At 59.5% G+C, this 57,671-nt stretch carries 48 protein-coding genes and 6 pseudogenes (1 of these 54 running past the window's edge); 25 read left to right on the top strand and 29 right to left on the bottom strand.

Annotation, left to right across the window (positions count from 1 at the left end; all coding sequences use genetic code 11):
* Positions 1 to 237: 237 nt before the first annotated feature.
* The 6 genes from AC0L2V_RS13220 to AC0L2V_RS13245 form a co-directional block, all read right to left on the bottom strand.
* Complete coding sequence (locus AC0L2V_RS13220; RefSeq protein ID WP_473520265.1) at positions 238 to 1,338, bottom strand: hypothetical protein; 1,101 nt, start codon at positions 1,336 to 1,338, stop codon at positions 238 to 240.
* A gap of 13 nt (positions 1,339 to 1,351) precedes the next feature.
* Entirely contained in the window at positions 1,352 to 1,939 is a 588-nt protein-coding gene (locus AC0L2V_RS13225; RefSeq protein WP_473520266.1) for a hypothetical protein, read from the bottom strand.
* A 414-nt stretch (positions 1,940 to 2,353) separates the two neighbouring features.
* A complete protein-coding gene (locus tag AC0L2V_RS13230; RefSeq protein ID WP_473520267.1) occupies positions 2,354 to 3,532 on the bottom strand; it encodes a cupredoxin domain-containing protein in 1,179 nt (392 codons plus the stop codon).
* Entirely contained in the window at positions 3,483 to 4,544 is a 1,062-nt protein-coding gene (locus tag AC0L2V_RS13235; RefSeq protein WP_473520268.1) for an NAD(P)/FAD-dependent oxidoreductase, read from the bottom strand. The genes AC0L2V_RS13230 and AC0L2V_RS13235 overlap by 50 nt, the downstream gene beginning before the upstream one ends.
* Entirely contained in the window at positions 4,528 to 6,912 is a 2,385-nt protein-coding gene (locus AC0L2V_RS13240; RefSeq protein ID WP_473520269.1) for a hypothetical protein, read from the bottom strand. The genes AC0L2V_RS13235 and AC0L2V_RS13240 overlap by 17 nt, the downstream gene beginning before the upstream one ends.
* Before the next feature lie 405 nt (positions 6,913 to 7,317).
* Complete coding sequence (locus tag AC0L2V_RS13245; RefSeq protein ID WP_473520270.1) at positions 7,318 to 7,665, bottom strand: hypothetical protein; 348 nt, start codon at positions 7,663 to 7,665, stop codon at positions 7,318 to 7,320.
* A 148-nt stretch (positions 7,666 to 7,813) separates the two neighbouring features.
* Between AC0L2V_RS13245 and AC0L2V_RS13250 the strand changes: the two genes are divergently transcribed.
* Complete coding sequence (locus AC0L2V_RS13250; protein ID WP_473520271.1) at positions 7,814 to 8,779, top strand: trypsin-like serine peptidase; 966 nt, start codon at positions 7,814 to 7,816, stop codon at positions 8,777 to 8,779.
* A 108-nt stretch (positions 8,780 to 8,887) separates the two neighbouring features.
* Here the strand turns inward: AC0L2V_RS13250 and AC0L2V_RS13255 are convergent, their stop codons facing one another.
* Positions 8,888 to 10,660, bottom strand: coding sequence for a CHAT domain-containing protein (locus tag AC0L2V_RS13255; protein WP_473520272.1), 1,773 nt, complete (start codon positions 10,658 to 10,660; stop codon positions 8,888 to 8,890).
* A 2-nt stretch (positions 10,661 to 10,662) separates the two neighbouring features.
* The gene (locus AC0L2V_RS13260; protein ID WP_473520273.1) at positions 10,663 to 12,027 is read right to left on the bottom strand and encodes a hypothetical protein; all 1,365 of its coding nucleotides are present in this window, start codon (positions 12,025 to 12,027) and stop codon (positions 10,663 to 10,665) included.
* A 260-nt stretch (positions 12,028 to 12,287) separates the two neighbouring features.
* Here AC0L2V_RS13260 and AC0L2V_RS13265 point away from each other — a divergent pair, with 260 nt between their 5' ends.
* The 6 genes and pseudogenes from AC0L2V_RS13265 to AC0L2V_RS13290 all read left to right on the top strand — a co-directional run bounded on the left by AC0L2V_RS13265 (position 12,288) and on the right by AC0L2V_RS13290 (position 17,444).
* A complete protein-coding gene (locus AC0L2V_RS13265; protein WP_473520274.1) occupies positions 12,288 to 13,670 on the top strand; it encodes a hypothetical protein in 1,383 nt (460 codons plus the stop codon).
* Positions 13,671 to 13,739: 69 nt separating this feature from the next.
* A complete protein-coding gene (locus AC0L2V_RS13270) occupies positions 13,740 to 14,600 on the top strand; it encodes a S1 family peptidase (RefSeq protein ID WP_473520275.1) in 861 nt (286 codons plus the stop codon).
* A 34-nt stretch (positions 14,601 to 14,634) separates the two neighbouring features.
* Positions 14,635 to 15,768: a serpin family protein gene (locus AC0L2V_RS13275; protein WP_473520276.1), complete on the top strand. Its 1,134-nt coding sequence runs from the start codon at positions 14,635 to 14,637 to the stop codon at positions 15,766 to 15,768.
* Positions 15,769 to 16,067: 299 nt separating this feature from the next.
* Positions 16,068 to 16,569: pseudogene (locus AC0L2V_RS13280) on the top strand (Tn3 family transposase); the annotation flags it as partial.
* 330 nt (positions 16,570 to 16,899) lie between these two features.
* Positions 16,900 to 17,136 carry a hypothetical protein gene (locus tag AC0L2V_RS13285; protein WP_473520277.1) on the top strand — a complete coding sequence of 79 codons (237 nt, stop codon included), beginning with the start codon at positions 16,900 to 16,902 and terminating at the stop codon, positions 17,134 to 17,136.
* A 110-nt stretch (positions 17,137 to 17,246) separates the two neighbouring features.
* On the top strand, positions 17,247 to 17,444 hold the full coding sequence (locus AC0L2V_RS13290) for a transposase (RefSeq protein ID WP_473520278.1): 198 nt from the start codon (positions 17,247 to 17,249) through the stop codon (positions 17,442 to 17,444).
* Positions 17,445 to 17,488: 44 nt separating this feature from the next.
* On the opposite strand, the pseudogene AC0L2V_RS13295 reads toward AC0L2V_RS13290, so the two are convergent.
* A pseudogene (locus tag AC0L2V_RS13295) lies at positions 17,489 to 17,629 on the bottom strand (transposase); the annotation flags it as partial.
* A gap of 512 nt (positions 17,630 to 18,141) precedes the next feature.
* Positions 18,142 to 18,309: a hypothetical protein gene (locus tag AC0L2V_RS13300; RefSeq protein WP_473520279.1), complete on the bottom strand. Its 168-nt coding sequence runs from the start codon at positions 18,307 to 18,309 to the stop codon at positions 18,142 to 18,144.
* A gap of 211 nt (positions 18,310 to 18,520) precedes the next feature.
* On the opposite strand from AC0L2V_RS13300, the gene AC0L2V_RS13305 reads away from it, so the two are divergent.
* Complete coding sequence (locus AC0L2V_RS13305; protein ID WP_473520280.1) at positions 18,521 to 22,291, top strand: hypothetical protein; 3,771 nt, start codon at positions 18,521 to 18,523, stop codon at positions 22,289 to 22,291.
* A 90-nt stretch (positions 22,292 to 22,381) separates the two neighbouring features.
* Here AC0L2V_RS13305 and AC0L2V_RS13310 read toward each other — a convergent pair.
* The 5 genes and pseudogenes from AC0L2V_RS13310 to AC0L2V_RS13330 form a co-directional block, all read right to left on the bottom strand.
* Positions 22,382 to 23,207: pseudogene (locus AC0L2V_RS13310) on the bottom strand (type IV secretory system conjugative DNA transfer family protein); the annotation flags it as partial.
* A gap of 124 nt (positions 23,208 to 23,331) precedes the next feature.
* Positions 23,332 to 23,559: a hypothetical protein gene (locus tag AC0L2V_RS13315; protein WP_473520281.1), complete on the bottom strand. Its 228-nt coding sequence runs from the start codon at positions 23,557 to 23,559 to the stop codon at positions 23,332 to 23,334.
* Positions 23,560 to 23,629: 70 nt separating this feature from the next.
* Positions 23,630 to 23,812 (bottom strand): hypothetical protein, encoded by a 183-nt coding sequence (locus AC0L2V_RS13320; protein WP_473520282.1) that lies wholly within the window; start codon positions 23,810 to 23,812, stop codon positions 23,630 to 23,632.
* Positions 23,809 to 24,585 carry a hypothetical protein gene (locus AC0L2V_RS13325; RefSeq protein ID WP_473520283.1) on the bottom strand — a complete coding sequence of 259 codons (777 nt, stop codon included), beginning with the start codon at positions 24,583 to 24,585 and terminating at the stop codon, positions 23,809 to 23,811. The genes AC0L2V_RS13320 and AC0L2V_RS13325 overlap by 4 nt, the downstream gene beginning before the upstream one ends.
* A gap of 66 nt (positions 24,586 to 24,651) precedes the next feature.
* A complete protein-coding gene (locus AC0L2V_RS13330) occupies positions 24,652 to 25,098 on the bottom strand; it encodes a hypothetical protein (protein ID WP_473520284.1) in 447 nt (148 codons plus the stop codon).
* A 1,073-nt stretch (positions 25,099 to 26,171) separates the two neighbouring features.
* Between AC0L2V_RS13330 and AC0L2V_RS13335 the strand changes: the two genes are divergently transcribed.
* The gene (locus AC0L2V_RS13335) at positions 26,172 to 27,311 is read left to right on the top strand and encodes an NUDIX domain-containing protein (protein ID WP_473520285.1); all 1,140 of its coding nucleotides are present in this window, start codon (positions 26,172 to 26,174) and stop codon (positions 27,309 to 27,311) included.
* Between the two features lie 322 nt (positions 27,312 to 27,633).
* Here AC0L2V_RS13335 and AC0L2V_RS13340 read toward each other — a convergent pair whose 3' ends face one another.
* The 3 genes and pseudogenes from AC0L2V_RS13340 to AC0L2V_RS13350 form a co-directional block, all read right to left on the bottom strand.
* Complete coding sequence (locus tag AC0L2V_RS13340) at positions 27,634 to 28,971, bottom strand: ISNCY family transposase (RefSeq protein ID WP_473520286.1); 1,338 nt, start codon at positions 28,969 to 28,971, stop codon at positions 27,634 to 27,636.
* 490 nt (positions 28,972 to 29,461) lie between these two features.
* Positions 29,462 to 30,487: pseudogene (locus AC0L2V_RS13345) on the bottom strand (nucleotidyl transferase AbiEii/AbiGii toxin family protein).
* Complete coding sequence (locus AC0L2V_RS13350; protein WP_473520287.1) at positions 30,484 to 31,149, bottom strand: DUF6088 family protein; 666 nt, start codon at positions 31,147 to 31,149, stop codon at positions 30,484 to 30,486. The pseudogene AC0L2V_RS13345 and the gene AC0L2V_RS13350 overlap by 4 nt, the downstream one beginning before the upstream one ends.
* Before the next feature lie 142 nt (positions 31,150 to 31,291).
* On the opposite strand from AC0L2V_RS13350, the gene AC0L2V_RS13355 reads away from it, so the two are divergent.
* The 6 genes and pseudogenes from AC0L2V_RS13355 to AC0L2V_RS13380 all read left to right on the top strand — a co-directional run.
* The gene (locus AC0L2V_RS13355) at positions 31,292 to 31,726 is read left to right on the top strand and encodes a hypothetical protein (RefSeq protein WP_473520288.1); all 435 of its coding nucleotides are present in this window, start codon (positions 31,292 to 31,294) and stop codon (positions 31,724 to 31,726) included.
* Positions 31,615 to 32,298, top strand: a complete 684-nt coding sequence (locus AC0L2V_RS13360) for a UvrD-helicase domain-containing protein (protein ID WP_473520436.1) — start codon at positions 31,615 to 31,617, stop codon at positions 32,296 to 32,298. Before AC0L2V_RS13355 ends, AC0L2V_RS13360 begins: the two co-directional genes overlap by 112 nt.
* Before the next feature lie 104 nt (positions 32,299 to 32,402).
* Entirely contained in the window at positions 32,403 to 32,798 is a 396-nt protein-coding gene (locus AC0L2V_RS13365) for a topoisomerase DNA-binding C4 zinc finger domain-containing protein (protein WP_473520437.1), read from the top strand.
* A gap of 259 nt (positions 32,799 to 33,057) precedes the next feature.
* On the top strand, positions 33,058 to 34,050 hold the full coding sequence (ligD, locus tag AC0L2V_RS13370) for a non-homologous end-joining DNA ligase (protein ID WP_473520289.1): 993 nt from the start codon (positions 33,058 to 33,060) through the stop codon (positions 34,048 to 34,050).
* A gap of 201 nt (positions 34,051 to 34,251) precedes the next feature.
* Positions 34,252 to 34,971: a hypothetical protein gene (locus tag AC0L2V_RS13375; protein WP_473520290.1), complete on the top strand. Its 720-nt coding sequence runs from the start codon at positions 34,252 to 34,254 to the stop codon at positions 34,969 to 34,971.
* A 66-nt stretch (positions 34,972 to 35,037) separates the two neighbouring features.
* Positions 35,038 to 35,850: pseudogene (locus AC0L2V_RS13380) on the top strand (amidohydrolase family protein); the annotation flags it as partial.
* Between the two features lie 753 nt (positions 35,851 to 36,603).
* On the opposite strand, the pseudogene AC0L2V_RS13385 reads toward AC0L2V_RS13380, so the two are convergent.
* Positions 36,604 to 37,135 (bottom strand): annotated as a pseudogene (locus tag AC0L2V_RS13385) (Ros/MucR family transcriptional regulator).
* Positions 37,136 to 37,405: 270 nt separating this feature from the next.
* On the opposite strand from AC0L2V_RS13385, the gene AC0L2V_RS13390 reads away from it, so the two are divergent.
* Positions 37,406 to 37,948, top strand: coding sequence for a hypothetical protein (locus AC0L2V_RS13390; RefSeq protein WP_473520291.1), 543 nt, complete (start codon positions 37,406 to 37,408; stop codon positions 37,946 to 37,948).
* A 779-nt stretch (positions 37,949 to 38,727) separates the two neighbouring features.
* Here AC0L2V_RS13390 and AC0L2V_RS13395 read toward each other — a convergent pair.
* The 8 genes from AC0L2V_RS13395 to AC0L2V_RS13430 form a co-directional block, all read right to left on the bottom strand.
* The gene (locus tag AC0L2V_RS13395; protein WP_473520292.1) at positions 38,728 to 38,883 is read right to left on the bottom strand and encodes a DUF2958 domain-containing protein; all 156 of its coding nucleotides are present in this window, start codon (positions 38,881 to 38,883) and stop codon (positions 38,728 to 38,730) included.
* 144 nt (positions 38,884 to 39,027) lie between these two features.
* Positions 39,028 to 41,655, bottom strand: coding sequence for a caspase family protein (locus AC0L2V_RS13400; protein WP_473520293.1), 2,628 nt, complete (start codon positions 41,653 to 41,655; stop codon positions 39,028 to 39,030).
* Positions 41,656 to 41,664: 9 nt separating this feature from the next.
* The gene (locus AC0L2V_RS13405) at positions 41,665 to 42,057 is read right to left on the bottom strand and encodes a hypothetical protein (RefSeq protein WP_473520294.1); all 393 of its coding nucleotides are present in this window, start codon (positions 42,055 to 42,057) and stop codon (positions 41,665 to 41,667) included.
* Positions 42,058 to 42,096: 39 nt separating this feature from the next.
* Positions 42,097 to 43,440 carry a hypothetical protein gene (locus AC0L2V_RS13410; protein ID WP_473520295.1) on the bottom strand — a complete coding sequence of 448 codons (1,344 nt, stop codon included), beginning with the start codon at positions 43,438 to 43,440 and terminating at the stop codon, positions 42,097 to 42,099.
* A 108-nt stretch (positions 43,441 to 43,548) separates the two neighbouring features.
* The gene (locus tag AC0L2V_RS13415; protein ID WP_473520296.1) at positions 43,549 to 45,078 is read right to left on the bottom strand and encodes an SAVED domain-containing protein; all 1,530 of its coding nucleotides are present in this window, start codon (positions 45,076 to 45,078) and stop codon (positions 43,549 to 43,551) included.
* A gap of 9 nt (positions 45,079 to 45,087) precedes the next feature.
* Positions 45,088 to 46,035: an AAA family ATPase gene (locus tag AC0L2V_RS13420; protein WP_473520297.1), complete on the bottom strand. Its 948-nt coding sequence runs from the start codon at positions 46,033 to 46,035 to the stop codon at positions 45,088 to 45,090.
* Positions 46,035 to 46,550: an HORMA-1 domain-containing protein gene (locus AC0L2V_RS13425; protein WP_473520298.1), complete on the bottom strand. Its 516-nt coding sequence runs from the start codon at positions 46,548 to 46,550 to the stop codon at positions 46,035 to 46,037. Before AC0L2V_RS13425 ends, AC0L2V_RS13420 begins: the two co-directional genes overlap by 1 nt.
* 9 nt (positions 46,551 to 46,559) lie before the next feature.
* Positions 46,560 to 47,525 (bottom strand): CBASS oligonucleotide cyclase, encoded by a 966-nt coding sequence (locus tag AC0L2V_RS13430; protein ID WP_473520299.1) that lies wholly within the window; start codon positions 47,523 to 47,525, stop codon positions 46,560 to 46,562.
* A 154-nt stretch (positions 47,526 to 47,679) separates the two neighbouring features.
* Between AC0L2V_RS13430 and AC0L2V_RS13435 the strand changes: the two genes are divergently transcribed.
* The 7 genes from AC0L2V_RS13435 (at position 47,680) to AC0L2V_RS13465 (ending at position 53,484) form a co-directional block, all read left to right on the top strand.
* On the top strand, positions 47,680 to 47,892 hold the full coding sequence (locus AC0L2V_RS13435; protein ID WP_473520300.1) for a transcriptional regulator: 213 nt from the start codon (positions 47,680 to 47,682) through the stop codon (positions 47,890 to 47,892).
* Positions 47,889 to 48,503: a GNAT family N-acetyltransferase gene (locus AC0L2V_RS13440; protein ID WP_473520301.1), complete on the top strand. Its 615-nt coding sequence runs from the start codon at positions 47,889 to 47,891 to the stop codon at positions 48,501 to 48,503. Before AC0L2V_RS13435 ends, AC0L2V_RS13440 begins: the two co-directional genes overlap by 4 nt.
* A gap of 11 nt (positions 48,504 to 48,514) precedes the next feature.
* Positions 48,515 to 49,015 (top strand): helix-turn-helix domain-containing protein, encoded by a 501-nt coding sequence (locus tag AC0L2V_RS13445; protein ID WP_473520302.1) that lies wholly within the window; start codon positions 48,515 to 48,517, stop codon positions 49,013 to 49,015.
* Positions 49,012 to 49,950 carry an ImmA/IrrE family metallo-endopeptidase gene (locus tag AC0L2V_RS13450; protein WP_473520303.1) on the top strand — a complete coding sequence of 313 codons (939 nt, stop codon included), beginning with the start codon at positions 49,012 to 49,014 and terminating at the stop codon, positions 49,948 to 49,950. Before AC0L2V_RS13445 ends, AC0L2V_RS13450 begins: the two co-directional genes overlap by 4 nt.
* A 50-nt stretch (positions 49,951 to 50,000) precedes the next feature.
* The gene (locus AC0L2V_RS13455) at positions 50,001 to 51,161 is read left to right on the top strand and encodes a DUF2235 domain-containing protein (RefSeq protein ID WP_473520304.1); all 1,161 of its coding nucleotides are present in this window, start codon (positions 50,001 to 50,003) and stop codon (positions 51,159 to 51,161) included.
* 89 nt (positions 51,162 to 51,250) lie between these two features.
* Positions 51,251 to 52,642 carry an AAA family ATPase gene (locus AC0L2V_RS13460; RefSeq protein WP_473520305.1) on the top strand — a complete coding sequence of 464 codons (1,392 nt, stop codon included), beginning with the start codon at positions 51,251 to 51,253 and terminating at the stop codon, positions 52,640 to 52,642.
* Positions 52,639 to 53,484, top strand: coding sequence for a hypothetical protein (locus AC0L2V_RS13465; RefSeq protein WP_473520306.1), 846 nt, complete (start codon positions 52,639 to 52,641; stop codon positions 53,482 to 53,484). The genes AC0L2V_RS13460 and AC0L2V_RS13465 overlap by 4 nt, the downstream gene beginning before the upstream one ends.
* Before the next feature lie 777 nt (positions 53,485 to 54,261).
* Here AC0L2V_RS13465 and AC0L2V_RS13470 read toward each other — a convergent pair.
* Both AC0L2V_RS13470 and AC0L2V_RS13475 read right to left on the bottom strand, forming a co-directional pair.
* A complete protein-coding gene (locus AC0L2V_RS13470) occupies positions 54,262 to 54,519 on the bottom strand; it encodes a hypothetical protein (RefSeq protein WP_473520307.1) in 258 nt (85 codons plus the stop codon).
* Positions 54,520 to 55,133: 614 nt separating this feature from the next.
* Positions 55,134 to 55,301, bottom strand: a complete 168-nt coding sequence (locus AC0L2V_RS13475) for a hypothetical protein (protein ID WP_473520308.1) — start codon at positions 55,299 to 55,301, stop codon at positions 55,134 to 55,136.
* A 524-nt stretch (positions 55,302 to 55,825) separates the two neighbouring features.
* Between AC0L2V_RS13475 and AC0L2V_RS13480 the strand changes: the two genes are divergently transcribed.
* Entirely contained in the window at positions 55,826 to 56,383 is a 558-nt protein-coding gene (locus AC0L2V_RS13480) for a hypothetical protein (protein ID WP_473520448.1), read from the top strand.
* Between the two features lie 765 nt (positions 56,384 to 57,148).
* On the top strand, positions 57,149 to 57,671 hold the 5' portion of the coding sequence (locus AC0L2V_RS13485) for an MBL fold metallo-hydrolase (protein ID WP_473520309.1). Its footprint extends 437 nt past the window's final position; 523 of the gene's 960 nt are visible here — the first part of the coding sequence; the start codon lies at positions 57,149 to 57,151; the stop codon falls past the right edge of the window.

Consider the following 57,671-nt stretch of genomic DNA (forward strand, 5'->3'; position numbering starts at 1 on the left):
CTCAACCCGCGCCCTACGGCGTAACAGAAACAGCTGAGGCTCTAATCGCCGCCGGATGACAGTTCAGTGGCAGGTCAGGGCCTTTTTAGCGAAAAGCCGCATCGACTTCTGGGCGGGCACGCTCGTAATTGCGATCCTATTTCTGACGCTGCAACTCTGCAACTGGCGGGCGTATTGTGATCTGGTTTGTGTCTACTGGGTCATGCGTCGGCCTGTCAGACGACGCATGTCCAACCACTACTGGGTATCCGACGAAGGCTTCGCCTCTACCAAATCCCCGATCAAAGCCGTCAGCCCAAAGAATATCTCATTCTTCTCAGTGAGGGTTCGAGGCGTGTTACCATAAGTGTAGCGCAACTGCAGAAATGATGATTTGCTATCATTCAGCGCATATTTGACGGCAACCTGCCCGAAATGAATGGAGTCGCGACCCGAGTCGAGGAAGTCGTACATATAGATGTATTTTGAGTTCACGCTGAAGCGTTCAAGTGGAGTGTCCTTGCTGAAAAATAAAGACAAGTCAGCTTTTACTCCTCCCCAGAGATAGTCGGCTCCCGGCTGCAGATTGGTGAACTCCCCATTGTCCTCGACATGCGCATAGTCAAGGTTGAGTGTGGGTCGGAAATACAGCCATGTGCTCCGACCGCTGTCGAGAGAAACAGTCTTGCCTATCGGTAAGGCCGTTGAGAGGGGCATCCACTTCGCTTCAAGGCCGAACACGCTGGCTGCTCCGTCGTAGTCCGTAATGTAGACCCCATCCAATTTCCAATACTGGTAATCCAACGGGCCGCCTTGCTGCGTCTCCAACTCCGATCCGAAACGCGCAGCTAGCGAGCCTGACTTTTCGCCATTGACCCAGGTGGTGTCGAACTCAACGCCGCCCAAAAAACCAAGTCTGGTTGGGCGCAAGACGTCCGAAGGACCGTCATAGTTCCGATTAAGTTCACCGACGGCTCCAAACATAAGAACCCCCGCGGCTGAGAACGTATCCGTGTCTGCCCTGAAATTGTTCGTATATGAAAAGGCAGCCCCAGCGTCGGAGATCTCCTCGTTGCTATCTAGAAAAACTCCAGTGGCATATGCGTCCCGCAACAAGACGCCTGAGCGCCATTGATTGTTCTTGTCTGGAAGATCTTGTTTCTCGAATTGAACCGTTTCGACAGAACGATCTTGAATGGCGTGGATCTGTTGCATCATCTCCTGCCGCTCTTTGGCGTCGAGGCCGTTCTTGTCGAGATCATAATAGGGCTCGAGAGCTTCCTCGAGACGCTTGTCCGCGAGAGCTGGGGACGACGTTGTCACCAACAAAACGACCACTATAGTGATTGTCCGTGTCATGACTACACCACATTTACAGGTGATTGAACGTGATCTGACCAAGATCACGCACGGTGACAGCTGCTTCTGTTTCCGATGGGTGTATCTGGGGAGATAAACGATTATTGAGCTGATATTCGAAGTACAAATTGATCGAATTGCTGATTGCTCGCTTTTCGAACGTATCAAAGAACCATTTGCCTTTTAGGTCATCGATCGGCTTTATCAAGGAGGGGTCTATATTCTTAAATTTGCCGATGACGATACAAACGTGCGTCATGACGGCTGATGAGCTAAAGCGAGCGGCAGTCCTTTTATGCCGCTGCCGTGGCGGCGTTGCGATGGATTTTTGGGGCTGCAGTGAAAGTGCAACCGCTTTGTTGAGGTCCGCCAGGGTCTTGGCAGAGCGACAGTGTTTGCTCAGGATCTTGAGGTCTAGGCTACGATCCGCTTCCGTCGCTGAGATGACAAGGCGCGAGGGGATTACCTTCCTCAAAGCACCTTTGATGCCCAAAGTCACCAGACGGTCTTCGCCATTATAGTGTGCAGTCGACAGTGACGTTAGTGCAACCGCAGTGTCGGAAACAATCACCCGGGCAATCTTGGCATTTGAAATCGTCACAGCCCTTCCCCTTTTTCACACCGCCGAAGCATGCGATCCCGACAGTCATCATGTCGAAAATTTCAAAAAAAGAAACTGGAGTCTGAGACTCGGTCTTTGTAGTGTGACTGTTTGCAGTGAAGTCTCACTATTTGTAAAAATGCACATCGACCCCGATAGGCTCTTTCGGTTTTAAGGCAAGTCTTGAACATGTGCGCGACCGGGAGGACCTAATGCAGAGTTGACCTCCTCAATATCGACCTCAACACCGGATGAGTCGGTGAATTCAACAGATGAATGTCTACTATGGATGCCAGGAGCTGCCGTTCGGCTTGCGGCCCTCTTCTGCCTTGATCTCTCGTGTGTAGACAACCTCCGCCAAGTCGAGCGCTGCTTTACCACGCTGTCGGAGCCGTTGGCGGGGTTAGGAAAGCCTTAGACGATGAGAACTCCATAGTTCAGCAGCCGAATGTCGAAATGGAGGAAGCGGAAAATCTCGATTTCGCTCGGTTGCCCATCTTCCAACGAGACGGCGTGGACGTGGTTCGCGCCCGCCGGATTGCCGCGTCGGATGAGGGGATCCTGGGCTTGCCGGACAACGGCGCCGGGTGGCAGGAGCCAGAAAAGATGGAAGGCGTTGTCGACCATCGCGAAGCGGGTGATCAGGCGCGGCGGCAGCGACCGGATCGTTCGCCCCGGCACCTTGAACATCGTTGCGCCCGTCCCCTTCCAGCCCTTCGGCGCCACAGCAAGCTTGGCTACCGAGTGGAAGCTCGGCGCTCGGTTGATGAAGTGATCGATGAAGACGTCCTCTGCATCGCCATACATGATGTAGCTGAGGGCGTCCGGATAGTCGGCCTCGGTGTCGAACGCATGGAAATGGATCACTTCCTCCAGGTCGACGGGCACATCTTCGAGGCCGGGAATGCCGACCTGTGTTGGGCCGATCGTCGTCTGCGTCCCGCCGGGCCAAAAGCTGACTGAAGCGTTCGGCAAACGCTTGATCTTGCCGGTGCCGATCTCAGGCATCGACATGTGGCCATGGAATATCTGGACGACCTGATCGCCGTAATCGGAGGCTCGCAGCTCATCATAAATCTTGGCATGGTCCGGATTCGCGAACCGTCCGCGCAGGATGACTTGATAGCTGTGCCTGTCGTCGGCCAGGACTGGCGTATGGCTCATGTAGAGTCGATCACCAGAGCGTCCGCCGGTGACAAATCCGTGGAAATGATGCAGGCCGTGGCCGCCGTGGCCATCGCCATGTCCTTCCTCATGACTATGCGGATGGCTGCTGCCATGCGCGACGACCTGGACGGAGCCGGCCATTCCGGTGTGGAAGCGGCAGATGTAGCCGAAGGTGCCTTGCGTCGCGAACAGGATGGGGCTCGAGGTCTCGCCAGGCAGCATGGCGCCGGCGTTGAAGTAGTTCGGATCATTAGCCAGCGTCTCGACCGAATGCGGGAAGGGGTCCAGGTTGCGCCAGACCACATGACTTCCTTCAGTCACCGTCAGGGGTGGGAACGTGCTGTTACGGATATTTACGATCACTGTCTTCGACATTTTACCCTCTTGCGCTTGCTGTGGCCACCGATCGGGGTGGTAGATCATCATCGAGGCAAAGAGATCGCTCGACGCCGAGTTCTCGGTAGAGCTCGCGCATTCTCGCTGTGTCGCGTTTGAACCAGGTGCTCAGCCATGCGGCGTAGGAGCTGGCGGCCGTTTCAGGTCGTGTGCGGCCGAGCACGACGCCCGCTGCGCAATGAGCGGCCATCATGCCCGACATCAGAGCGCGCAACACACCGTGAGAGGTCGCCGGGTCAAGGGCCATGGCGGCATCGCCGGCGATAAAATAGCCGGGACCCGCGAAGCAGTCCGACCTTCGCCAGGTAACGTCCGCCGCGCGCTGCCGGCCTTGAGGCTCTAGATGGGCGATTTCGACAGGCGGTGCGGCAGACTTGCGGTCCTGGAATGACAGCCGCGTCCAATGGACAAGGCCAGGCGCCACATCGGCGATCCAGGTCCAGCCACTTCCGTCGGCAGTCAGGTGCGGCGTCGCCGAGAAAGTTCCGAGGCGATAGCCGTAATGCGCCACAAGTCTTTCAGAACAGCGGGAAACTGCGATCCCAAGTCTGCGGCGCAGAAATCCGCCTGTGCCCGAGGCATCGATGGTCGTCCGGGCCTCCAATGCCAGCTTACCGACACGCACGCCGCGCACCCGCCCGGAGTCGATGATGGGCGACACATCGGCTGCGGGCTGCAGCACCGTCCCTCCAAGCTCGCCAACGCGACGCAAGAGCAGATCGTCGAGGTCGCTACGCAATACCTGAAAGCCGCCCCACGTGCCACGATCGTCTGCACCATAAGGAATGAGCCGTGCCGTGCCGCCCCAGGCGGTCATTACCGCGGTGGGCCGCAACGGCCGTAAAGCCTGAAGCGCCTCGAAGACGTCGAGTTGGCGAAGAATGGGCTCGACACCCGGATGAAGCGTCTCGCCAGGGCGATGGCGAGGAAAGATGCGGCGCTCGACTAGCGCGACGCGTAGGCCACGCGCAAGCGCCAGGATACTGGCGGCCGCCCCCGCTGGGCCGCCGCCGACAACCGCTATGTCAACGACTCCGTTCATAGGGCGAGGCCCAGGACTTGTTCGCCGCCTGCCGCATTACGATCGTCGGGTCCGCGAACAACAGTACGCGTTCCGTGTAGGGGACGATGAGCCGATCGAACTTGACGGGATCGGGGTGCGGCCGCCGGACGCCGTCATGGCGGATCATCTCGAACCTGTATGTATGCTGCGGGTTCAGATTGCGGCCATGGGCGGCAATGGCGGCCCGAAGATCGGGATCGTCGGGTGCGGCCTGACGGAAGGACAATACTGCCCATTTTGCCTTGTCTTCCGGCGCAGTGATTCCGAGCGCTTCGTAAACCATGGCCATCGTAAGCGTGCGGGCCACATATTCTGAGATGCTGGTTTGCGAGATTACCGACGCATCGAACCGCGACGCTAGCGCGGCTTCCACGTAGTCGCCGTAGGGCAGGGCCTTGTAGTCGACCGTGTTGGCCGCAGGCCCCGCGACCGGCCCGCGAATGCCGTCCCAGGGATTGTCTGTGCCTATTCCTATAACGTCGTCCGTCAGCGGCGTCGCCGTCGCGTAGCGAGGGCCGGGCGCGAAGGTGCGGGTAACGTCCGGCGCGACCGCCGGCCAGAAAGAGCTAAGCGCGGCACAGAGCATGCTGTCCTCAGGAAAAGGCGCGCCCAGTCCATAGTTGTTCAGGAAGAGTATGCCCGTTTCGGTATCGGATCCCACAGGCGGTTTGGTCCGGTCGATGGATACGTCCCAGCCGGGCGCAAACACGCCGGAGGCGCCGTCGGGTAGCATGGAAGCGCGCACGTAAGCTGCAGGCCGCAACCGCATTTGCCGGCCTTCGCCCGAATCAACCGAGCCTACGATGGCGGTCATCGTATCGTCGGAGGGATTGAAGCCGGCCTCCTTCAGTTCCATGTTCGCCGCTATGCGCTGGTCGGAAAGGGGCTCTGGCCGGCCGGGTCGGACGGGCCAGATGTGATCGAGCAGACCGGGCGGTGCGGACTGGTCAGTCCACAGGACAAGATCGCTCTGCCGGACGATGGGAAAATAGTCAGGGCTCGCGACCAACGAATAGGCCGGGAGCCGGCGAGGAATCTCGAGCGCCAGTGCCGCGCATTCCACATCGACCCAGCCGTCGCCGGTGTAATCGACATAGTGCCGAGCGTGGTAGCCGCCTTTCCTGATCAGTTGCAGGAGGTCGGGAGAGTCATTCAAGTTCACGTCGCTTTCGGATGTCACTTTGTGGCGAACGTGGAGGTATTCCGGTGCAGTTCGTGCACCGTCCACGGGATTGAGATTCAGGCTTGATTCATAAACGCTCCAGGGCGAGTAGTTCTTCGTTTCGGGAACCAAGAAAGTCGCTGGCTTGCCGCCATGCTCGGCCGCTTCCACCAGATGCGAGTGAACCGTTGGCGACAGCAGCCAGCTGCCGTCGGCCTTATCCGTCGAGAACTCCGCTATGCCCGAACGGATTACGAAGGGAGCCTTGCTGAGAGCCGGCTCGTGCCACCCCGCGTCATGGCCCGCGGCTTCAAACAACTTATGAGCCCGCCGAAGCTTTTCGTTGATGTGCTGTGCCGCGAGCCGGACCTCGATGTCGTAACCGCTCAGGCATTCGCCGCCGTCGAAGAGCTTGTGCAGCGGAATCCAGAACTGCCGGTCTGCATCGCTCGAACCATTCGTCTGGCCGGCAGCCGGCGCGGCAAAGAGACCGGCGTCCTTCTCGCTATCGGCCTCACCGGCCTGCGGCTCGACCTCGGGCTCGATGAAACGCATTGGGCCGTGCCCGCCCTTTTGTCCGAACTTGAGGGCGGAAATATATGCGCCATATCGGCAGGGCTGCACGGCCACCGCATGGCCATCCTGCGGCACGACCGGCAGAAAACCGCGTGCGGCCGCAGCGTAAATGGACGGGTGCGTTCCGATGCGAGACACACCGGTGCGGGAATAGCACATGTCAGCGTGCCGGCGATGCACGGTATCGGCCGCGGGTCGGTACTCCGACGCAAAGACCACGATCGCCAAAGGCGCGCCTTCGGCCCTGGCCCGCAGGTCCTCGAGCGATGGCGGCGTCGCGCCGAAGACATAATTTTCGACCGCCTCGATCTCGGCCACCGTCGGGAAGTCCGCGAGCTCCTCGCGGCCGTTGCGGCCTTGATAGTGGGTCGCCTTGGGAGAGGCGAATGCGTGGAACAGAAGGCTTCGGCTGGGGCGGCCGGGCTCGATGCCCCGAACGCCCTCTGCAGCGAAGTCCTGAAAGCCTGGCTGAGTCCGGTCGATGCGGTCGAGATCGCGCGCCAGTTCGACCGCCAAATCCGCTGCCCCGATGTCGAGGCCGTGCAGCGCCAGCAGTTCTGCCCAACCTGCAGGAGCAAGGCGTCGGCATGCCGCGGCGACCTTGTCCAACAAACGCCCGCCGTTGGTCAGAGCGGAAGTACGAAATGACTGACGTACATAGGTGCTCGGTTGGGCTTGATGTCTGCCAGCGTTGGACCCCATGATCGTCCTCCAGACAGTGCAGCCATAAGCACACAACAAAATGCGTGCTTCTCATATTTTGGCCTGCGCAATAAATCTAAACACGACTAGCTGTTTGCGTAAAGCAAAAAGAATGGATCATCCTCGTAAAGTTCTCGTCCATCCTGACGTGTTGTCGATGCTGTCGTCTTGATCATTTCTGATTGCTTTCCACGATTGATCTCGTCTTGTAAAATTCAACCCGAGGCATCTTTTGGAGTTGTCGAATCATTTTGCCGCTCTTCCATTCGGCGCCGTCTGCTGAACACCGAAGGGCCGCAGTCGGGGACAACACTAAGGGAACCGAGAGCTTCCATCAGGCATCGGCGCTAAAGTGGTGACTTCTACCTTTGCACCCAGGGACAACTTCAACCCGAAGGATTGGACCGAACCCTGAACGCTGACGTCGACCATGATGATTTTTTGCGGCGGCTGGCTCTTCTGGATTCCTTCGGCGGCGGAAACTTTTCGGACGCAAACCCGTTCGGCAAGCCATTCGATTAATGCCTCGACTTGCCGCTCATGCTCGGTCGGGCCGGAACGCGCCTGATCTAGCGCACTCGCGGCATCCGCGATCAGAGTACGCGCCACTTCGAAACGTCCTTGTTCAATGGCTCGGCAGAATTCGGTGTCCCGGCTCATTGGCTGGTTCTGATGCCTCGGGTGCCTCGGGAGAGTAGGCAAAGATTTTAGCACGTTAATTTCTTTGCGTAAACGTTTCTTGTTGATGTATGATAAAAATATTGATATATAGTAGTAGCTTCTTTTCATTGCAAGTGTAGGTGATGATATGGCAAACAAGATCGACTTGAAAGCGACTTCGGCTTCCGATCTGCGGGCGGAACTCCATGCAAGGACCCCGAAACGGGCCACAAGGCGCCATGCCGAGCGAAGCAGTGAGAGTAGCGCCTCGCCGCTGGCAGAAGTCGGCACCGGCGAACTTGTGTATGCACTCGCTGGACAGGAGCGCGTAATCTACGGCGTGGACGACCGGAAGGATTTCTGGGATTTTCCGAACGACGATGTCAAACGGATTGCCTTGAGTGTGGCTGCGCTGTTCCGGGCATCGAATATCGTCAGCAATGGTGACGGCACGTCCACGCTGCAGACAGTAACTTTGGCTGAGGCGCAGGGCGTGTGTTCCACAGAAACTTTTGCGCGCCAACCGGTCGGTGCCTTCTGCACAGGCTTCCTTGTCGCGCCGGACGTGATTGCGACTGCCGGCCACTGCGTAAACGCCGACAATGTAACGACCATGCGGGCTGCTTTCGGTTTCCTCATGGAAGACGCCGAGACGCCGGTGGTGCGAATCAACGACGCTGACATCTACAGCGGTGCCGAACTCCTGGGTCGCGTCGAGCAAAGCTCGGGGCCGGACTGGGCGCTCGTTCGTCTCGACCGGCCGGCGACCGACCGTCCCGTCCTGGCGATCCGCAAGTCGGGACGCATAGCAGATGGCGCCGCTGTCTCGGTGATGGGCCATCCCTCGGGCCTGCCCGTGAAATATGCTCCCGGGGCAGTTGTGAGGGACAATTCTCCCACCGCCTTCTTCGTCGCCAACCTGGATACCTATGGCGGCAACTCCGGTTCGCCCGTCTTCGGCGAGGATTTCGTCGTGGAAGGGATACTGGTGAGGGGTGAGACCGACTATGTGTTCAACGGGACCTGCTTCGTTTCGAAGGTTTGCCCATCCACCGGATGTCGTGGCGAGGATTGCACACGCATAACCGAGATCGATGGGGGCGACGTCGTTTGACGCCGCCGCTTCGTCTCCCAATGTGTTCTTCAAGGACAGGCGAGTTCCCGCCCGGTTGTTGTGTTGTCCCAAGCCTCGAATTGGGACTTTCCAGCAGGCTCTGACAGGCTAAGCCGCGGGCACAATGACTGCATTGCTAAGCGAGCACAGTGCGACAGGCGGCTGTGTCCGGACGCCCTCCATGGCCGCAACGCACACGACCGGCGGCCCTTGGGGAATCGCCAAATTCACCTGAAGCAGAGGACCTGCCGGCAGCGCAGCCAAACTGTCTCGCTGCAGGTGCAATTTGATCCTATTCTCTTTCACCGGCTGCGGAAACAACTCCCAGCCACTCGCCTCGAGTTCAGGGGTCAGTTGCACGTTGATGAGACGTGCGCTGCTGCTCACTACAATGGCGTCCAGCGATTGCGCTGAGAGTTGGCCGCGCAGCGAAATCAGTATTTGCTCGGGCGTCTCCCCGCCCGCCACCAACGTGCTCGGATCCACCGTCTTGCGCTCGGCCACGACCAACGCGCCCTGCGCCTCCAGGCTATTGAAATATTCGCGCTCCAGTTCATCGAGAAACGCCAGGGCGCGAGCCCGCAGATCGCCAAGCGGCCAGTTGATCTGGGAGAGCATCTGCCAGAGTTCGGATCGGCCCTTCTCCTTTGCCGGGTCCGGCGTGATGAGCGGGACCTTCCCGAGATAAGGGAAGAACGGCTCGTTCCCACGTGTTCGAAACGCGACCGGTGCAGCCCAGCTGATGGCTTGGCTTCCAACCAAATGCAGTCTGCTACGACCTTCCTGAAGCGCTGCCTCCAGATCGCCTGGACTCGGTCCCTTCAGTAATCGCGAGAAAAACCCTTCGAGGAAAAGGCGTGCATCCTGACTGTCGACTTTGTAGCGCATCCCGATAACGAAATGGACGCCGGACTGACCGTTGACCAACGCCTGCGCCACACCTTGGCTGCCCCGTATCCAGCCGGGCAACGCTGCATCGACCTGAGCCTTTACTGCCGCCGGAACCTCGGCTGCGGTGAGGCACCCAATGAGCAGTACGACAGGTATCGGGTTCCGATTCAACAACGTCGAAATCTGCTTGGCATCCACTTGCTTGGCGTTCTGCCCGTCATCCGTTTCCAGTAACAGCAGGCCGAGCGGAGGACCTCCCGCGGGACTCGGCTGAAGATCGCCGTGACCCAGATAGATGAGCATGTCGTAGGGATGGGCCACCTGGTCGAGCAGTTTGCGCGCCGTCGGTCGACCTGCAAGTTGGAGCGCGTCTTCGCTGCTCAGAACGTCCACCTGGATGCGGCCATTCGCCGCCAGATCTGGTTTTGTGTCCAAAATGAGTTTGCGAATCGCGTCGGCCGGCGGCACCGCTCCGCCCAGGTCTGCCGGATTGGAGCGCACGATCAGGATGCGCAGTGGCCAATCGCCGACGGTGCCCAGCGGAGCGCCGGTCTTGGGGAGCCGGTGCACTATGGAACTCACCCCATGGTGTAGGGCAAGCGGCACCGCAAACCCCGGCGCCTGGACCAACTCGATTGGGAGTTCCGAAAGTCCCTGACGAAGTGCCTCATCCGTGATTTTTTCTGTGCTGAAAACCAGCCGCCATGGATGCACCGGGCTCGTATTCAATCTGAGCAGCAGAGGCAAATCCAGGTGAGCGGCAGATGCGGGCATCAGGAGCCATTGGCTGACGGCGTCGGCGATCCGATCTACGAGATCCTTCGGGGGAGTGCCGCTCCGCATACGGTCCATGTCCGCATCGGTCAACCGTAGCGGTGGCCGGGCGACCATTGTAGCGAATGCATTTGCGGGATCCGATGCCGTGGCCTGCACATCGAGGTCGAGATTGTTGCCATTCTGCCGGAACTCGATGACGCATTCCTGGCTCATCTCTAGTTCTCCTCTCCGCGGGTCCATGGCTCCAGTTCGCTCGCGATCCGCTGCTGATGCGCGCGCTCCTCATCGAGCAAGTCGGTAAGGCTCTTGGAGAAATCGACACTCTGCTGGAGCGTCACCAATCGCTCGGTGAAGCGCCGGGAAAGGGCGTATTCGGCTGCCTTATGAGAGACTTCAGTTGCCAGCGCAGAAGAACCCTGTTGTTCGCGACGGAAAAGGGCCCCCCGTGCGTGCCGCAGGAACAGAGCCATCGGGACGCTCCTTACGACATTGCGAGCCCGCAGCATTCCGTCCTCGACATTGTAGCTCTCTCCCACGCCTTCATAGAACTCTTCCCAGAAGCTTGCCAAGCGCGGGGCATCCCAGGCATCCGGCGGATCGAGGGGTCCGGTCGGAGCCACGATCGTGGGCAATGCGGCATCGGTACCCGCCAGTCGCGCATAGGCGCGGTATGCGGAGGGCACCATCCGGTCGGCCAACAGCATCGCATCGGGATTTCGGACAAACTTTTCATCAGGAACGGTGATCCCGAGGACCGCGACCTGGCTTGCAAGCAGATGGGAGCTGAGCTCGGGCGCGGAGAGGGTACGCCCGGTCGGATCCGTCACTTGTAGATCATGGAAGTAGAGTGCGCCCTCGTAAGCCTGGGTCACGAAGCCGTCCGCTACGAGGTGAACCAACTCAAGGCCCTCCGCCGCCGCTTGGCGAAGCGCCTGCCGTGGATCCCCGCTCAAGGGCATGACGACCACGTTCTTCAAAGTGTTGAGCCGGTCCCACAGGGGCGCCGGAGCTAAGGGTGGCGAGCCGATGAGCCCAAGGCGAGGCTTGCCCACCAGGGGCACGAGCGGGCGAGGTGGGTCTGGTGGGAGCCCTCGGACAAAGGACAGGTCCGTCTCTCCTTGGATGCGCCGGTCGCCCAGCAGCAACTCCCAAGGCAGTTCGTCCAGCTCTGGAGCCTCAGTTGAGAACCATATACGGGCCGGACGGTCGGACAGGTATTCGAGGACGGCTGCAAGTTTTGGGGACAGCGTACGGAATAGCTTTGTTCGCATCATTTCTGGCGCTTTCTCACCTTGCAGAAAGTCCGCCAGGTAGTCTTCATGGCTGGTCCACCCGATTACCAGCCTCTCCGCCCCGACCACCGGCAGCCCGGCGAGCACCGTCGGGCTGGCAAAGGGCAGTTCCGCCGGCGGGTGGAGGTCGAGGCTTAGATCAGAATAAACAAGCACCGTGTAAACGGTAGGAGATCCCGCGCCGCTTGCAGCAGTGCCGCTGCGCGAGCGGCGCGTTTCGGCTTCATCGCTGGCCGAGCGCACAACCCTGAGGACCACATCGGACCGAGGTGAGGCAGAACTGCTCATGAACGGCTCCTCTCCCGGAAAGTCGACCGCCAATGTCGCTTCGTTGCTGTGATCTGCCGGCCGCAGTATCTGACCCCGACTACGAAGGCTTCGCCACTGGAAGAACTACTATGGACCAAGCAGAATGCAAATGATAAGGTATTTTTGTTCCCGTGGCTAGAAAAATCACCTTGGAAGAGCTCGGTCCAAGGCGACCGGAATGCTTGCGATCAAAAGATGTGTCGCGGGTCACGATTCGATACCTGAAGCAGAGACGGGCAATGTCAATCGAACTCTCGCTTGCCTTGGAACTGGAGCGCCGTGCGCAGGTGCTTCCTGCTGAGGTCGCCCGCTGGCGGGCATTGACCGGGAGCAATGTGGAAGGCCAGGGCATCCATCGCAGCCAGATCGAAGCCGTCACGGTGATGCTGGAGACGCTCCTGTCGCGCCAGCGCTCCGCCGTCGAAAGTCTGGATGATCAAGTGGGTACGCCACAATTCCTTACTCTCAGGATTGCGCTCGAACGGGAGCTCTCCGGAGGCCATGGCATCATGGCGATCTTCCAGCACATACTGGCGCAGCGACAGGAGGCTTTGGGACCCTATCGGCAGGCGCTGGACGCGGCGGATCTGGTGGCCGCTGAGTGCTATAAACGTTGCATGGACAAGGCCAGGGCGTGGCAAGCGGTTAATGGCGCGCAACCGTTTCGCGAGCCGCCGCTGACCTATCTCAACGCAGCGCTCTCCCCCACCGCTGCGACCCGGCGGCACCAGTTGAGGCTCTTCGGCCTTCCCGGGGAAGGCATTGCGGAACTGAGGCTGCCGGTTTCCGTTCTCTCGCTTCCGTTCGACTATACGGCAGCCCTCTGGACATATTGCGCCATCTACCATGAGGTCGGCCATCCGTTGGACCAGGACTTGAAGCTCTCCGAAGCTCTCGAGCCCCACCTAAAGCAGGCCCTCGCAGCCGACCGCTGGCCCCAATGGCGTCGTTGGCTGCGGGAGATCGTTGCGGATGTATTCGGGGTTGCTCTTGGCGGTGTCGCCTATCTCCACTCCCTTTTGAGCCTGCTGATCCGTCCGTCCGATGACGTGACCAGTCTCGATTCCGGAGACACACATCCCAACGCATATGTCCGCATCCTCCTGAATGCCGAAATATTGCGCGGCCTCGCGGTGGGCGTGCCGGAGTTGGCGGCGATTGCCGACGATCTGGTGGCACTCTGGAAATCGCGCTACCAGCCGACTGCTCAGTTGGCCGCCTACGTCCCCGAGTGTCCCGTGGTGGTCAAGACCTTGCTCGATACAAAGCTCGATGCCCTGAAGGGGCATGCCCTGAGCGAGTTCGGCGACAGCATTGTGGCCGATTATCAAGCCATGCTGGCTCTGGCAAACTGGCTGCAGACAGGTTTCAAGCGCCCCGACCCGGCTACCTACCCGGTGCGCCTGGTGCCTGGCGCGGCCCAGTGCGCAGTGACGGCGGTGGCAGTTCCGCAGGCTGCAACCTTTGCCGGCATCCATGAGCGTGCGGGGCAGTTCCTCCAGGCTATTCCCCGCCCGCAGTTCCTTGGCCCCGCCGGCGGGCAGCCGGATCCGGAGGCCCGCAGGCAATTCTTCCGCGACCTCACCGCCGCGCTCCGCTTCGACCCTTCGGAGGAGGAATGAGCGCCTAGGGCGGGTTGCGTCACTGCGAGCCGGCGAAAATACACGATGTCAGCAGGGTAGGAGCCGTCTATGATCGATTTCAGTGCGATACATGCCTCTCTTGAGGAACTGCGTTCCCGTCTGCAGAAGTTGGAGACCCAACTCACAGACTTGGAGACTGCCACCACCGCGCAGGCGCGGCAGGTGGGCTTCGAAACGGAGCCCGGAGAACAGGGCATCATTCCCCCCAGCGTGACCACGGAAGGCCTGCAGCCGATCGTAGGCGGGGAGGAGACGACGGATTTTCCGGACTGCTGCGCAGTGGGTGTCGTCGGCGGATTCTTCTGCACCGGCACGCTCATCGCCCCGACCGTGGTCGTCACTGCTCGGCATTGTACCGGAGCGACCGGGGTTTTCTTTGGCACCAATGTCGATGATCCCGGAACTGGCCAGGTGATCGAGGTAAGCGAGCGATTTTCTCATCCGACTGCGGATATTCAGGTCCTTGTTTTGGAACGGGCGCCAGAGGGCATAGAGCCGCGCCACATCGCCCAAGGGGACGAAATCACGGGCGGCACATGTATCCTGGCCGGCTTCGGAAATACCGAGGCGACCGGCAGCTTCGGCTATGGGAAGAAGCGAAAGGTCGAGAAGATTCCGATTCTCTCTCTCGACTGCAGCGGCATCAACGAGGGATCGCAGTTTGGCTGCCGCAGTGGTATCGAGATGGTCGCCGGGCAACGCGGGCTACTCAAAGATAGCTGTACGGGGGACAGCGGAGGCCCCCTTTACATCGAGCGGAACGGCAGCATCTTTCTGCTGGGAGCCACCTCGCGCGGTGTGCGCAGCGAGAATGTCTGCGGAGACGGCGGGATTTACATGCGAGTGGACCAGTTTATCGCATGGATCAAGGATAAGACGGGTGTCGATATCCCCGGGCCTGAACTGTAGGCACGTTTGGCTCGTATCGGCTGGAGACAAGGCTTTGGAAGGCTCTGATCCATCCGCGCCGGGTTCGGCGAACTGCGCGGAGTGTAATAGGTTTGGGTTTCGTCTTCTCGACGGATTGATTCAGAAACGACCGCTCGAGAACATACTCATCTCGCCGGCCAGTCTGGCATCCCTTTTGGCGATGGTGCACAGCGGCGCCTGTGGAGAAACGCGAGATCAGATCGCCGCTGCCTTCGAAGAGCGTGGGGCGGATGAAAACAATCTTGTCCGGTCAGTCGCCGCGCTGCGTTCCGCGCTCGAAATGCCTTCCCCCCAGGTGCGGCTGGCTAACGCCAATGGCATCTGGATCGACACCGGCCTCCATCTCTCAGCGACCTTCGAAAAGCACGTCAGAGCCAGCCATGCCGCGCGGACGGCAACCTTGGAGTTTGCCGATCCACGCACCCTTGAGGCGATCAACCGATGGATCGGCGACGCGACGGAAGGGAAAATCGATCGGCTCCTGACCGATGTCGACTTGGCACCCCCCACGGACTGCGTGGTCGCGAGCGCCGTCTACTTCAAGGGCTTGTGGCAGACTCCATTTGATCCCCAGTTCACCCGGGACGGAACTTTTGCCTTGCCCGATGGCGGCCGTAAACCCGCGCGCTTCATGACGCAGACGGCACGATTTGGCTATCTGGAAACTGGAATGTTCCAAGCAGTGAGCCTCCCCTACGGCGCGGGCCATTTCAGCATGGAGGTGCTCTTGCCTGCTGCGGGAATGCCATTGGCGCAGCTTCTGCCGAATTTCGATGCAGAGAAATGGCAGGAATGGGTAACGCAACTTGAAGAGACCGAGGTGGAACTGATGCTCCCGCGCTGCAAGCTCGCCTACGCAGTAGAAATGAGAGCGCCGCTATCGGATTTGGGAATCAAAAGCGCCTTTGGACCGGAGGCCGATCTCTCTCCCATGGGCTTGAACGGGCGCTTCATCGGGGCGGTCCGGCATGGAGCTTGGGCCGAAATCAATGAGGAAGGAACGAAGATCGCAGCGGCGACGGCCGCCAACGTGGTTCGTTCCCTCTCTCGACCCGTTTCGATGCATGTGAACCGACCATTCTTCTGTACCGTCCGCGACCGCGCGACTGGCTATCTGCTATTTTTGGGCGCTGTCGTAGACCCATAACCTCGCGACCGCGTCCTCTCTTTCACCTGTTTCAAGCATCGAAATTCTTCTGAAACGCCAGTGCCGGTTGGGTCGGAACACGAGGAGTTCGAAATCGTACGCTAAGGCGAACGGAGCATGAACGGTGCCATAGCGCGGATCTGCAGCATCCGATCCCTGTGGATTGCTATCGCGATGCGCCAGTTTTGATTTCTTCGTCCGGCCGACTCGACAACGCTGCCGGCAGATTGGTCGTGGATGGAATCCGACGATGGCAAAGCGGAAGCTTCTCCAAGATCAAGATCGATGGAAGCTTTTCGAAGGAGGAGGATCGGCTTGGCCTTGGCGTGAGCAGTGACGGCGCCATCTGGCTGAACGAAGCAAGGCAGGTGCTGGACTTCAACCTGAAGCGCCTGGCCTATCGCGCTCGCGCAGGCAGGCTCGAGGTTGTTCGTCTCGAAGCCGGAACGCTGATCGTCACGCCGACCGCCGGCGACGTTCCGCGGCAGCCGAGGAATTGAACGCCGAGATCAGCGAGATGTATCCGCTTGTCGAGGTGCCTGACCTCTTGAGAGAAGTGCACGAATGGACCGGGTTCGCCGATCCATTCACACATGTACGCACGGGGATGCCCCACGAAATATCTCCGCCATGCTGGCCGGCGTCTTGGCCGATGCGACCAATCTTGGTCCGAAGCGGATGGCCAGCGCGTCCAAGGGCATCAGCGCCCATCAGATCGGCTGGATGCGCACCTTCCACGCCCGATCCGAAACCTATCGCCCTGCGCAGGCTTGCATCACTGACGCGCACACCCGACGTCCCCTGAACAGCGCAAGACGATCACCGCGTTGCTGGACGGCAGTACCATCGAAGAACCCAAACCGTCACCTTCACCAGCCGAGACACCACGTCACTTGACCCGGTCGATGAACTGGTCGCCGGCCTAACATCCACGGACCTGCGCGCGATTTCGCGATTCGTGGTCGGCGCCTCAGACCCCCTTTGTCCAGGACGGGCGCGTATTTGCGTTCCTGAGGCAAGCTATCGCGGACGGAATGAACGTCAGACGGGACATTCTCTCTGAAGCATCGACTGCGGCTGGCATTGCTTGGGCAGCAGAGCAGGACGGGACGCTCGACGGACAAGAAATCGTTGGCCAACTTCGGCTTTGGTCGACAGATGCGAAAAACCAGGACCGCGATCGTCGACATCGCTGTTGCCGCGCTGAGCAGGTTGGCGTCAGATGCTGCAGAGATTGATGAATTCCGAACTATGTGGCGTGCCGAGTCGGAACCCGAGGTCAAATTGGCTTGGGCAAAAATCATTGTGGAAAACAGTGCGCTCTGGGACTGTGCCCTGAGGGTGGACAGATTGGGATTGAAGAATTGACCAGGCTGTCGGGTTTCGGAGAGAGAACCCATGGCAAAATATCGCAGTCACAGCATGGAATTCAAACGTCAAGTCGCGCAGGAATATTGTCTGGGGCGACGCTGCACGGCTTGGCGAAGCGTCACGATCACGATGTCACCCGCAACCTGATCCGCGTGTCGGTTCGCAAATATAAGGAAGGTGCGTACGGCGACGCCCAGGCGGCCGACCTCATCCAGGAATATGAGGCGCGGATCGCAGCGCTGGAACGGTTCGTCGGCAGGCAGGATCTGGAGTTGGAGCCTGGTCGACCATCTGAGCGCTGGTAGTGTTGAGAATCGGTAGGAAGTCGATCTCGGCAATCTCATCAACGCTCGCGCGGACGGCCGCGACGCCCGGGCTTGGGCATTAGTGGAGCGATCCGCTCCCGTTCCTCGTCCGCCAAATCGGATGGGTATTGCTTGGTTTTCCTGGCGATCTGGGCCATTCGCCCGCGGCTCTGCTCGGTCCACATTCAGAGCCTGAATCACAAATCGCGTCACCGCAAACCCCCCTCGATTTGCCAAACGGATTCTCAGAGAACCCGGTGCTGCCGCCCGACTCACCGATTCTGCCGAGGCGGGCCCGCGGCCCCTGCGACTTGGCCCACGGCGTCGTCGTGATCTCCAGCGTCCCAGACTGCAGGGACGTTTGACAGTTCCAAACGAAATCAATGCCCGCCTGCTAGCGGCGGGTTCAAAGCGACTCGTTGGCAACCTGTCTGACGGGCCAAACGCGAGGAGGGGCATTGAGGACCGCGACTATCTCAAGTCTGTATCGACTTAAGATGATCGCGCTCCTTTCGTTCTTTTTACTTTACGAAAGTCATCCATTGTGTTTACATCTTGAAACGCAATCCACAGTTTGAGACACACACTTCTGTGCGCGCGCTCGGCTGCTACTCGTAGGAGTGGTTCCTCGTGGCGTCCGAGATCGACAAAATAGGATGCCGAATTTGACAGCTATTCACGTCAATCATTCGGTGCGTCAGCCTTGCGGCGCGACGGGCGGCTGTTGGACAAGGTCGCCGATGCCGGCCGGCGCCATGCTCGGGCCGGCTAGGCAGGACTGCTGGCGCGGCACGACCTCGACATTGAGACGGCAGATTTGGCAATCGAATTGGCGCGTGATCTCCACAGGGTTGACCGAACGCAAGCCGGCTTTCAGGATTTCGCGCAGAATGGCGTTCGGGACATCGACCGCGGACCGCTTGGCATGCTGGTTGAGTGCTGCCCTCGCGAACTCATCACTTCCCGGCCAAGAGTTCGCGTAGGGTTACAAGCATTTTTGACACTTGGCTCAGTCAGTAGTCCAGGACGTATAAGATCGCCAAATGGTGGCGATGTCGATCCTATGGGAGTCTGACATGGGCAAGTCTCCGAAAAGTCGCAAACCTTCGCCACCATCCCGCAGCCCCGAACCCGAGGGTGGACCGCTGGAACGGACACGGGCGTTCCTCAAAGAGCGGATGACCCCACTGCAGAAGAAATCGGAACAGCCGGTCACGCCGCCGCGACCGTTGCCTGAAAAGCAAGATGAACCGCCGCGCCGACCACCCATGGGAGGAGCGCGCGAAGTGCCGCAGCCGGCGCCAAGGGAGGAACCGGCCCCGCTCCCAAGCCGCAAACGGTTGATCGAACAGTATCGCAAGCGCCAGGAGAGAAAGAGCAAGGCCGCGCGCCGGGCGCTGGAAGCAGCACCGGGCGTGTCACCGCCCCTGCCGCCGGCCGCGCCGCCTGCCAACAATTGGGTTCCAATCGGCCCGTCAGTCGTGCGTCAGGGACAGGGAGGCGTCATGCCTGCGGTGAGCGGACGCACGCCGGCAATCGCGCCTTTAGCAGGTGGTAGCCGCTGTTATGTCGGCGCCGCGAATGGTGGTGTGTGGCGAACCGAAGACGGCGGTGCCTCCTGGGTGTCGCTGATGGACTCTTTCGATCTCGACCCGACACACGCCGGAGCAGACAGTCTGGCGGTCGGTGCGCTCGCAGTGGTCGCTGGCGCGGCCGCCAATCAGGATCGCATTTATGTCGGTTCCGGCGAAGGAGCCGGCGCCGCCTATTTCGGCGTGGGCCCGATCATCTCGGTCGATGGGGGACTGAACTGGACAACGGAACCGGTAGCACCTGGCAGCCCACAGCTGACGGGTAGTGCATTTTATGCACTTGCGGTCGATCCTACCGATGCCGAACGAGTTGTGGCGGCAACCCGGGAGGGACTCTACAGACGCGAACCGAATGGCTCCAGCGGATTCCATTGGGTGCAGAAATCACCACCGAACCCCGGCTCGAGTTGGGCCACGAGTGTTGTCGTGGCAAGAAGCGCCGGGGTGACGACATTTCATGCGGCGTTTTGGTTTGGGCCGGTCTATTCTTCGACAGATGGTCATACATGGGCCTTGGCCGGCGGCGCTTTTCCCGCAGCCGCTGATGGCCGCATTGCACTGGCGGTCCGGCCCAACGATCCAAGCGTGGTCTATGCTTTAACAGCAGCGGGCCGTGTCTATCGGTTGGACACCGCCGTTGGCAATTGGCGGCAAGTGACTGGTCTTCCCGCTCCAGGGGATCTTGTTGGGTCGCAGGGATGGTATGATCTGGCCATCGCCGTTGCGCCGGACAACGCCAATAGGATCTATCTCGGGGGATCGATCGTTTTCTCGGGTGGTGACTGGTCCGGAGCAGTCTACCGCTGCGAAATCACGGTGACAGCCGCGAGCGTCACCGCCGCCAATACCTATATCGGCAATTCGGTTCATGCCGACATCCACACGATCGTCTTCACGCCCGGCAGCGCGTCTCAGATGTGGGTTGGTTGCGACGGTGGCGTCTACCGTACCGACAACGCCACAGGTACCGGCGACATCTTCACATCAGTGAACAAGGGTCTACAAACGCTGACACTGAACTATCTCGGGCAGCATCCGAGCGAGGATGCGGTTGTCTTTTCGGGCAGCCAGGACAACGGAGGTGAGCGCTTCACAGGCGAGGAAGCCTGGCTCTACACGTCGGGCGGCGATAGCGGCTACTTCGTCGTCAACTGGAATGATCCCTACCGAGTTGCCGATACTTATGTTTACGGTGCGGTGCGGCGCAGCACCACGGGTGGCACACGCTATAGCTATAGCGATGTCCCGGTTCCTCTCGTTAATGGCGACAATGCACTTTTCTATGCTCCGCTTGTGGGTACGCCCATCAACCCTGGCGCACCAGGCGAGTCAGAAATTCTCGCTTTCGGTGCGGTGCGGCCGTGGATTAGCACGAATTTCGGCACCTCATGGCAGTCGATACCCAACAATACCCTCGCAGGCGATCAGCTGAACGACAGCATCAAGTGCCTGACATTCGCCTCCGCAACGAAGCTCTATGCCGGGACGATGTCAGGAGGCGTCTACCGGTTCGACAAGTCGGGTGCCAATTGGACGCGCACCCAGCTCGATACAATGGGCGGCGCAAACGACCTTCCGCTCGCCGGAGTGGTCACTGCGATCGCCATCGACCTGGCAGACGGCACTGGCAATTCGATCTACATCACCTTCGGCGGCAGCGGCGACTACCGCCATGTATGGCATTTCAACGGCACACAATGGCGGCAGCGCAGCGGGTCGGCTGCCGGCGCAGCAGACGCGCTGCTCGATGTTCAACACAACGCCATCGTGATCGACCCCGTGAATCCGGCACATGTATACGTCGGCGCCGACATTGGCAGTTGGCGCTCGACTAACGGCGGAACGGCTTGGCAGGTCTTTTCCGAGGGCTTGCCGGATGCAGCCGTGCTGGATTTCAAGCTGCACAATCCCCGCCGTCTTCTGCGGGCGAGCACTCATGGCCGCGGCGCCTTCGAACGCACGCTCGATACTCTGGCGAAGCAGGGTGTTGAACTCTATGTTCGCGACACTCAGCTCGATCAAGGACGCTTCGCGACTGTCAATTCGCTACCCGACCCTGTCAATCAGGGTCAAACCGTCGCCCATTGGCGCGGACCCGACATCAAGGTTGATACGCCTGATGTGAACGGCCAATATCAGTTCCCGCTGGGTTCACAGATCAACTTCTTCGACTTCGTCGACACACTCAACGATGATTCCGCAAATGTGGCGACGCACGCGACTGCGACGATCACTACACGCGTCTATGTCCAGGTGCACAATCGTGGTGTCGTACCCGCCAGCAATGTCCGCGTGATGTGCCTGCTGGCCAACGCTTCGACCGGACTGCCCGCCTTGCCGGCGGGCTACGAAGCCAACGTCCAGAACGGCACCGCGATCAACACTGCGAACTGGCAGACACTCGGATTTGCTACTTTGGACGACGTCCGAGTGGGGTTCCCGAAAATAGCGGCCTTCGATCTGACCTCGGACAAACTACCTCCCCCTGCCAACCTCGCCGGCAACCACCATTTCTGTGTATTGGCTCTGCTTCACCATCAGGACGATCCGTATACGTCCACCAATGTCAACACCGATCAGAACTCACTCCAGGAACGCAAGGCGGCACACAAAAATCTGAGCGTCGTACAGTTCACCGGCACGCTTCCGGCACCATCGCCCGCTGTCGTCGTCTTTCGCATTCACGCGGCCCGGGCCGACCGTGAGAACATCTGCGATCTCGCATTCGACGTTAGAGGCTATCCGGGCCGGATCCGGCTCTTCTTGCCGAAAATCGCCGCCGATGGAGACCTAGTGGAACTTGCGGAGGGCCTGACTGCGAAAAAAGACTTCGCCGCATTCAAGAAATGGGGGACGGCGCAAAAGAATCTGATTGAAAGCAGCCAGGCTGGTAAGTCTCGTTACCACAAGAACTGGTGCAAGCAGCGTCTCGCCGACATCGCTAAGGCTCGCGAGCACGGTGTCATGTTCGTCGTCACGGGCCGCAAGCGCGTTGAGTTGCGGAGACTGATCCTGAAGCCTGAGATATACCACACGCTTTTCCTGATGCTCGACCGACCTCCCGACGGCGAGATCGGCAGCAGCTTCGACTTGGGCATTGTCCAGCGCGACTCGAAATCGCGAGGCGTCCGGGGCGGGCTCGACGTGCGCATTGATCTCGTGGCTGATCCCGAAACAAAAGTTGCTGCAACGCGACCGCGAAAACTTGAACGGATGCGCCGACGGGAAATCGACCGTCCAACCGTCCGAACTTAGACGGATTGGATACCGGGAGCAACTACCTGTATGGCGGTCGCGGCATGACGGTGCCCGCCGTTCAGGTGCTCCTGGAACGACGGGCAGTTCGAGTTCGATCGTGCGCGATTCCGACTGGTAGCGGATCGTCCGCTTGCCGAGTGCACGGGATGCATAGTCGGCGGTCGCATGATCGTTGCGCCAAGAATAACTGATAGCCGCAATTGCCGAGCAGGGAATGCCGGGAAGTTTCTCCGTAAATCTCGTCGAGGTTCTTCAGGTCCTGGGTGATGATAGAAAGCTTGATGTTGTACCCTGCAACATAGGGCAGCTTCATCATGATCTCATCCATCCTCCTCAACTGCCAAAACTCGTCGAGCAGGAAGTAAACCGGCAGGGGATTTCGGATCGTGCTCGAGGGTAGGAATGTCCATCGTCTGTTGCATGAATAGCGTCAGCAGCGGCTTGAGCAGCGTGATATCCGTGATGTTGGGGCGAGGTAGACAGAGATCGGCCGGCGCGTCATCGCACGGAGATCCATGTCGGTGACGTTCGTCGCACCGACGATACGTTCGTTCTTGAACGGGCGCATGTCCCTCTGGGTATCGAGTAAGGCCGAGGCGGCGGCGCGTTCGGAAAGAGCCAGATAGGCGTTGAAGCTTTCCATGGTGAATTTGGAAAGGTACGGCTCTTTTTCCTTGATGAATTCATCACGGCCTGCAGGTCGACGCCGCCGTTGAAGAACGAGTTTGACCTCCCCGAGATTTGCGCCAGCCGTTATAAAACGGGCTTTCAAGAACATAGCTGATAGCGCCCGCCATGACCTGTTAAGCGGTCGCCTGCCACACGGAATGTTCGGATTCGGTTTTTCGGGAACGAGGATGCTCGCCGTGTTTTGGGTATCGGTCGTGCGATTTCCGCGTTCCTGCCGAATGAATGAAGCAGCGAGCAGGAGCTTGACCCCTGATGCAACATCCCAACAAGGGGGCGACAATTTGTCGTTTCCTCCAATAGCCAGCAAGAAAAAAACTATAGTACCCGCGACGAGCTCGCTAGCCGCGTTACTTCGTCAATTGATGTTCGGTTGAGGGCTTTGCAGGAGCAAGTCGGCTGCCAATTACTGTGATGACGAGATCGATGACAAACCAGGTCGCGAGAAAGGCTAAGCATTCAAGGGTGAAGCTGTGGAATTTGTAAAAGAATTCGGCGATTAAGAATGCCGCTAGGAAGGCCGGGGCTTGGGTCGTGACCAACTGCCGACCCGACAGGCTGCGAAAAAGCATATACATTTGTCTCTCCGTGGCTTGATCGAGTGGTGGTGTTTTCGGTATCGCGAATTGCGGAAAGCTGGCCAGCTAGTCAGGGGTCGTCGGGTTTATCATAGGCGTCGCGTTCGCGGGTGCGAATGATTTTGTAGCGCTTACCCTTCGGCGACCGCAGTTCGCGCTCGCCGACCACGTTGGCCGGATCGGGCAGCCCGGGACGACGTTGCGGCGCATCACCGCCGGCGGGCTTAGTCGGCTTCTCAGACTTGTCGCTCACGGCTCGAAAGTAATCCTCGCAATTGGGTGAAGCTCCCAAACGACGGGCATGTCGTAACGCAACGACTGCGGACCCGGCCGCGACCCCGTTGCGTGGCTCATGTCGAAGAACAGCGAGCCCTCCACCTCGATCGGAATGGGAGGATCGTAGAAGTCGTACGAGGTGCCGGGCAGGTCGCCGCCGAAGAAGCTCGAGTACGATTGTCGCGCCTTGTCGAGGCGAGCAAAGTGCTCGCTCGTCGCCGGCGGCAACCCGGACAGCTCCATGGTCATGTAGACCGGGTCGAGTGCCGGATCGCGGCCCACGATCAGATGATAGTCGTTATCGTCCTCGCGGCTCGCCGCATACAGGAAGGTGGTAATGCGAATGTTGCGATCCTCGCTGTCGACGCGCCCCGAATTAGCCGCGGTGGTAATTTCCGGTTCATGATCGACCATTGACTGGTGGTCAGGCACTGTATCGATCAGTGCGGCAACGTCGTCGAACACCTCCACCGCAGCGTTCGATATCGACAGTTTGGCCGCCTTGCGCGACGTTCCTCGGAAGTTCTGGTTTGCTTCGGGCTGCGCCTCGCCGAAAGGCTGGACGTCGGCGGCGCTGACCGGCGGGTCATATTCGTCGACTTCGACGGTCCGCAGGATGCGGTAGGTCGGCCCTGGCTCGGCGGTCGTGCTATCAGTCATCGGACGGTTGGGCGCGAACGACTTTTCCGCAACGACGGCGTCGCTCGACGGAACTCCCGCTCGTGCAGGCCGTTCACCATTGTCTCTCATGTGACGCACTCCTTATTTCTTGCTGGACCCGCCAAACACCGGTCGTGCCGGGGCATCGCCGGATCGCTATCGCTCGAAAATCGTGATGCTCGGCGTTGCAGCATTGTTTCCGGCGCCGTTCATTAGCGTGTAGCCCGACGCGATGAAGCGTGCGTGGCCGGGATGGCAGCGCCGAACAGACAAATAGTCGCCCCACTCGTTAAATCTATCAACCCGAGACAGTTTGGCTTGATTGTTGATTGCTGCAATATCCTGTTGCAATTGTAACCGACGCTGCTCTGCGATTTTTATTTGGTACAACAATCCCGAAATCAACAGTTCATTTTCGTTGCGCGCGAGGGACACTTGCGCGCAAAAGTTGCTAGCTGACGAAGAAAGTGCCTCCAGCGTAGCAATTTGACTGGCTTTGCATTCTGCGGAAACAGAGGCGGGAGGCAATTCCTGCGCAAAGGCTGGGTCGCTCAGGAGAAGAATTCCTAAGAAGATAAGAACGGAGGCCAGGGGAGAAGCCACTTTCCCTCACAATGCTCACGCTGAAGTCGTATCCTCTAACACCTACGCCGACTATGCAAGTGAACCTTGATTGTGTTGGCGAGTATCAACCGATGCGAATCGAGTCTTGCGCAGGTATCGAGTACGGATCCACGCTGACAAGTTCATTGGCGCCGGGCGCCGTTGTAACGGGAAAGCTGTTACCGATCGTGCCGACCTCGCCCGGGCGGGCGAAGCTGAACTTGCGGACCATTTCCGCCAGTGTGCTTCTTACGAAGACGCGTCCGCACGTGGCAGCCAAGATGGGCATCGGCGGCACAGGGTCAATCCCCATTCCGAGCGCTGTTCCGCAGCGGGATTTGCACTTGCGATATTCCCGACTTGTATTGGGAAGGGGCCGGTCCTGCTAAGATGTCCAGCACCAGTCTAGCGGCTCCCCGCCACGTCCCTCGTCTTAGGCTGGCGCTGTCAGGCAACGAGCTATCAGGTAACTAAGGGCGTCAACCGCCCCAATTGTCCCGCAGCCTCGGATCCTTAAAAAACTGCACAGTAGTTCGAGCATGACGTCACGACGATCGGGTCGCAAACGCATTTCGGATGAGTTAGCAACGGTTTAGAGCTCGCTTAGCTGGGGGTCAATGTTAGGCGCTTGTTCACATCGCCGTGCGCTATTGGCGCACTAGTGTGAACCGACGTTCAAAGTTTTGAACGCCGTTCACACGCGGTCCCGCCTTTGCAGATTTTCACTGGCGTTCACCGCTCTCGGATGTGTCGCCGTCGACGATGGGCGGAAGTGCAAGCAGGTAGATTGCGAGGATTGGAAACCCAAGATTCAAAATAATGCCATGCTACGGAAGTATCCAACGGGGCTAGAGAAAGAGCGCCTCATAATCGTTCCCCACGATTTCAAATTCTCTGAGAGCCCCTGATGCCGCCGTCAAGGAAGACCCTCTGGCCGACCTTAGGGGTGGGCGAGAATGCCACCGTCCAGCGGCGGGACACCGTCACGGGCAAATAGAAGGTCTGCATATTAGAAATGTGATACATTGAGATATCGGATCGGCGAGACTCGTCTTCACGGCTTTGGCTGGGCTATGAACTTCGAACCGCAGAGGTTTTTCATCGGGTTGGTCGACTTCTTCTCGATCATCCTGCCCGGCATGTTCGTCGCGTACCTCGGCAAGGAGTTAGTTTCCCATAATTCCACGCTGTTTCCGGACAACGCCGAAGTCGGGTGGGGCGTTTTCCTGTTCGTCAGCTATTTCCTTGGCCATTTCGTCTTCCTCATCGGCGCCATCTTGGACGAAGCAGTCTACGATCCTCTGCGGAATTCCACCGATCTCTGGCAGACCGAGAGACTGGCCAAGGGAAAGGAACTTTCGCCAAAGTTTTTACGCAGATTGGCGCCTTCCCCCTTGCTGTTTGGCTCCAATGCCGATGCCGCGCTTGCGAAGGCCGTTCAGCTAAAAACCGCGGGCCTGCAGCACCTTTCTGCGGAGAACACGATCAACGCGTTCCAATGGTGCAAGGCGCGTCTGGCGCTCGAGAACCCGGAGGGCTTGGCGCAGGTACAGCGGTTCGAGGCCGACTCGAAGTTCTTCCGCAGCTTCGTGGTGGCGCTGACGTTCTTCGGATTGATCTACGCGGTAATGGGAGACTGGGTGCAGTTACTGATCGCCGCCGTGCTGTGCCTGCTCGCCCTGTATCGCTACGCCGAACAGCGGTTCAAGTCGACCCAGCAGGCCTACTGGCTGGTCATCACCATGGAAGGACGGAACAACGCGCCGGCACAGGAGGCGCATGCCAGGCCAGATGGACTGACCCATGCCGGAGGCATCGTGTTCAGGAAGAGCAAACATGGACTTGAGCACCTGCTGGTCGGGGCGACCGACAATCCCTCGCAGCTGGTGATACCGAAAGGCCACATCGAACCCGGCGAGGCTCCAGAATTCACCGCGGTCAGAGAGGTGCGGGAGGAGACCGGAATATGGGCTCGCGTGCTGGCCCCCCTCGGGAGCCTCAAAATGAAATCCAAGACGGGAGGCGATACACTGGCGCGCGTCTTTCTCATGGAGGCGGTCGAGGAAGGCCTCGCTCACGAGGAACGCCCGAAATGCTGGCTCGATCAGGCATCGGCGAAGAAGGCGGCGTTTCCGGAGACACGGAATTTACTCGAACAAGCCGACAAGGCTATCCGCGAGATAGCAAAGGCTGACCGGGTTCGGATCTCGTGACGTTTCAGACTGTTGGGACATCCGACGGTCGCGATTCGGTATCGTCATAAGCGTTCCAGGACGAGGCCCGTCCATCCCAACTTTCGATAGCCCAGGAACCCGACAGCCTTATCCTAGTCTAGTGTCCGTCCATAAACAGTAATTTTTCGAAGTATTCATTGTAGCCGGCCATGTCGATTCGCGGTATTTCTGACTGTTTGGTGGCTCGATCTGCACGAAGCGTTAGAAGGGAAGTAGAGGTCTCTCGCCGTCCGCTAGTTGGCCCATGGTTGAACCGCCCGGCTGGGCGCCCGGGGTAGGCTTTTGCGAAGTCGGCGGTGGGTCAGTTCGACTTGAGGCGGGCGAAGAGGGCGAGATTGTAGGCCACCACCGAGGACCAGACATAGGTCTTGAAGTGGTCGAGCCCGCGCCAGGTGCAGCGGTCCAGGCCAAAAGCGCGCTTCAAACATGAGACGCCGGCCTCGATGCCGGCACGGAAGTTGCGCAGCTGGCGATACACCCAGCGGCTCTTGACCATGTCCTCGATCTTGATGCCGCACTTTTTGTGGAAGGCCATGTCTTTCACGCCCCGAGCCTTGGCCTGGATCAGATTGGCGCGGCTGGCATAGCCGCCATCGGCGGCCGCCTGACGTGGCGGCTCGCCATATCGGTCGATGTGGCGCTGAAGCATCGGCAGCAACCGCTCGCTGTCGGCCGGATTGCCGGCTTCGACGATGAGGTCGAGAACCATGCCGCTCCTGCCCGTCGTCAGGTTGAGCTTGTGGCCATAATGCACATCGCGGCCGCCCTTGACGATGATGTCGGCATGCGGTTCGAACAGGCTAACCAGCTTCTCGGCGGCCGGCACCGCCTCGCCGGCCAGCACCCGCCGCTCGGTCTGGGCGATGATCTGCTCGATCAGCGGTCGATAGTGGCGCAGTTGCTCCTGCCAGACGATAACGTCCAGATCAGCCGCCGGGGTCAGCCGCTCCGCCGCCTGTCGGAGATAGCCCAGCGTCGTGCGGGTGATCCCGAGCAATTCGCGATAGAGTTGAACACGTTTCGGGCGGCCGCGGGTGTATTGGATCGCCCGCGCCCGCTTCTTGGCCGCGCGGCAGTGATCGTGCCAGGAAAGCGCGCCGCTGCCCAATTTATCCGCCTGCCGCAGCAGGCGAACCATCACCCGTACGGCGTCCCACAACAGGCTGCTGTCGCTCGGCTCGTGGATGAGGGCTGCGGTGACGGTGCTGTCCACACGTATCACCCTGCCGCTTTCCAGCTTCTCGTGGCGGGCGCTCGAAAGCAGCACCTCGTTGATGTCTTCCCAGGTCGAGGCCCGGATCGCGCTGATCGTCTTGTGCAGGACCGACTTCTTCGGGCTCCATCCCCATGGCAGCCGGGCAAACGCCCGGAACGAGGCGGAGTCCTCCAGGTGGAAAGCCAGTTCCTGGTAGCTGAGCTGGCGATGCTGCTTGAGCAGCGCGCAGCGCAGCACCGCCTCCGCCGGCAGGCCCTCGCGGCCGGTCTCGTTGACCCCGTGCCGGCGCAGGTCGGCGGCCACCAGCCCGGTCAGGTGACGCTGCTCGTCCAGCCAATCGGACATGCCCTTCAGCTCACGGCCGATCTCGTGTCCGGCGAAAAGATCGAATACACTGGCTTGGACGGTGCGTTCTTGGCGCATTGTCGGCTCCGGGGGTGGCAGAAAACGCTTTGGAATCAGTGGTATGATGCCAAAGTGTATCTGAAACCGCCGGAGTTTTCCTGCGGAAAACTACGATCCCTCAAGTAATTTCAATAACTTGCCGTTTATGGACGGACACTAGTCTAGGTAGAATTCCCATGCCGATAACCGCTTATCGGGCATGGAGGACAGTAGAGTCGAATCCTTTGTTGGCAGCGATCTCCCGCCGCGCGTTCGGGGACAGTCCACAAGACTCGGCAGCAAGCTCGCGCACGGCCGGCCAAGAAGAATTTTGAAACTCGCATCCAGCGGGATGACATTGCATGAACGATTGACATGCAGGGGGTTCGCCAAGAAGCAAATGCGAGCGTGCGTTCAGCGAACTGCCGATGCATGTCCTCTCGGCCAGCGTGAAGTTTTCGATGTCCTCGGGTTTGAAGTAGCAGACCTCGACAACGGATGATGATGCCCCGGCGACGTGGCCAGGCGACTAGGAATGGGTGTTGATGTCTTGCTCAATCTGCCGTGCTGATTCCAGAATGTCATCGAAACCCGGAGGAGTGCCGAAGATCATGGCCGCCGTATTGGCATAGTCGCGCGTGAGCGCGTCCACCATCTTTGGAGCGGGCGCGATTGCGAATCTGCCCGCGACTGCTGAGGCGAGGTCATAGTCGGGACGGTCGAAAAACATTCTTGCGTGCCGCACACAATCGGCGCCAAGATCGAGATCGCCGAGCGCGGCCTTTCCGGTCTCGGATCCGAGAAGACAGTGCAGGTCGTAATAGTGCCGAGATACCCGCTGGCCTTCCTGCCGCAGTTCGCCGCGCCGCTCGTACCAGCGGCGCAATCCATGGGCGATCACCACCTGGTCCCAAAAGGTGCGGTCACGTCGGCGACGGTGAGATCAATGCCTGCCGCTTCCTTCGCGACATAGGGCGTGACCGTGATGGGGCGATTGGGATCGAGCGCCGATTTCGCCCCGGACTCGAGGCGTATGGCCGGTCGCACATAGGCGCCATCACGCGGCTCGACCTCGGGATACCAGAGCAGCAGGGTCTGACCATCGGCATCGGCTTCGTCGAGCTCGACCCGTCCGGCGCCGTTCGTAATGTCGGCAAGTTGAGCGGTGAGGAAGTCTCGCAGCGGCCCTGTGATATACGCACGGCAGGCGTCCCGGATGGCGTCGAGCTTGGCGCGACGCTTCCTGTTCGACAGTCCCTCAAGCTCTTCGACCGAGGCAGCCTCGTCGAGATCGTCGCGGAACACGGTAACGTCGATGTCCTCGGAAAAACGCTGGATGAGGCCATAGCCTTTTGACAGCGACGTCCCGCCCTTGAAAAGCAGCCGTGGCTCCCCGCAGGCCGTCCGTGGTAGAGCGAATTGAGAGTCCAGCAGACCCAGAAATCCTTTTCGACATTGCCCACCGGAGCTCCGATCCGATTGGCCGTGGCGAGGAACAGGTCGAGCCGGTCACGTGGGATGCCGCGATGATCTGGCCGTAAGCATTGGTACTCATGGCTTCGCCTCGTGCGGGTCCGCCCTCAGGATTTCGCGTAGGAACTCCTGCATCCAGATCGGCACGGCGGAGAGACCGGCGCGCAGGTCCTCGCGAATGGCCTCGCCGTGCTTGGGGTCGGCAAACAGGCGGCGCAACGTCGCCTGGATACGCTTGCGTTCGCTTTTCTGGGCCAGCATGTCCTGCATCCAATGCAAGGCCTGGACGACCCGCATCCCCGGCCGATCTGCCCAATAGAGGCGGCTAGGGGCAGCGTATTTGAAGTGGATTTCCTGCGTGCCGAGTTTGATTGGCTTCAACCGCGTATCGACCAGCACTTCTATTCGGGCGGGGACGGCGGTCGTCAGGCCGAGGTCGTTGGCGGCCGTCATACCATCGATGACGGCGCGCGCCCGATCGCGGCGCGTGACGGCGCGGATCACAGCGCGATAATCCGGCACGGTGGCGCGGCCAGTCAGGTTGTTCGTGCGCGGCCGGTCATAGAGGCCTCGGTCGATCCGGCGTAGCTCGCCAGCGGTAGCGAGGCGCTGCAGGGTTTTGTCCACGGCGGCGCGCGCGCCGAGATCGGCGAAGTCGCCGGGGGTCCAGACCTCCTCGGGTTTGGACTCAATGCGGGCAAGCAGGCGCGAGCGAAGATCGGTATCGGGCTCAACTATGGGCATGTCCGAAATATGCTACAAATTTCGGACAAATGGCAAGGTATAGGTCCGAAATATGCCACAATTTTCGGACAACTCCGTGGCACCCAAAACTCCAGGAACTCGCATTCCCCAAGCATCGAATGCCTCCTTGCGGTTGAGGAGGATGACGGCACGGTTCGCCATCTGCATCCCGATTTCTACTATGCGGTTACTGACACGGTGCAATGAGCATTTCGCGCTCAACGCCGATGGGACCTCACCGTTTGCGGATTATGTCCAGCACGCCGAGAGCAAACGTCAGGCCTATCGCCGCAAAGAGATCGATTTCTTGACGACATCAGCCCAGGCCAGCAGTGGAGACACTGCTCAGCACACTCGAGGCAGAACTGGCGGGCGCGCCGTTCCCTTCGAGCGCAAGAGCTATGCCGAGATCACCGAGGCGATCGAGCCTGTGGTCATCAAGCACTATCACAAGCTCATATCCACCTGCATCAAGCATATTCGCGCCAGTCATCTGACGCTCGATATGCTGCTCGAGCGCGCCAAGACCCTCCACACAAGCAGCGCGCGGAGCTCTATGCGCACGTCGTGTGGATGATCACGAAGGGCTATTCGCAAAAACTCGAAGAATCCCCGCGGATCGACTTCGATTCAATGATCGCCGACGCGGTTCGGCTGGTCGAGACCGGGCAACTCGTCGACGAGTTTCAGGACATTTCCGAGCCGCGCGCCAACCTCATCAAGGCGCTCAAGCAGCAGAAGGCGTTCAGCAATGTGTTCGCAGTCGGAGACGACTGGCAGTCGATCTATCGCTTTGCCGGATCGGACATCACGATCTTCACGCAGTTCGAGGCCAATTTCGGGGCAAGCTGGCAGGGACGCCTGGAACAGACCTATCGCTGCAATCAGCTCATTGCCGAGACGTCGGCGACATTCGTCCAGCGTAATCCCGAACAGATCACGAAATCGGTTCGTTCGACACGGCCTGCCATTCCGCGGTCGATTCGGGTCATTCCCATTGATGACGAACGCGGCAGGCCCGAATTCGCCCAGGCTTGCCATCGTCTTCTCGAACGGCTCGACATCGCCCTGGGGAGCATCGCCGAGCAGTGGCGCAGCGAACCAGACGCCAACTCAAAGTGCTGGTTCTATGGCGGTACAATCTGCTAGATCCGTTCGGCGGGATCCCACCCTCCTTCGCCAATATCGAGGTTTCGGGCCAATCCCTTCACCGGGCCAAAGGGCTTGAGGCGGACTACACGGTTCTGCTTGATGTGAGTGAAGGCGATTATGGCGTGCCGAGCCGCATTGAGGACGATGAACTGCTCAACCTGGTCATTCCCCAGCCTGAAACCTTCGACTATGCTGAAGAACGACGCCTGTTCTACGTCGCGCTCACGCGCGCCAGCCGAGGCGTATACCTCATCACCAACAGCCGCCAGCCGTCCCGCTATATCCGGGAACTTTGCGAGATAGCCGGGGATGAGGTGCGCTACGAGACGATCGAAGGCGCTGCCTTGCGTCAATGCCCCGTTTGTCTGGTGGGCCAAATGGTCGAGAAGCGCAACAGGAACGGGACAGTGTTTCGCGGATGCAATCAGTTCCCAGATTGCAGGCACAGCGAAGGTGTTCCGGCGCAATCGACGGCGCACCTGCATAGAGGCGCCTAACGCCAGGAGCACCACTCGCGCAGTTGCAGCGGCGTCCGGGCGATGCTGCCGCGCGGACGCCGTTTCGATACGCACGACGCCGCGCCGCGCGGAATCCCAACCCGGACTCTTTTGTCCCGATCAATCCACTAGATCAGCGCTCGACGCGCCGTTGTCCATTTACGCGAGAAAGGTCGCAACATTCCCGACGTTCTATACCGTCATCATGTGGTAATCTGGCCCGCATGACGACGCTTTATCTCTATTGGCGCGGTAGACGGTGAATCCCACAAAGCCGAATAAAACGCATCCGCCGAAATGGATCGAGCCTCAGCTGACGCTCCTGGTCGACGAAGCGCCCAACGGCCCCGATTGGCTTCACGAGATCAAGTACGACGGATACCGCATGCATGCGCGGATCGACGGCAGCGACATCCGCTTGCTCACCCGCACTGGCCTGGATTGGTCGCATCGCTATCAAGCGACGATAGCGGCCCTCCGCGCGCTCCCGGTGAAAGAGGCATATCTCGACGGGGAGCTGTGCGCCGTTCGGGCAAACGGTGTCACCTCCTTCAGCCGCCTGCAGGCCGCTATGGACGAGGGCCGCACGGGCGATCTTGTCTTCTTTGCTTTCGATCTTCTGTTCCTGAACGGAGAAAGCATTGCGAAGCTGCCGCTCATCGAGCGCAAGGCACAACTGGAAGGCCTGTTTTCGACCGACATGCCCGGCCTGCGCTTCAGCGATCACGTGATCGGCGACGGGCCTGTGTTCCGCAAGCACGCCTGTCGGCTTTCACTTGAGGGCGCTATCTCAAAGCGGATCGACAGCGCCTATGCATCCGGCAATCGCGGCCTCTGGGTCAAGTCAAAGTGTCTCAACAGAGAGGAATTCATCGTCGTCGGCTGGACCGATCCGACTGGAAGCCGGCCGCATATCGGCTCGCTGCTTCTCGGCTACTACACCGATGATGGTCGTCTGATGTACGCGGGCCGCGCCGGCACGGGCATCACGGTTGCAGAGCTCAAGCGATTGGCTCGCCGGCTTGGGCCACTTCAGACAGCTCGAATGCCCCTCGCCGTCCCGCCGCCGCGCGAGAGCCGGTTCGGCTCGCCGCTTGAGCTGTCGCGCGTGCATTGGGTCAGGCCTGAAATGGTGGTTGAGGTCACCTATCTCACCTGGACGGAGGACAATCTCCTGCGCCAGGTCTCGTACCAAGGCGAGCGTCAGGACAAGCCAGCCCGGCAGGTGGTGCGTTCCGTGCCCCATCTCTGATCGACATCGGGCGCCGTTTCGTTTCAAAGTCACCCGACTTGCCCTAGCTGCAGTGGCCGTGCAGTGGGGCTCAGACCATCTGCCTGGCCCCAAGGCGGTCTGCATACGAAGAGAAGCGCAATGCTACGTCGAGATTTCATCAAACTCGGAATGGCCGCAACTCTTCCGTTGGCGGGTTGCCGAACGACTGAGGATTTGGAGGTGACGGGCCGCTCCATTGACGCGCATTGTCATGTGTTCAACGCGTCCGACCTGCCCGTTGTGCGCTTCATCAAGCAGACGTTCCTGCGACGCTATCCCGAACAATACGAGAAGCGGATTCTCGACATCGAGGATCCCGATCTGCTCGACTTCCTCCTGGAACTTGTGACCAGGCTTCTCGGGACAGGCAGCGCGCCCACCGCGAATGAAGAAATCCAAGTTTTGCAAGGAGGTCGTGACGCATCGGCAGAGTACGCCGACTACGACCTGGCAAAGGCGCGGGCCGTGAGTGACACTGCGCGTTTCATACGTGAACTCGAAACCCGCGCTGGTGGACCAGCGACGATGGGTGTCGCCGAGATCACGCCGGCGTCGAGACAGCTCGACGCCTTCTTAAGAGCGGTCGGTGAAGGCGGGCCACGCATCGCGGCGATCACACCGCTTCAATCGAAACGCATTGCGACGAACGCGTTCTCGCGTCTGGATCAGATCGGGGCCTATCTTCGCTGGATCCCGTTATTCAAACTCTATAGATACAAATTGGTCGAACTCTTGGCCGCCGACCACGAGAGGCAGGGCAGGCAGCCTTTGTTACTCGCTCCGGCGATGGTGGATTTCGATCACTGGTTGGGCGAGTCCGTCGAGCAGTCTCCCTTGCCCGAGCAAGTGAAGGTCGTGGGTCTTCTGGCCAAACGCAAAGCCGGCCCGGTGGTCCATTGATACTTCGGCTTCGATCCGCTCCGCGAGGTCTATTTTCGTGCGGGCCAGGATTCCGTCAGCCCATTCGCCTGGGCTCGGAAGGCACTCGAAGAGCACGGCTTTCTTGGGGTGAAGCTTTATCCTCCGATGGGCTTCAGAGCTTCTGGGAACAAGAGCCCGTATCCGAAGCGGGTGAAGACACAATTGGGCTTCGATCCAAGTGGCAAACTGGATGAGGTGCTCGACCAACTCTACAGACTCTGCGACGAACTCGGCGCGCCGATCCTCGCGCATGGACACGCTTCAAATGGGGCTGGTCCCAAATATGACGCACGAGCGGATCCGGCATTCTGGCTACCAGTCTTCAAAACCCATCCAAAGCTGCGGGTTTGTTTGGCACATTTCGGTCGGTTCGGTGTCGTCTCCGACGGCACTTCAGGAACTGAGCTTTCAGCCAACAGTTGGGAATGGCGGCTGGGCTCATACATCCGCGAAAATCCAAAGGCGCCGATCTACGCGGATTTGAGCTTTTTCTCGGAAGTGCTTCATGCTGACGAGCAGGAAAGGGCGGCGTTGGCCGCGAATTTTTCAGCGTGGGTGCCGGACTTCGATCCCGATGCTGAGCACCTATTGTTTGGTACCGACTGGCTGATGCTTGGAATGGATCCGGGATATGACCGCTATATCCCAACAGTCGACGCGTTCCTTCGGAAGGACTGTCACTGGTCCGACGCGATGATTGACCGCGTTTTCGTAACCAATGCCTTGCGATTTGTTGGTCTGCAGTCCGGCGAAAAGACCCATAAACGCCTTCTCGCTTTCTATGAGCGCAAAGATCTCGACGCTTCGCGACTGCCGTCTGTCGACGGCAACGTCATCGTGCGGCTCTTCGGAGGCTAAGATGTTCTTGTCACTGCACGCTGCATCGCCCTCTCGTTCGTGCGAACGAGGCGAAGTCGCCTCTTAATTGCGGCTGAGATGCGGGCTGGCAAAACGAGCCTGGCCAGGCTACGGCGAACTTCCGGGCGCCCATGAACAGAGAGCGTTAGCGCCTTGCAGCTCTGATACCAGCCGACTCAAAATAAGTCGCTTCTGTCAGCGACGTCCAATCTCTTCGCCGGCGTCGTGGCCCCGATAAGCCGACTTCATCACGAGCGGCATTGTCGCCGTCATAGGGTTCGTTCCGTGGCAACATGTACATTGCGCGCCCAACAGGGTCCCTTGGGCGCGCAATGAGGTCGTCGACCAGAATTCCGAACCCGACTACCCTGTTCGAGGAACAAAAGGCATTCGATGAACCGCCGGACTGTCGGTGGCGAGTTCGCACTGATCTGGTCACGCTCAATATGAAGACCGCCGAGAGCAAGCTGTAGCTTAGCGCACCTCTTGTCCTCGCTATGGACTGCAATCTCCCGCCGTGAACAAACAGAGCGCGACAATGCACGATCTGCCAATCCATCATTGGCGCCGTGGTCATATCCAAGCCTCTCCGCTCCAATCTAATCTATGCGAGCCTTGTCGAGACCGACCCCGAGGCTTCTCGCTCATCGGTCTCGCCGTACCGTAGAGTGATCCAGCCCACAAACGATGCCTCGCCATAATGCGGGGCTTCGCCATGTTCAGGTCTGCCACTGCACCTCTGTCTGGCGTACGCTATGCTTTGACGAGCCTCTTGCGGGCCTTCTTTACCGGCGACTTGACTGCTGATGGGATTGCTGTCACCGCTGCCGCGCGAGCGGCCCGTTTTGGTTTTTCAGCTGAAGCTGTTTCTGGCGCTGCCGCTTTGCGCCCCAGCCCTATTGATTTCGCCAGGGCCGAGCGAGTGGCCGCGTAGTTCGGCGCTACCATCGGGTAGTCGGAGGGCAGGTTCCATTTCCGGCGGTATTCGTCAGGGCTCAGATTGTAATGGGTTCCAATGTGCCGCTTCAAGGATTTGAACTTCTTCTCATCTTCCAAGCATATGATGAAAATCAGGTGAAACTGACTTCTTGATCGACACGGCGGGCTCCAGTTTGAGTGCGGCTGGAGCCACAGGCGTGCCGATCCCCTGCAAAGCGACATAGGTATCCCCGATCAGCTTCGACAACTCGCCGACAGGCAACGGATTGTTTGAAACGTGGGCGGAGACGATGTCGGCGGTAATTGAGACGAGATCAGCCTGGTCGTCCTGGTCTGAAGCGATCATCGAGTTTTTCCTCTTGTTTAAAGGGCGCATTGAGAACGGATAGTCTGTCTATACGCCATCGGGCAAAATTTGTTATCCGGCAACAATCTCATTCGTCGCAAATATCGAGCCGCCAAGCTTGGGCTTGCCGGCAAGTTCCGGTAGCGCACCACGAACAGGGCCAACAGGCTAACCTCAAAGCCTGGACAATTCAGGGAGTACGCCACCTGCGCTATTCCTTGCCCAGTTCCTGTATTGGTGCTTTTCTGTTGGAAACAGTGGAGGATTGCAATGTCAAAGCCAGAGGAAGAGCCGGCTGGGACGGCTCATACAACTGAGGAACAGAAGAGAAGTGCAGGCACTCGCGGCAAGTTCTCGGATATATCGATTAGCGAGCTAAGCATTGACGAGGCCCTAGCACTCAAGGCTTTACGAAAATTCGACTTCGAATTTGTCGACTACAACGTCTATGACACCCTTAGTAATTTTGGCGGCGGTACGCTCGTTCTAGTTGAGACATTTCGGCAACCAGAGACGGAAGTCGGGCGAGTGGCGCATGATTATCAAGTGCTCGTAAAACATGGCAAGGGAACCGTCTACAATGACTACACACAAGCCCTGCGCCTCGGGTCAGAGCGGGCGGATTTTCTGTCTCGACTTGTTTCCCCTGATACAGTTCTCGGCCTCCTGACCTTTGTTTTGGTGGCAGCCTTCTTGGCGTTCTCAGGCGGGGCGTTCGGAGAGAAGGCCCCGGAAGTGTTGGGTGTCGCTCTCACCACGGTCATTGGCTTTTGGTTTGGGCGTCAAACGAAGACGTCGTCAGACACAAAGTGAACAGACGTGTTTGGCCCGGCGATCCGGTTCGGAGGCCAACCACGATCTGCCTTAAGAGTGCCAAACATCAGATGGGAAGGTTAGACTGGCCGCGTCCGTGAGTTTCATGGGCCGGGGTGCAGATTATGTTATCCGGTACTGCAATGCCGTATCTTACGGCCAAAGTCAGATGGGACGGACTCTGAACCCAGGTCCAATCAAGCTGATGGCGCATCGACAACGATGCCAAGCTCGTCGATCTACGCCAATTGATTCAGGGGACCGAAATCGCACCTAACTGGGACAAGGAGCGGGCGGTGTGGAAGGTCGACTTAGGAAATATTGGAGAACCTAGCTCCTGCAACCAACGTGTCCTCCTCCGAGCATGAGCCCTACAGGATAAGTTCGCGGAACTGAAACAGGAGCTGGCGGGCTTCCAAGGTGTGTATAACGTGGCGACCGAAATCATCGAAGAGCTCAAGGCCACGAAGGACCCTGTTGCAGTCAAGGCCATCATGTCCAAGAAAAACCGGGGCTCACGGCGCCAATTCCGGAATTGCGGGTGACGTCCTCGGCTATCCTGGTGTCGAGTCCAAGCCACTCGCACCAAGGAAGGTTGTGGCGGCGGATTCGCTGTTCCCGTCGCAACGTGCCAGGGAATCGGATCTCCGGCTAGACGACGATCCGATTCCGACGGCGGGCGTCGGCTGCGTATTCCGACAGGGTTTTCGTCGCTCGAAGGTGCCTGTCGATTTCCAGCGGAGGCCCATTGCATCCGAACATAGGCAAGCTCGGAAAGATCACCTAGCCAGCTCGGGGCATCCTTGTCCGGAGTCACAGAGGCCGAACACGATCTTAGGGTTCGCCGGCGAGACCTCGGTCAGGAGCCAGGTCGCCGAGCCCGAAGGATCAAATATCTTCACAACGGGCTGTGGTGGCGCTGACGCGGACGCCAAAATCTCTTTATCCCGCTATCCTGCAAGGCATGCACGACCTGTCCACTACCGCGGCGGAGCTGGTGTCGGCGACGCCTGTTGAGGGAGACAAGGAAGGAAGGACGGCCTGCCCATTGTTCGAGTGGCTCGAATAGCGTCGCGGCATCAGGAGATTCCGAGCCTTCCCATCGCCTTCTCGAGCGCCAGCGACAAGCCGTTGTCGTCGAGTTCCAATTGCTCGATCCAGTGCGCCCTCCAAGTGCGCGCCCATTCAGGCATGGCCTCGAGACCTGCCAGAAGGCCAACCAGCCGGTCCTTGAGGTGACGCGCGACAATCAGGTTGAAATCTGCATGGGACAAGGCCGCGGCCGCCTCGTTGAGGACGCCTTCCCGGTCATCGCGGGCAGTAACGTAACCGGCCGCGAGCGCTCGTACCCGCGCATCGGGTGAGGTCAGCAGGCTCACCGCGAATTCAGGCGGTCCGATAAGCATGCCTAGAGTAGTCCGGACGATGAGGTTCTGACGGTCGGCGAACTCAGTCAGCGCTACGCGCTGAGTTTCGTCAATTTGCACAAAGGCCAGGGTCTCGATTAGCGGTGTGTCGGCCGAGCCGGCCAGGATCAGTTCGAGGCAAAGCTTTGACGCAGCTGCGGCATCGCTTGCTGCCAGCCAACGCAACAGGTGCTGATCGAGATCGGGGCGTCCTGCTATGCGCAGAGCCATGACGTCTGGTGCGGCGACCCCAGAAAGGCGGAGCTGGTCGGCGAGAAAGATGCGAAGTTCTGCGCTCCCTGTTTCACTGATCATCGCCAGCATGACGTCGTCCAACTTCGCGGCTTTGGCTTCAATCGAGGCGATGAGGGGAGCGGAAGCTGCTGCATCCAGCGATCCATCGAGTGGCAGTTGCGCGAGCGACAAGGCTCCGGCGGGCCGATCGAGCTCGACCAGGACCTTGTTGTCGATGACGCGGACCTTAATCGACGAGCCTGGGCAATCTCGGCTTGCCCCAACGGCAGCATCAGTGAGTGCATCGGGCGGTAGGGCCAACTGTGGGTCGAGCAGCCAATCTGCGCAAGGTGCCTTATCAAGGTAGCGCCAGAAGCGGGCCAGTCGGGCATAAAAGTCGGGTCTTTCCCGCACGGCTGCATTGCGGTTGCCGAGCATGCCCGAGAGGACGTCGCGCAGTTGGTCATACCCGGCGACGTTGGTGAGGCGCAGCGTGTTGATTCCGTCGTCGACGTAGGAGAGGGGCGCGTCGATGGCCCGATCGATTTGTAGTTTGCACTTGGGGGTTCTCAAGATTGCCTGCGTGGCCGTCGCGAACGCGATCCCGCCGGAATCGCTGGCGATCGCATTGTCGAACCAGGTCTGGGTAACCTCGGTGCAAGCGCCGCTCCACTTGGCCAGGAGGTTGAGCCGCGACCCGCTGCTGGCGCCGGCAGGAGACTGGTCGAAACGGTCTAGGGCAAGATCGGGATCGATCTGCTTGAGCGCCATTACCAGATTGTCTGACGCCAATGGCTCCAATCGGCCGACCAGATCCGCAAGGATGTTGGCGTCCGATGGCTCGACGATGTCGGCCATAAGACCAGGAGCAGGTCCGGGATTCAAACCTTTTGCCGCTGCCTCGAAAAGCGCTGTGCGAGCCGCTCCGGTATCCCCAAGCCACCACAGGACTGCGCCCCGCGCGTTGGGGTTTAGGTGAGGCAGCACCGCCCTTTCGGGCGAGGTCTGGCGATCGAGCAACAATGGCGTCGCGATGGACAGGGCCCGAACATCGGTGACGTCGGAGGGGCCTAAAGCATAGGTCCAATCATCGCGAGGCAAGCCGAAGCCACTCAGGCCTGGGTAGCCGTGGACCAGGACCAAGTTATCGCCCCGCAGCTCGAGATACTGGTGGGAGTCGAGGAAGGCCCAGTAGCCAACGCCAGCCAGCAGTACCAAGCCGGCAATACTGCCTGCCGTCATTGCTACGCGTCTGCGCAGTGTTTCGGAGGTGATGCGGCGGGTACGGACGCGCACCTGAGCAAGTGTCAAATCTCGGTGCAAGAAGAGCAGAGGATCCTCGCCAAGGCTGCCGGCAACGATCGGCGTTTGCGCATGGCGATTGCCGAGCTGAGCCTCTGCGTCCTCGGCGACGCCGGCCTGGAGGTAGTCGACGAGGTCCCTGAAATAGATGTGGCCCGAACCGCCGACCTTGACGTTCCCACGAAGTGCCAGCAGCAGCCGGCGCGTGAATAGGGATCCTTTGTCGGGCAGTTCCCAAGACGACTGTCCGACACGCGAGGCACTTAGCAGCAGTCTGAAATCATGGCCTCCCAAGCTTTGTAGAAAACTTGGGGCATTCTCGGCGAGACCGGCGCCGCCGCAACAATCGAGGATGATCAACACGCCGCGCGCCGCCGTGGCGGAAATGGCATTTGCGATCTGATCTCGGCTGAGACGGCTTGATCCCCTAGCGTCGGGAGCGGTGCGGAGGACGAAACCCTCGGTCTCGTCCGCTTCTCCATGGCCAGCAAAATAGAAGAGCAGGATGTCGTCTGGCCTGCAGCCTTTGGCGATGGTCGCGAGCTTGCCGGCGATTACCGGGGGGCTCGCCACATCTTCCGCAATCAGATGCACCTGTTCGGCAGGCACGCCACAGGCATGGGCTGAAGCAAGAGCCTCTGAAACCTGGAGGGCTGCTGGCGCGCAGGCGGGCAGATCATGCAGGCCGGAGCCGGCGTATGAGCTGACGCCGACGACAACTGCATGCATTGTTTCCGAAAAGCGACGCGCGTCGGCACTGGACATTAGCAGGCTCTAGAACCAGCTCTTCCAGAACCGTGGCGCGGGCATCGGTACATTTGGTGCACCCTCCGCCCCGCGGGGGGTGGCAGGATTCTTCGTCTCACCGTGTACGACGGCGGCGCCGCCGGCCGAGAGCCCCGCAGCGGACGCAAACACGAAGAAGCCGTTGACGATCGCTATCAAATACGTCGCAAACGGGCGCGCAAAAACGATTTGTCCCGTAGCCGGATCAATGACCGCGGCGACGAGACACAACACCAGCGAGACGCCGAGGCCGAGCGCAGCTGCCGAGCCGACCGTTGGCCACACCTTATTCACGCCGTTGACGATTGCGGTCGTGGCCGTCGCCGTGCCTGCAAAGGTCGCAAGACTCTGCCATGTGAAGAAGTCGTTCTGTCCATCCATGAGAGTCCCCAAGCCCGTTGAGAAAACTGGTCGTCCTGACTAGCGTATCGGTGTGTTGACGAGACTATCGAAGTCGATCGCCTGCAGCTTTTCGGCTGCGTCTTCTGGCGTCTCGGGCGCAAGCGCCGGTCCACCGACGTTGAACTGCTGCGGCAAGCAGATTGGCGGGATGCCCGCGACATCGAACGGCGCGTGGCCAGCCTTTGCCTCGCTGCACATGTTCTCGAGCCCGCGCTGCAGCTGCAGCGAATAGTCCATGGAAGCCGCGTCGACGATGTCGGGCGCTCCGAAAAACTTCGTCTTGAGGTCAAAGACTTCGCCCGCCTTGATGTTGCGGAAGTAGTCGGTGAGCCGCTTGGAGACGTCAGTCACGGCCCCCGCCGGCGGCACATTACCGAAGTCGTCGCTGCGCGGGAACTGCGCACTCGCGTGGCAAGAGAGGCAAGAGCTCAGAAGGTTGTCGGCCGGGCCATTGGCGCGTCCTCCCCAGCCCAGCTCTTCACGTCCGGTCCAACCAAACAGGATGGATTCCAGCGTCGGATCGGTCACGCTCTCGAGCAGCGGTTGTCCCGGCACAACGGTCGGATCGTTTCCCCAGGCCAGCCCCACGGGCCGCAGGCGGCGCCATGGGTCAGAATCGGCCACGGCATTGTTGTAGACGAAGGTGCCAAAGACCCAGCCGGTAGCGCTGTCCCGGGGGTCGCGCACCGCGATGTCAACCTGAAGCAGGCGCATCGACCGTTCGGTGCGGCCGTCGGGACCGTTGCCGCTACCGGTGTGGGTTTGCCAGCTGGGCGCGCCGGCGAGGTAAGGCAGTTGTTGTTCGGTCGCCGATGTGAACAGCAGTTTGAACGACACCGTCCCGATCGGAAACAGGATGCTGTCGATGGCCGGATTGCACGGATCAGCATAGACCTTGGCAAACGTCGTTGCCCCTAAGCTGTTGTAGTACCCCACCGCCCAGGTGAAAAAAGTCGTGCTGGTATTTTCTTTGAGCTGGTTGGGCCTCGTCGGACGTTCCTGAGTGAGCCCGTGGAAGAACTCTCGGCCGTCTTCGCCCACGTGCATCCATAGAGCATGGTACCAGCCCCGGACGCTGTTCTTGGTGACGTCGAAATCGACCGCATTATTGCCTTCGTAGGCGTAGTCCAGAACAGCCCAGAGGTACGCTTTCCAGTCTGCATGATAGTCGATAGACAAGAAGCTAGGCAGCGGCTCGCTCGTCGCCGCCGGATAGTCGAACTTTCCCTTGAAAGCTTCGGCGGCGGTGTGATTAGCAGGGATCGTATAGAACGTATTGTAGCTTGGAACAGTGCATGTTGCGGCTTGGGCCGCCGCCGTGGAAAGCAAAACCGCCAGAACAGCGAACACTCGCACAAGCATGAGTGAACCTCCCAAGTCATGGAGACTAAGGGAGCTCATAGACCCTTGCAAGAGGGACGCTGCCGGCCAAGATACCTAGCGGCTGCTTCCGCATCGCGCATTTGCTGGTCACCCAAGTCCCTTCGGCAGAGGCAATGTCAGTGCGGGCGTGTACGACCGGCCTCTTTCGCCCTCGAAATCGAACTCGTAGAGCCGGACCGGCCCGAGCGCCGTCTGGCGCTGACCGAGGAAGAATGTGAACGCGTTAGGCGCGGCGATAAAGAGATGAGCCCGGCCGCCGCCAGCAGCCTTTCCACAACGCATCGCGTTGCTTGCCGCGTCCGCCAGCTCGAACGCATGTCGCCCGCACATTATCGATTGGGCTCCGGGTCCAGTGCTCGGCTTAAGAATCAGCAACCGGCCGATCGTCGGGAGCGCCGCCTCGCAATAGCGGCGGACGTCGGAGGATATGTCATGCGTCAGGCCTATCGCCACAGCCAAATCCGGGTAGTCTTGCCGCAGTTCGACCATCTCGGAAACGAGCGACGGCCAGGCCGGATCGGAGAGCGTGTCGTCAGCCGACCATATCCTCGGTCCGGTGCCGCGCTGCTCGAGTTCGACCTGACGGCCGGATTTAATGTTGATGACGGACCCCGCCGCGAACGCGAGCGTCACATGCGCGTCGAGGGCGAGCCGCAGGCGCGGCTGATCTTTCGCCGCCGCGAGGAGAAATGCCTTGAGCTTGGAATAGAGCTTCGTCTCCCAATCCGCGTCGCTGCGGATATAGCGCTCGTCGAACGAGGGCACGAAGTCCAGGACGACGTGACATCGTTCCTCAAGCCGGTCGAAAGCATGTTCGAAGGATTTAACGCCATAGACCTTCGGCCCGCCTTGGGCCGATCCGAGGAGGTCCTCGCGGGCGCAGACGGCACGAAAGCTGGAGCGGTCGAATTGAAGTCGCCCCTGCGCCATCCACTGGAAAACGACATCGTCGTAGGGGAAGGCGCTCTGGTTCGCCGGAATACGGCGCAGGCCGACGAGACCAAACAAGATGTCGAGCTGATCGCGCAGGGCATCCAGCGTATCGGTCGCTTCTCCGAAAGCGAGCGTGCGGGCGAGAATGCGAAGCTCCTCTTCGTCGATACCGAGATGCTCCCGCCACGCCTTGCGCACGGAACCTGCCTTGCTGTTGTCTGTAACTGAGCCATAGAGGCGCTCGAGCCGCATGGCGCCGGAGCGCATCCCTACCATCTGTCGTAAGGGGTCAGCACGATCAAGACGCCAGTTGGTCACCAACTTGAAGCGTACGCCACTGCCGGCCGGAGCGTAGCTGAGCTGCGCCTCTCGCGCCCGCTGCAGCAGGGAGCGGGCGTTGGCGTTGATGAATTCCGGATCGATAAGATGCGAATAGCCGTAGTTGTCGGGCGTCACATGCCACTTGCACTGCATGTGCTCGCGCAGCAACGGATCGCCGTACTGGTCTGAGGCGCCGCGCTTTGGGTCGTATTCGACCCATATGTCGTCGAAGCTTTTCGGTCCGCATTCGAATCCGACCCGCACGACGGGGCTTTCCGGGTCCAGAAGGCGAGCGGCATGCCACCAGAAGAGACGCGCCTGGAACGTATCTCCGTCACGCCGGACGGTCACTGCCTGCGTCATCTTTCCACCTCACGCGGCAACTGCGTTGTCCCGGAAGGGCGGCGTCGGAACCATAGCCCTGGCGATCTCGACAGCGCGGGCGCCATCGATGGGCTTTGACGGATAGGCATCGAGCACGATCGCGGGAAGCAGCCGCTGTGTGAGGTCCGAAAAGGTGAAGCCGTAATCGCGATACCCGTGCTGCGGCCCGGTGGCCGCGACCACCGCCTCGATATGCTGGCGACTGAGGCCGATCGGCTCCAGCCTGCTCGCAAGGACGAAGCGACGCTGCTCGTCGGCCGGACGTTCAAAACTCAACACGTCTGCAGCGCGGCGGCGGACCGCCGGGTCGAGCGCGCTGATACGGTTTGTGCACATCAATACGGCCGCTGGCAGCTTCGTATTGGCAATACGGTCGATGCCGCGAATGAACGCGTTTACCCCTGCCTTGTCCTCATGATGCATTTGCGTTGCCTCGCGGGACTGGGCGAGCGCATCGGCCTCGTCAACAAGCAGGATAATCGCCCCACGCGCTTTGCCGGACGTGGATTTGAGTTTGGTTGCCTCCGCCACGGTGTAGTCGAAGGCAGCCGAAATGAGCTGCGTCATCTCACCGACCCGGCCCTGACCACGGGTCGAAAGGCTGAGAGGCAAAAGTGTGATGTCTATCTTCTCCTGCCGCGCGACGGCGTCGCCAATGGTCTCGGCCAGTTCGGTCTTGCCGGAGCCGACGTCGCCGGCAAGCACAACCAGCGGCGGTCGCCGCAGCACCGTGTCGAGAAGCACGTCGGCGTCGGGATGATGCTGCCGCGCCCAGACAGCGAGACCGGCTGGGTTGACGAGAAGAGCCAGAATCTTCGCCAGGCGACTCTTCTGATCGTCAAGACCGACCAAGCCCGCAAGGCGCGTCTGCGGGTCGAAGTCGGGGTAAGTGATGCGCCGCTCGAAGAGGTCGTCGAGAGTGGGCTTGGTGCTCATCAGAAACTCCTCACGGTGGCGCGGTCGAGTGCCATTCCACCGGACGAATAGGTCCGATCACTGGCGAGATAGCCGGTGATACCCGGCTCCGGAGCTCCGCCGCGGGAAAAAGGAAGCCTTCCTACGAAGCCGGCACGCTCGGACTCGGTCAGTTGGAACCAGGCAGACGTGTAGGTCATGTAGCTGTAGAAAGAAGCGCCGGTGATGTTGGCACCCGGTCGCACCCGACCAGGATCGTCGTCATTGGCCGCTGCGCCGGCGAGGTCGCGAGCAGTGTACCGCAACGTCGGCTCGATCCAATTACCGTTCCTCTTGAAGCCGTAAGCGATGGTCTTGAGATAGCCAGCCTTGAGCATTTCTGTGGCCTCGGCTTCAAATTCTGCGATCTCGGTGTCAGAGGGACTGCCGTAAAAGCGCTGCATGCGCTTCAGGTCGGTGGCGACTTTAGCCGCCATCTGACGTGCATGGGTGACCGTGAAGGTCCCACTCTCCGTGTAGCTGTAGCTGGTGGACATGGGGCGACCTCACACCTGGAAGGATGAACCGAAGACCTTCTGCCAGTAGGCGAGGGTCAGTTGTTTGTTAGGAGCGGCGAGCGCTGCGTCGATGGCATCGCCTGCGTCGAGGGCTGCCTCGACGATCGCATCGGCATTTGTCGCGGTGTAGAGTCGCGCCACGTTGTTGGCGGCGTTCACCGGATCGATGATCTGCACCGTGTCAGTGAATGCACCTACCGACGACAAGGGATAGTAGTCGCCGAACACGATCCGCTGTCGAAAGTCGGTCCGGGCCATGTAGGTGAAGAAGTGCTGGAGTGCTTCCGGATAGTCGGAAAAATCCAGGCCGTCGTCGCAGAGCTTGGCGAGGATCATTTCGATCATGAAGGACTTGAAGCGGAAGCCGTCGCGTTCCTGCTTCATGCGACGTGCCCAGAATTTGGCGAGCCGGATGACCTGGGCAAAGTGCTTTTCCTGGGCGCGTTTGCGCTTGGCTGCGAAGTCGAGATGGAGGGGAATGCTCGTTTTTAGGAACGAACCGTCATCCTGGCTGACGAGGTTCCCGTACCACTGCACGTCACCCTCATAGAGGATCGGCACCACATCGACGTCGAGTCCGCTCCCCCTGAAGGATACCGTCACGGAATAGGTTTGCGGCTGGACTTGGTCGGCGCTGAAATTGGGAAAGGCCTTGCGAAGCCGATCTGCGAGATAGTCGAGCAGCGCTCTTATATCCATCGGCGCATCGGTGCCGCTGATATAGCAAGCTACATCGATGTCGTTGAGCGAACGGAGTGCAGTGCCTTTCGCCAAGCTGCCCGACAGCATCATCTTTCTCAGCGTGAAATCCGGATGTTCGTCGAGGTAGCCTTCCAGCTTCTCGCGCAGGCGCCTTGCCTGGGCCCGATATTCATCAGCCTTGTCCTTCGGCAGGTTCACCCTGTCCTGCGCGAAGGTGGCGATGTCGTTATGTCCGACGTGCTGCCGTCCCATTTCCTGCTCCTGCTGGTCGGCCCAACAGAGCGCCGACTCGTGTGATGAAGATATAATAGCTAAAATTTAGCTATTCAAGGCATAATAAATCGCTAATCAGCGTTGACATATTCAAGTAGATTCTCTATATGCGAACTCAACGACGGAGGATGAGATGATGGCGAAGCGGACCATGACGCTAAACCTCACCGACGCCGAGATGCGGGTTCTGGATGACTTGTCGGTCCGGAAGGACATCACCAAGACCGCCGTGCTCCGGCAGGCCTTGCGCCTCTATCAGGCAATCGAGGCGCGAGTTGAAAAGGGCGAAAAGCTCCTGTTCGAAAATGAGGCCACAAAGGAGAAGGCGGAGCTGATGCTCCTATGACGGTCGACGTCTCGACAATCTACCTTCTCGATGTCGCGACCGGAAATAATGTCGAAGCCGAACTGCGTGACGCGATCGAGCAGGCGCAGATCGATGATTGGCAGGCGAAATGGCAGCCTGCTCTGCTCGGCATATTGCAGGATTTGGCGCGTAAAGGCGTACCGATGTCGCAGTGGCCGCAAAGCTGGCACTGGAACTGGGCTCAGAAGACTGCTCGCGTTCAGGGATTGTTGGCGTTTCGCGGGTTTAGCGTCGTCGCACATGGCGAGACGCAGGGCCTCGTACAGGTCGATCTCACGAAGGCGAGTCGGGAGCCGAATCAGGTCCGAAAGCCGCTTGTCTATGTCGACTATCTTGAAGTTGCACCGTGGAACCGGCCGGAGTTCGGTCCGGCGCCTCGATTGCGTGGTGTTGGTTCGGCGCTGATCACCGCGGCGATTGCATTGAGCGAGGACGAAGGCTTCAAGGGCCGGCTCGGACTCCATTCGCTGCCGCAGGCCGATGCCTTCTACCGAAAAATCGGAATGACCGACCTCGGGCCGGATTCTGCATATCAGAACCTGAGATATTTCGAGATGACTGCCGAGCAGGCTCGTGCTTTTCTCGAATAGGAGCGAGAACAATGAAACTCGAACGGAGTAAGGAATGGTGGATGGCTCGTGCGCGCCGCGAGGGCGATGCCGTCATCGGCGCTGGTCTTCTCGCGCTCGATCCGAAGCCGGATGAGCGGCCGGTTTCATCGCATGCTACGGCTGGCGAGGAAACGCGCATTGCCTTCGGCAAATTCGTGAACCTCATGCGTCGGCGCCGCGGCTATTCAATGGAGGAACTCGCTCAAGCCGCCGACCTTGATGCCAGCGAACTGTTGGTGATCGAGGACGACGTCCATTACATTCCCGAGCCGCGCACAGTGTTCAAGCTGGCGCAGACCTTCGAGGTGTCGCAGCGACGGCTCATGCAACTTGCCGGATTGGTCGTTGCGAACGATGCTGGGTTCCGACAGGAAGCGGTTCGATTCGCGGCGCGCTCTGAGGCAGTACAGAAGCTGACCCCTGAGGAAAGCTCCGCGCTTGAGGCGTTTGTTGCTGTCCTGAGCGAACGGGAGTCTAAACGCCTGAAGTGAAGAACGTCAGTCTCGGACACCGCACAATCATTGACATCGACGGCCAGGTTGTCAAGGTCCTGAGCGGGCTTGGCAACCCGAAGCCGCCGATTGATCTGCGCGTGGTCCGGGACCTGCTCAAGCTTGACCGCGGCTATTACAGCACGACCGACGATAGCCTGCTGCGGGAGACTTTCTCGCGTATGAAAGTCGCCGGCAAGCAGGTCCTACTTCGGCCGACCATTCTTCGAGATGCCGTTCGAGCGCTCAGTCTCAAGGCATTGTACCTTCCCGACCAGAAGCGGATCCTGCTCGACAAGAACCTGCCCCCGATCAAGCACCGATGGAATGAGGCACACGAGATCGGTCACGACCTCATCCCCTGGCACGCCGATATGATGCTCGGCGATACCGAACAGACCCTGACGCCCGTTTGCCATGAGATCATAGAGGCGGAGGCGAACTACGCTGCCGGGCAGATCCTGTTTCTCGGCGATCGCTTTGTGGTCGAGGCCACTTCATCACTGCCGAGTTTCGACCTTGTTCGAGGTCTCAGTAAAGGGTTCGGCAACACCATGACGTCGACGCTTTGGCGTCTCGTCGAGCAGGCGCATGGCGGACGGCCCATGGTGGCACTCGTGACCGGTCATCCGCATCCGGCAAGAAGGAAGGTTGGCTTTGATCCCGCCAATCCCTGCCGGTACTGTGTCGAGTCTCCGCCATTTCGTGAGCGGTTCGGTACAATCCGGGAGGCCGATTTGTTCGCGGCGATCGTCAGCTATTGCGGGGCTCAAGGTGGGGGGAGTCTGGGGCAGAGCGAATTGGTTCTGTCAGATCTGAATGGCGAGCCGCACCTGTTCAGCTTCGAGACGTTCTTTAACAGCCACGAGGCCTTGACGCTGGGCGTGTGGCTGAAGCCGCACGTTAAAAGAACTGCCGTGTCGATTTTCCGGTGAACAAAAGCATATTACTCTCTTTCGATTTTGATATTGCGCAGGAGTGCGCCATGCCGAAGAACATCGTCATACTGCTCGATGGGACATCGAATGAAATCTCGGCCGACCGAAGTAATATCTTGCGGCTGTACGGCACCCTGGAGAAGAGCGATCGACAACTCGTCTATTATGATCCTGGAGTAGGGACCTTTGGAGCCGAAAACGCGTGGTTGCGGTTCTGGAGAAAGGCGGTTGAAGTTTGGGGTTTGACCACCGGGTGGGGCCTCGATTACAACGTCAAGGAAGCCTACCGGTTTCTGGTTGAAAATTATGACGACGGACGTAGCGCAGGCGGGGAGTCAGGATCCCGCGATAGCATTTTTGTTTTCGGTTTCAGCAGGGGAGCCTATACAGCTCGCGTCCTTGCGGGCTTTATCCATGCGGTAGGTCTGATCGAAAAGCGAAACTTGAATCTGCTCGATTATGCCTATCGCGCCTACAAGGGCATCGGAGAGAATGGCGAAGACAAGTTTGGAGAAGTCAGGCTCTACGAACGCATCCTCGCGCCGGACCGTCCGCCAATACGGCTGCTAGGCCTTTTTGACACCGTCGCTTCTGTCATCGAGCACGGCCGCTATGGACCCCGATTGCGATCCCACGCTTACACCAAGCGCAACTGGAGCGTCGAAAGTGTGCGCCACGCCGTTGCAATCGATGAGCGGCGCACCATGTTCCGGCCTCAGCTGTGGCCGGTAGGTCAGGAGTATTTGGGTAACCCTTTCAACAAGGCTGCAGCTAAACCGCAGGACGTTCATGAAGTGTGGTTTGCTGGTGTCCACGGTGATGTCGGTGGCGGCTATCCTGAGATTGAAAGCGGCCTGGCCAAGGTGGCCTTGCAATGGATGGTCGAGCAGACGCGCTCCTTGGGACTGTTCTACCGGACACAAGCGGTCAACGAACTCGTCCTAGGCAAAAACCCCGACAAGCCTTACATTCCTCCTGATCCACATGCCAAACCGCATAATTCGATGAGTTGGGGTTGGAGTGTATTGGAGTTCCTTCCGCAATGGCGACGTAAGCCCGAGGATGGTTCCAGGGGCAGCAGGCTGACCATCCCCTTGTTCGCCCGCCGCTCGATTCCAGCCGGTGCGCGTATTCACCAATCGGTGGCTGATCGCGGCAACGGCGATGATCGGCCACCAAACATGCCAGCAGATTTCCTGATAGAGTAAAGGACGAAATAGCAGCTTGGACCGGCAGGAGCCGCAGTGCGTCATTTCCGCCGATTGTGCCATCTTTGGAACGATATGAAGATACCGCAATGTTTTTACGCAGATTGACACTTACCAACATCCGCTCAATCGGTTCGCTCTCGATTGGCTTTGAGGAGCAGCCTGGCAAGTCACGTCCATGGACCTTCTTGCTCGGCGAGAATGGCTCGGGCAAGAGCACCGTCCTGCGTGCCACTGCATTGGCGTTGGCAGGAAGCGAAGCCTTGCCGGAAATTTTGGGGGATCTCGATTGGTGGATCCGGGAAGGACACGATAGCGCCAGCATCGAGTTGGCACTTGCCACCGCGAACGAGGATCTGCGGCGGGTGGAGCTGAAATTCGTGCGTGGGAGCGGCACATTGCGGTTTCTCACCGACAATCAGAATTCATTGCGCGAGTTGGATGACGCGCTTCGGCACGCAGCGAGGAACTACTTTGTCGTCGGCTACGGCGTGAATCGCCGCATGACGCACGACAGTCAGAGCATCGCACCAAACAGTTCCGCTTACAGAACCAGTCGGTCTCAGAACGTGGCGACCCTGTTCTCCTCGAACTCGGCGCTTGTTTCGCTCGAGCAATGGGCGATCGATCTCGACTACCGACGCGGCGACAAAGGATTAGACCTTGTTCGCAGTGCGCTGAACAAACTGCTTCCTGACGTTAAATTTGCCGGCGTTGACAAGGAGCATAGGCGGCTGAGGTTCAAGACACCGGATGGCACCTTGCCACTCGAGCTCCTGAGCGACGGGTACCAGGCCATGGCCGCTTGGTGCGGAGATCTGCTTTTCCGTGTTACCGAGACGTTCAAAAACTACAAAGACCCACTCAACACTCGAGGGCTCCTACTGATCGATGAACTCGATCTGCATCTCCATCCAGTTTGGCAAAGGCAACTTGTGTCCTTCTTGCGAGCGACGTTGCCGCGGTTCCAGATTATCGCGACAACACACTCACCTCTGACCGTCCATCAGGCCGGCACCAAAGAACTGTTCGTATTGAAGCGAGGAACATCGCCGGACGCCGGAGTGGTTGTTGAGAAATTCGCGGGCGCACCAAATAAGCTCACACTCAGCCAATTGATTCAGAGCCCTATATTCGGTCTCGATACGCTCGATTCGCCTCAAGTAGCTGAGGTTCGCCGAAATCTAAGGGCGCTTAAAGGCCTTCCTGTCAGCGACCAGAAGGGCCGGTCGGCGACCGTCAAGCCCGCTTCCACTGCGGCTGGTCGCGCCCAGCAGATTCGGGCTCTGGAGGCGAAGCTGGAAGGCGTCCCTGACCGGGAACGTGTTCCTGCCTACCTTAGGCCTACCAATCTCTTGCTCGAACGTATCGCCAACGAACTGCAAGGCAAGCATGGTGCTGACACAGCGGCATCGGTTCAGAAAGCCGTCAGGGCTATGGCGCGAACGAAGGCTCAGTCCTCGACCGGCAAGCTGAAATGATACGGCTGATACGGAAGCGCCAGGCCTCCGCGTTCCCAAATGACTTCCTAGGCGAGAGGCTGAAGGAAAAGCATCTCGATTTGTTGGATCGCTACTATACGAGCGTTGAAAGCGGCAAGCCGATAGCATTTGCTTCCGGCAAATGGAAGTCAGCTAAGACTAAAGTTCGGGCCGACAGTGCGAAGAAATGCGCATACTGCGAGGCGTCGACTTCTGTTGTTGCGCATGGTGACGTCGAGCATTTTCGACCGAAGTCGCTTTATTGGTGGCTAGCTTATGACTTTGACAACTATCTTTTCTCATGCCAGATATGCAATCAGATCTACAAGAAGGACTTCTTCCCCGTAGCGCCCGAAAACCTGCGTTTGGCGGCACCAGTGATGCCAGCGGCCAGACCTCTAAATCCCGCTGATCTTGCAGCCTTGTCTGAGGCTCTCGCGATCGACGGTTCTCTGTCCGATGACGGCGTAGTCAGGCAGCGATGGGCAGCCGAGGACGCCGATCTTGTGCATCCCTACCTCGAAGATCCGACAACAATTTTTGACTATAAGGCAGACGACAGCAACGAAGAGGTGTGGGTCCGCCCTGGAGCGCATGCCAAATCGGCTCGCGCCTATGCCGCTGCCGAGAGCTATCTCGGGCTCAATCGTGAAGAGCTACGACGGGATCGATATCATCACTACAGTCTTCTGGCGATTATGAAGCTTGCAATGTTGGAGACGGAAATCTCGCAGAGTACCCACACCCGCATCCTCAAGGAATTTGAACGATTGGCGGACGTGCGAGCACCATATGCCGGAATGAACCGGTTCTTTCTAAGGGTGTGGGGTATTTTGGCCTAGCTCACGATGAAACGAGTCGCCTTTCGCGCTTTTTCCGAGCGGGTCCGGGCAATCTGGTGTCTGCTTGCGATCTGAAAGCCAGAGCTATTCACTTCTTGTGTTCATGCTTTGCTTCGAAATCGCATAATTGGCAGTCTGGAACGTTCGGTGAGGTTGATGGTTGCCGTAGAGGCGGTTGCCATCCGCCCATCACGAGAAACCCAATGGGAGATCGTCCCACATCCTTTAGGGCTGTCCATCCGCTGCCGCAGCATGTTATCGAACGAAACTTGGCTGAGCAATTTGGCTAAACTAACCGCCGCTTTTTTTCTGGATTACCCTTTTTCTCGGCAGGGACAGTGCACAAGGAGCCTGTGTGCCGCCAGTTCCCGATGCCCGCCGGGAAAGCCTCATTCAGCTTTACATCTCGGTTACACGGCTCTCAATGTCACGCCCGATAGAAGGCGGTACGCGCGGAAATTCATTCACGTGATCCAAGCCTTCTGGACCTTGTGGTTGAGGTCGATTCTGATGCGGCTTCGGCGATTTTGGCCGCGTACAGGAAGGGCGATCTTTTCCTATGCGGCGCGGAGAGAAGCCGGGCGAGACGCCGGCTGCAATTTCCGTGCGCAAGCAGGTCACCGGATACAAGAGCAATAGTGGCAAGAGCAGCACTCGGACGGCACCCCTCGGCATTCTAGGGTCAGTCCACCGGAGGCAGACCGCACGATCCGGATCGCAACTGGGGGCTGTACGAGTAGGGGGCATTCTACGAGCTACCCGTGTCCAGTGATTGGCTTACGCGGCATCGCGCAAGACATACCCGACTTCTCGCTTGGCGTCCTCTATCGCCTGTTGAGTTCCTCGCGGACCGAGCCATCGACGAATTGAAGGGTCCTTCGTGACCTGGTCGCCCAAGGCGCCAAACATGAGGTTGGTGATCGCCTGCTGCTGGGCGCGTAAGTGATTTTCGAGCAGCTTGTGCCTCGAGATGTAACCGGCGTTGGTTCCAGGGATCGCGTGGTTCATGAGCAGGTGCGCGTCGAGCGGCGACACTCCCGCAGGTGTTGCCAGCGTCCTGTATGTCTGGCGCAGATCGTTTGCCCACTTGGCGAGGACCTCTCGCGACCGCTGCGAACCTGAACCTTGCCGCCGACGTCATTAGCAGTTTTTGGAAGCTCATCGCCGCGGTCTAGCCACGTCCGTCCATCGGTGCAAACGCTCGGGATCGGAGCTCAAATAGAACGGCTCGTCATCGCGACGCCTGCGATGGTGGGGCAGTTGAGCGGCAGCTAATTCATCGCCAATCCACGAAAGCCGCCTGTCTGGAGTCGGCCCTGAGGTTGCCGAGCAGCGACGCGCCTGCGCCCCAATGACGGTCGCTCCAGGCTGGCTATGCATACCCGGAAGCGGTTATTCAGGTCGGCGGCAATTTTGCTTCGGACCATTGCGGGCTTAGTTGGCAGGCGCAGTGACGAGATTGACGCATTCCCACACAAGCCCGAGCACTACGGAATAACCGACCAAGGCGTATCCGGCTCCGCGCCAGCCGTTGAGAAGCACGAGCGCCGCCAGCACCCACATGGCAACGCAAACACCGGTCCCGCAACGAGCGGAACGAGCCACGCTGAACGCATACTGGCCAGCACGGACATGGTGGGCGATCCCACTTATTGGGTGAAGAGGAAGCTAGGTATGGCAAGCAGAATGCCGATGCCCAATGAGGATTCCACGAAGCCCGTCTGTGCTGCATCCTTGGAGGAATTCCAAGCCACAATGATGGCCGCGTAAACCGCCATCGAAAGCACCCATGCGACTAGCATCTTTACGAACGCCATGCGGAATCTCCTGGCCCGGGCGCGCGCTCGATATCTCAATGCACGCGCTTCGAAGCAAATGTTGAGTGTTGGCGGCGTACGAGAGCGTAACCGCAGGCGCAGAGCAGGTCGATGCGTTCATTCCGTTCGATCTGCCGCCTGCGCGTCCGGCACTCTTTGTTGAAGGCAGCTCGAACATCGTCTGCGGGAAGCCGAGCAGGCGCTCGTTCGGCTCGATCTCGCAGGCGATATGGTGCCTTCCCTCGATTGGTCCATCTATGCCTTCGTTCGCAAGGAGGCAGTGATCTCGTAGCAGATCGAGGGCACGCAGGCATCACTCGTGGACCTTCTCGCTTTAGAGGCCGAAGAGGGGCCGGCACCCAATGCCGATGTGGAGGAGGTCACGAATTATCTCGATGCGCTCGCCTATGCCCGCGGCCAGCTAGCGTCGAAGCAGGGGCTGCCGATTTCCATGCGGCTCCTGGACGAGGCACACAAGCGGTTGATGCGCGGCGTGCGCGGTTCGGAACAAGCAGCCCGGAGACGTGCGCCGCAGCCAGAACTGGATCGGGGGAGCCGGCCAGGCAATGCGGCCTACGTCCCGCCGCCACCTGATAAGCTTCCCCAGCTTTTCAGCGAATTTGAGAAATCCACGTCGACGATCCGCTACCGAAGCTGGTGCGGGCGGGTCTTCTCCATGCGCAGTTCGGCGCCTCAATCTGGTCCGGCTGGAAGGGGACTGGGAGGGCTGGATCGACTTCTTTCTCGATGGGGTCGCCACGATTTCAGATGAAGCCGTTGCCTCGGCGCGGGAACTGTTCAATCTCGTATCTGCGGACCGGGTGCGACTGCTCGAAGCCCAGTCCGCCTCCGTCTCGGCAGTGAGACTGTTCGAGCAACTGCCGCGTCATCCGATCGTGAGTGTTGCCTCGGCCATAAAGTTGATCGGCGCAAGCAAGCCGACCGCGATCCGTGCGATCGAGGCGCTTACCGAAGCCAACATTCTCGTGGAAACCACGGGGAGGAAGCGCGACCGCAGCTTCGCCTATCGCGCCTATCTGGAGTGCCTGCGAACCGGAACGGAATTGGACAGCGGCGGCTGATCGCTAACAGCCGCGAAATCATACCACGCGAAGCCCACATCCTAGGACCTGCATGAAGCCCATCTTGTGCAGCGTCCCTTGCTTAGGCGCGGAACCATACGGAGCGATACGGGAAGATTTCTGATTTTGGCCCGCGAAAAAGACAATGAAATCAAAATTCTTGATACATCCTCCGGGCCCACCAAAATTATTTAATATCAACCAGTTATGGTCAACTTCGCTTAGAAGTGGGCCAATCTAGATTCTATGCCCCAGGAGTCAGGTGCATCGACTCAATCCATGAGCGGGAAGGGCGAGTTTTGCCTGCTCTTAAATTCTATTGTCGTCCTGTTCGTCAGTCTGGTCTGTGCAGCCATGTATAGTCCAGCTATTTCAAGGCTGGAAAGACCCGTAGGCGACGCGTGCGGCAAAAGGCGGTAACGACGTGCGAATGGGATGGTTGGCGCGACCGATCGAGAATGCCGCGGCGGCAAGCAAGCTGGTGTCAACACAGCTGGGCGTACTGCCAGCAGTCGAGAGGCACAGCCGTTGCTCGCTGCTCAAAGCGGCGTCTTCCGACGTTCCCGGGATATCACCCATGCTCGCAACGGGTCTGCCATAGACTTTCGCATCGCCTGACCGATGCTTCCGTCCGATGGTGGCGCAGGCCGAGGCCGTGCAACTTCCTCCGTAGACGCCAGGTGGCGGTCCATGGAGGCTCATACCAGATCCACGGGCGCCAGCGGCGGAGGTGGCCGATACGGCCGTGGTCAGCAGGAGACAAACATGACCCTGGACAACATTTCACACCCCTCGATCCAGCATTGCGCCGACAGCCTGAACGCGAAGCACGGCAACGGTAGACCGGAGCCCGAATTGGTTCCGTCGCGCTACGCACTGCAGGTCGGCGACATCGATGTGCTGATCGTCAGCGATGGAGTGCTGCCGATACCAGCCCCGGTTATGGCATACAACGTCGACCCGGCCGTCCGGGCGGCCTGGCTGGACGACATGTTCCTGCCGCCGGACGTGCTCGAGTGGCCGCTGAACGTGGTTGTCGTGCGCAGCGGCGGCCAGACCATACTCGTGGACGCCGGGCTGGGGGCGGACCCGGACTTGCACTTGCCGCGGGCCGGGCGGTTGGTCTCGCGACTGGAGGCTGCCGGCATCGATCTCGCGTCCGTCACCGACGTGGTGCTGACCCATATGCATATGGACCATATCGGCGGCCTGCTCATCGACGGGGTGAAGGACCGGCTGCGTCCGGATCTGCGGATTCACGTGGCGGCCGCCGAGCTCAAGTTCTGGG

The organism is Mesorhizobium sp. WSM4814 (genome assembly GCF_055811595.1).

Excerpts from the sequence above, each read along its gene's own strand:
- AC0L2V_RS13465 (WP_473520306.1), top strand. The coding sequence starts at position 52,639 with ATGATACGGCTGATACGGAAGCGCCAGGCCTCCGCGTTCCCAAATGAC.
- AC0L2V_RS13315 (WP_473520281.1), bottom strand. The coding sequence starts at position 23,559 with ATGTATATGCTTTTTCGCAGCCTGTCGGGTCGGCAGTTGGTCACGACC.
- AC0L2V_RS13440 (WP_473520301.1), top strand. The coding sequence starts at position 47,889 with ATGACGGTCGACGTCTCGACAATCTACCTTCTCGATGTCGCGACCGGA.
- AC0L2V_RS13255 (WP_473520272.1), bottom strand. The coding sequence starts at position 10,660 with ATGAGCCAGGAATGCGTCATCGAGTTCCGGCAGAATGGCAACAATCTC.
- AC0L2V_RS13245 (WP_473520270.1), bottom strand. The coding sequence starts at position 7,665 with ATGAGCCGGGACACCGAATTCTGCCGAGCCATTGAACAAGGACGTTTC.
- AC0L2V_RS13340 (WP_473520286.1), bottom strand. The coding sequence starts at position 28,971 with ATGCGCCAAGAACGCACCGTCCAAGCCAGTGTATTCGATCTTTTCGCC.
- AC0L2V_RS13355 (WP_473520288.1), top strand. The coding sequence starts at position 31,292 with ATGACGGCACGGTTCGCCATCTGCATCCCGATTTCTACTATGCGGTTA.
- AC0L2V_RS13220 (WP_473520265.1), bottom strand. The coding sequence starts at position 1,338 with ATGACACGGACAATCACTATAGTGGTCGTTTTGTTGGTGACAACGTCG.
- AC0L2V_RS13425 (WP_473520298.1), bottom strand. The coding sequence starts at position 46,550 with ATGTCCACCAGCTACAGCTACACGGAGAGTGGGACCTTCACGGTCACC.
- AC0L2V_RS13350 (WP_473520287.1), bottom strand. The coding sequence starts at position 31,149 with ATGCCCATAGTTGAGCCCGATACCGATCTTCGCTCGCGCCTGCTTGCC.
- AC0L2V_RS13415 (WP_473520296.1), bottom strand. The coding sequence starts at position 45,078 with ATGACGCAGGCAGTGACCGTCCGGCGTGACGGAGATACGTTCCAGGCG.
- AC0L2V_RS13455 (WP_473520304.1), top strand. The coding sequence starts at position 50,001 with ATGCCGAAGAACATCGTCATACTGCTCGATGGGACATCGAATGAAATC.
- AC0L2V_RS13250 (WP_473520271.1), top strand. The coding sequence starts at position 7,814 with ATGGCAAACAAGATCGACTTGAAAGCGACTTCGGCTTCCGATCTGCGG.
- AC0L2V_RS13410 (WP_473520295.1), bottom strand. The coding sequence starts at position 43,440 with ATGCTTGTGCGAGTGTTCGCTGTTCTGGCGGTTTTGCTTTCCACGGCG.
- AC0L2V_RS13270 (WP_473520275.1), top strand. The coding sequence starts at position 13,740 with ATGATCGATTTCAGTGCGATACATGCCTCTCTTGAGGAACTGCGTTCC.
- AC0L2V_RS13475 (WP_473520308.1), bottom strand. The coding sequence starts at position 55,301 with ATGGCGTTCGTAAAGATGCTAGTCGCATGGGTGCTTTCGATGGCGGTT.
- AC0L2V_RS13390 (WP_473520291.1), top strand. The coding sequence starts at position 37,406 with ATGTCAAAGCCAGAGGAAGAGCCGGCTGGGACGGCTCATACAACTGAG.
- AC0L2V_RS13405 (WP_473520294.1), bottom strand. The coding sequence starts at position 42,057 with ATGGATGGACAGAACGACTTCTTCACATGGCAGAGTCTTGCGACCTTT.
- AC0L2V_RS13435 (WP_473520300.1), top strand. The coding sequence starts at position 47,680 with ATGATGGCGAAGCGGACCATGACGCTAAACCTCACCGACGCCGAGATG.
- AC0L2V_RS13335 (WP_473520285.1), top strand. The coding sequence starts at position 26,172 with ATGAACTTCGAACCGCAGAGGTTTTTCATCGGGTTGGTCGACTTCTTC.
- AC0L2V_RS13260 (WP_473520273.1), bottom strand. The coding sequence starts at position 12,027 with ATGAGCAGTTCTGCCTCACCTCGGTCCGATGTGGTCCTCAGGGTTGTG.
- AC0L2V_RS13325 (WP_473520283.1), bottom strand. The coding sequence starts at position 24,585 with ATGAGAGACAATGGTGAACGGCCTGCACGAGCGGGAGTTCCGTCGAGC.
- AC0L2V_RS13430 (WP_473520299.1), bottom strand. The coding sequence starts at position 47,525 with ATGGGACGGCAGCACGTCGGACATAACGACATCGCCACCTTCGCGCAG.
- AC0L2V_RS13230 (WP_473520267.1), bottom strand. The coding sequence starts at position 3,532 with ATGATGATCTACCACCCCGATCGGTGGCCACAGCAAGCGCAAGAGGGT.
- AC0L2V_RS13305 (WP_473520280.1), top strand. The coding sequence starts at position 18,521 with ATGGGCAAGTCTCCGAAAAGTCGCAAACCTTCGCCACCATCCCGCAGC.
- AC0L2V_RS13420 (WP_473520297.1), bottom strand. The coding sequence starts at position 46,035 with ATGAGCACCAAGCCCACTCTCGACGACCTCTTCGAGCGGCGCATCACT.
- AC0L2V_RS13400 (WP_473520293.1), bottom strand. The coding sequence starts at position 41,655 with ATGTCCAGTGCCGACGCGCGTCGCTTTTCGGAAACAATGCATGCAGTT.
- AC0L2V_RS13265 (WP_473520274.1), top strand. The coding sequence starts at position 12,288 with ATGTCAATCGAACTCTCGCTTGCCTTGGAACTGGAGCGCCGTGCGCAG.
- AC0L2V_RS13445 (WP_473520302.1), top strand. The coding sequence starts at position 48,515 with ATGAAACTCGAACGGAGTAAGGAATGGTGGATGGCTCGTGCGCGCCGC.
- AC0L2V_RS13235 (WP_473520268.1), bottom strand. The coding sequence starts at position 4,544 with ATGAACGGAGTCGTTGACATAGCGGTTGTCGGCGGCGGCCCAGCGGGG.
- AC0L2V_RS13460 (WP_473520305.1), top strand. The coding sequence starts at position 51,251 with ATGTTTTTACGCAGATTGACACTTACCAACATCCGCTCAATCGGTTCG.